Annotated in this window: 35 protein-coding genes; 32 read left to right on the forward strand and 3 right to left on the reverse strand. The window is 47.9% G+C overall.

The window, feature by feature from the left end:
* The first annotated feature begins 442 nt into the window (after nt 1-442).
* The 10 genes from HMPREF3027_RS01705 to HMPREF3027_RS01750 all read left to right on the forward strand — a co-directional run bounded on the left by HMPREF3027_RS01705 (nt 443) and on the right by HMPREF3027_RS01750 (nt 12,509).
* Complete coding sequence (locus HMPREF3027_RS01705; RefSeq protein WP_070706513.1) at nt 443-2,362, forward strand: heavy metal translocating P-type ATPase; 1,920 nt, start codon at nt 443-445, stop codon at nt 2,360-2,362.
* Between the two features lie 9 nt (nt 2,363-2,371).
* Nucleotides 2,372-2,791, forward strand: a complete 420-nt coding sequence (locus HMPREF3027_RS01710) for a Fur family transcriptional regulator (protein ID WP_070706516.1) — start codon at nt 2,372-2,374, stop codon at nt 2,789-2,791.
* Nucleotides 2,792-2,918: 127 nt separating this feature from the next.
* Nucleotides 2,919-3,689, forward strand: coding sequence for a ParA family protein (locus HMPREF3027_RS01715; protein ID WP_070706518.1), 771 nt, complete (start codon nt 2,919-2,921; stop codon nt 3,687-3,689).
* Nucleotides 3,686-4,597, forward strand: a complete 912-nt coding sequence (locus tag HMPREF3027_RS01720) for a ParB/RepB/Spo0J family partition protein (RefSeq protein WP_070706520.1) — start codon at nt 3,686-3,688, stop codon at nt 4,595-4,597. The genes HMPREF3027_RS01715 and HMPREF3027_RS01720 overlap by 4 nt, the downstream gene beginning before the upstream one ends.
* Nucleotides 4,594-5,271 carry a DUF5683 domain-containing protein gene (locus HMPREF3027_RS01725; RefSeq protein WP_070706522.1) on the forward strand — a complete coding sequence of 226 codons (678 nt, stop codon included), beginning with the start codon at nt 4,594-4,596 and terminating at the stop codon, nt 5,269-5,271. Before HMPREF3027_RS01720 ends, HMPREF3027_RS01725 begins: the two co-directional genes overlap by 4 nt.
* Nucleotides 5,272-5,284: 13 nt before the next feature.
* Nucleotides 5,285-6,721: a lytic transglycosylase domain-containing protein gene (locus HMPREF3027_RS01730; protein WP_246830504.1), complete on the forward strand. Its 1,437-nt coding sequence runs from the start codon at nt 5,285-5,287 to the stop codon at nt 6,719-6,721.
* 58 nt (nt 6,722-6,779) lie between these two features.
* Nucleotides 6,780-7,910: a DUF5074 domain-containing protein gene (locus HMPREF3027_RS01735; RefSeq protein ID WP_070706526.1), complete on the forward strand. Its 1,131-nt coding sequence runs from the start codon at nt 6,780-6,782 to the stop codon at nt 7,908-7,910.
* Nucleotides 7,907-9,880, forward strand: a complete 1,974-nt coding sequence (locus tag HMPREF3027_RS01740) for a TonB-dependent receptor plug domain-containing protein (protein ID WP_070706529.1) — start codon at nt 7,907-7,909, stop codon at nt 9,878-9,880. Before HMPREF3027_RS01735 ends, HMPREF3027_RS01740 begins: the two co-directional genes overlap by 4 nt.
* Nucleotides 9,881-9,882: 2 nt before the next feature.
* On the forward strand, nt 9,883-11,370 hold the full coding sequence (locus HMPREF3027_RS01745) for a hypothetical protein (RefSeq protein ID WP_070706531.1): 1,488 nt from the start codon (nt 9,883-9,885) through the stop codon (nt 11,368-11,370).
* A 35-nt stretch (nt 11,371-11,405) separates the two neighbouring features.
* Nucleotides 11,406-12,509 carry a DUF5074 domain-containing protein gene (locus HMPREF3027_RS01750; protein WP_070706533.1) on the forward strand — a complete coding sequence of 368 codons (1,104 nt, stop codon included), beginning with the start codon at nt 11,406-11,408 and terminating at the stop codon, nt 12,507-12,509.
* Between the two features lie 201 nt (nt 12,510-12,710).
* Here the strand turns inward: HMPREF3027_RS01750 and HMPREF3027_RS01755 are convergent, their stop codons facing one another.
* Entirely contained in the window at nt 12,711-13,304 is a 594-nt protein-coding gene (locus HMPREF3027_RS01755) for an NUDIX domain-containing protein (protein WP_083317463.1), read from the reverse strand.
* A 67-nt stretch (nt 13,305-13,371) separates the two neighbouring features.
* Complete coding sequence (gene holA / locus HMPREF3027_RS01760) at nt 13,372-14,442, reverse strand: DNA polymerase III subunit delta (protein WP_070706536.1); 1,071 nt, start codon at nt 14,440-14,442, stop codon at nt 13,372-13,374.
* A gap of 92 nt (nt 14,443-14,534) precedes the next feature.
* On the opposite strand from holA, the gene HMPREF3027_RS01765 reads away from it, so the two are divergent.
* From HMPREF3027_RS01765 to HMPREF3027_RS01870, 22 genes are all read left to right on the forward strand, one after another.
* Nucleotides 14,535-14,960 (forward strand): type I restriction enzyme HsdR N-terminal domain-containing protein, encoded by a 426-nt coding sequence (locus HMPREF3027_RS01765; RefSeq protein WP_070706539.1) that lies wholly within the window; start codon nt 14,535-14,537, stop codon nt 14,958-14,960.
* A 930-nt stretch (nt 14,961-15,890) separates the two neighbouring features.
* On the forward strand, nt 15,891-16,208 hold the full coding sequence (rplU, locus tag HMPREF3027_RS01770) for a 50S ribosomal protein L21 (RefSeq protein ID WP_070706540.1): 318 nt from the start codon (nt 15,891-15,893) through the stop codon (nt 16,206-16,208).
* Between the two features lie 25 nt (nt 16,209-16,233).
* A complete protein-coding gene (gene rpmA / locus HMPREF3027_RS01775; protein ID WP_018027722.1) occupies nt 16,234-16,485 on the forward strand; it encodes a 50S ribosomal protein L27 in 252 nt (83 codons plus the stop codon).
* Nucleotides 16,486-16,515: 30 nt separating this feature from the next.
* Entirely contained in the window at nt 16,516-17,109 is a 594-nt protein-coding gene (locus tag HMPREF3027_RS01780; RefSeq protein ID WP_246830505.1) for a C40 family peptidase, read from the forward strand.
* Between the two features lie 6 nt (nt 17,110-17,115).
* Nucleotides 17,116-18,462: an ATP-dependent DNA helicase gene (locus HMPREF3027_RS01785; RefSeq protein WP_070706544.1), complete on the forward strand. Its 1,347-nt coding sequence runs from the start codon at nt 17,116-17,118 to the stop codon at nt 18,460-18,462.
* Nucleotides 18,452-19,129, forward strand: a complete 678-nt coding sequence (locus HMPREF3027_RS01790; RefSeq protein ID WP_070706546.1) for an inorganic diphosphatase — start codon at nt 18,452-18,454, stop codon at nt 19,127-19,129. The genes HMPREF3027_RS01785 and HMPREF3027_RS01790 overlap by 11 nt, the downstream gene beginning before the upstream one ends.
* The gene (locus tag HMPREF3027_RS01795) at nt 19,108-19,869 is read left to right on the forward strand and encodes an RNA methyltransferase (RefSeq protein WP_070706548.1); all 762 of its coding nucleotides are present in this window, start codon (nt 19,108-19,110) and stop codon (nt 19,867-19,869) included. The genes HMPREF3027_RS01790 and HMPREF3027_RS01795 overlap by 22 nt, the downstream gene beginning before the upstream one ends.
* 3 nt (nt 19,870-19,872) lie before the next feature.
* Nucleotides 19,873-20,529 (forward strand): peptidylprolyl isomerase, encoded by a 657-nt coding sequence (locus tag HMPREF3027_RS01800; RefSeq protein WP_070706550.1) that lies wholly within the window; start codon nt 19,873-19,875, stop codon nt 20,527-20,529.
* Between the two features lie 5 nt (nt 20,530-20,534).
* Nucleotides 20,535-21,599: an acyltransferase family protein gene (locus tag HMPREF3027_RS01805; protein WP_070706552.1), complete on the forward strand. Its 1,065-nt coding sequence runs from the start codon at nt 20,535-20,537 to the stop codon at nt 21,597-21,599.
* A gap of 74 nt (nt 21,600-21,673) precedes the next feature.
* Nucleotides 21,674-23,101, forward strand: coding sequence for a DUF3078 domain-containing protein (locus HMPREF3027_RS01810; protein ID WP_070706554.1), 1,428 nt, complete (start codon nt 21,674-21,676; stop codon nt 23,099-23,101).
* An 11-nt stretch (nt 23,102-23,112) separates the two neighbouring features.
* Entirely contained in the window at nt 23,113-24,462 is a 1,350-nt protein-coding gene (locus tag HMPREF3027_RS01815; protein ID WP_070706556.1) for a methyltransferase RsmF C-terminal domain-like protein, read from the forward strand.
* Nucleotides 24,459-25,613, forward strand: coding sequence for a lipoprotein N-acyltransferase Lnb domain-containing protein (locus HMPREF3027_RS01820; RefSeq protein WP_070706558.1), 1,155 nt, complete (start codon nt 24,459-24,461; stop codon nt 25,611-25,613). Before HMPREF3027_RS01815 ends, HMPREF3027_RS01820 begins: the two co-directional genes overlap by 4 nt.
* On the forward strand, nt 25,606-27,162 hold the full coding sequence (locus HMPREF3027_RS01825; RefSeq protein ID WP_070706560.1) for an alkaline phosphatase family protein: 1,557 nt from the start codon (nt 25,606-25,608) through the stop codon (nt 27,160-27,162). The genes HMPREF3027_RS01820 and HMPREF3027_RS01825 overlap by 8 nt, the downstream gene beginning before the upstream one ends.
* Before the next feature lie 41 nt (nt 27,163-27,203).
* Nucleotides 27,204-30,536, forward strand: a complete 3,333-nt coding sequence (gene secA / locus HMPREF3027_RS01830; protein WP_070706562.1) for a preprotein translocase subunit SecA — start codon at nt 27,204-27,206, stop codon at nt 30,534-30,536.
* Nucleotides 30,537-30,550: 14 nt separating this feature from the next.
* Entirely contained in the window at nt 30,551-31,435 is an 885-nt protein-coding gene (locus HMPREF3027_RS01835; protein ID WP_070706564.1) for a YicC/YloC family endoribonuclease, read from the forward strand.
* Between the two features lie 30 nt (nt 31,436-31,465).
* Nucleotides 31,466-32,641, forward strand: coding sequence for a guanylate kinase (gene gmk, locus HMPREF3027_RS01840; protein WP_070706567.1), 1,176 nt, complete (start codon nt 31,466-31,468; stop codon nt 32,639-32,641).
* A gap of 632 nt (nt 32,642-33,273) precedes the next feature.
* On the forward strand, nt 33,274-35,805 hold the full coding sequence (locus HMPREF3027_RS01845) for an SUMF1/EgtB/PvdO family nonheme iron enzyme (protein ID WP_070706569.1): 2,532 nt from the start codon (nt 33,274-33,276) through the stop codon (nt 35,803-35,805).
* A 13-nt stretch (nt 35,806-35,818) separates the two neighbouring features.
* The gene (locus tag HMPREF3027_RS01850; protein WP_141756207.1) at nt 35,819-36,790 is read left to right on the forward strand and encodes an alpha/beta hydrolase; all 972 of its coding nucleotides are present in this window, start codon (nt 35,819-35,821) and stop codon (nt 36,788-36,790) included.
* 6 nt (nt 36,791-36,796) lie between these two features.
* On the forward strand, nt 36,797-37,432 hold the full coding sequence (locus HMPREF3027_RS01855) for a DUF3575 domain-containing protein (protein WP_083317464.1): 636 nt from the start codon (nt 36,797-36,799) through the stop codon (nt 37,430-37,432).
* Complete coding sequence (locus tag HMPREF3027_RS01860) at nt 37,426-38,370, forward strand: DUF5119 domain-containing protein (protein ID WP_070706575.1); 945 nt, start codon at nt 37,426-37,428, stop codon at nt 38,368-38,370. Before HMPREF3027_RS01855 ends, HMPREF3027_RS01860 begins: the two co-directional genes overlap by 7 nt.
* A gap of 38 nt (nt 38,371-38,408) precedes the next feature.
* On the forward strand, nt 38,409-39,575 hold the full coding sequence (locus tag HMPREF3027_RS01865) for a fimbrillin family protein (protein WP_070706577.1): 1,167 nt from the start codon (nt 38,409-38,411) through the stop codon (nt 39,573-39,575).
* A gap of 51 nt (nt 39,576-39,626) precedes the next feature.
* Nucleotides 39,627-40,448, forward strand: a complete 822-nt coding sequence (locus tag HMPREF3027_RS01870; RefSeq protein ID WP_168165859.1) for a fimbrillin family protein — start codon at nt 39,627-39,629, stop codon at nt 40,446-40,448.
* A 209-nt stretch (nt 40,449-40,657) separates the two neighbouring features.
* Here HMPREF3027_RS01870 and HMPREF3027_RS01875 read toward each other — a convergent pair whose 3' ends face one another.
* Nucleotides 40,658-42,028 (reverse strand): alpha/beta hydrolase family protein, encoded by a 1,371-nt coding sequence (locus HMPREF3027_RS01875; RefSeq protein WP_070706581.1) that lies wholly within the window; start codon nt 42,026-42,028, stop codon nt 40,658-40,660.
* Between the last annotated feature and the right edge of the window lie 534 nt (nt 42,029-42,562).

Here is a 42,562-nt window from a genome sequence, read left to right on the forward strand (position 1 = left end):
CCGTATCACACGAAATGTCGGATGAACCATTTTTTTCTGTATCATGGTAATGCTCAATAAGTGCACGATAATGTTGCACGAAGTGCCATTCTCCAATTAGCCTCTTTTGAGCCTAGCTATAGAGCTTCATAACCCGATGGTATATCAAGGCAAAAAATTAGATGCAACTAAGCATTTGCTTAGATGCATCTAATCATTTGCTTAGTTGCAACGAACCGATTGCTTAGTTGCAACTAAACTAGCGCCTTTATACGACACTGAGTATCAACCTATTACAAAAAAACATCTTTTAATACCCTATTTTCCTCAAGAAGTTCGCAGGTAAAATTGAATTATTGCCACCTTACCAGTAGAGCTATAGTAGGATCAACTCTGCAACTAGGTTGCAGAGAAAAGGGTCTATCTTTGTGGAAGTAATAACAATCAAACAGGTACAAGAATTATGGGAGATAGTCATAGTCACGATCACGGACATGAGGAGGAGGAGGTTAGTCTGAAGCCAATTTGTATATCGGCAGTCATCCTAGTGCTCATTATTGCGGGTCAGCACTTCTGGAGTTGGTGGCCACAGGGCTGGCTACAAAATGTGCTATATATCCTTGCATTTTGTCCGGTCGGCATTCCAGTGCTGGTTGAGGCATGGGAGTTATTGAGGAGAGAGCACTCCTTTTTCAACGAGTGTGCCTTGATGTCAATTGCAGCCATTGGCGCATTCTTTATTAACCAACAGACAGAGGCGGTACTCCTAATGCTACTATATCAATTAGGAGAGTACCTACAAGACAAAGCTGTCCATAAGGTACGCCACGATATCTCCAAGATTGCCGATGTACGCAGTCAAACCGTCTTAAAGATTTTAGATCAAGGGACCCTAGAGATCCCAGCCAATGAAGCTAAAGTAGGCGACCACCTGAGGGTAATACCTGGCATGCGGGTATCGCTAGATGGGAAACTTCTCTCAGAAGAAGCCCTCTTGGATCTCTCCGCTCTCACAGGCGAGAGTATGCTTGAGGAGAGAGAAAAAGGCTCAGAAATCCTTGCGGGGAGTGTCGTAAGTGCACGCCCTATAGATATTGTAGTGACCAAACCATACGAGGATAGCACATTGGCACGTATCCTTCAGATGACCGAAGAGGCGAGCGAACGAAAGCCTGAAACAGAGCGACTTATTCGCAGATTTGCAAGAGTCTATACACCAATTGTTTTCGGTCTTGCTCTCCTTGTAGTATTAGCACCATGGATATGGAGCTTGGCATCTTCTAGCTTCCAATACGAGTTCTCTGATTGGCTCTATAAGGCACTAGTCTTCTTGGTAATCTCTTGTCCTTGTGCATTGGTCATCAGTGTCCCTCTGACCTATTTTAGCGGCATGGGTGCTACCAGTCGTCATGGACTACTATTCAAAGGTGCTCTCTACCTAGAGGAGCTAAGAAGGATTACAGCAGTAGTTTTTGATAAGACCGGCACCCTCACAGTAGGAGAGTTTGAGGTAAAGAAAGTGCTCACCTCAGGGATCAGCAGTGAGGAAGCATTGGGTTACATAGCAGCAGTAGAGGCACACAGCAGCCACCCTATGGCACAAGCTATTCTTAGGCATACTACAGAAAGCAGCCACAAGCAAGTAAAGGATATCGAGGAGGTAACGGGAATGGGGCTGACAGCAATAAGCCAAGATGGCGAAAAGCTACTTGTGGGAAGTGAACGGATGATGCACAAGGAGGGACTTGAGGTACCTGAATCTCTATCGCCAAGGGGGAAAAGTGCTGTGTTACTTGCTATCGGTGGTGTAGTGAAAGCCACGGTAATTCTCTCCGACCAAATCAAAAAGCAGAGCAAAGCGACCATCAACGAACTACAAAAGTTTGGGATAAAGAAACTGGTGATGCTGTCGGGCGACAAACCAGAAGTGGTCCAAGCAACAGCCAAAGAAATAGGTATTAGTGACGCAAGAGGTGCCCTACTCCCTGATGACAAGATGAGAGCGGTTGAGGAATTGATGGAAAAAGACCGAGTAGCCTTTGTGGGTGATGGGCTGAATGATGCACCAGTGATGACTATGAGCCACATAGGTATAGCAATGGGAGGTATTGCCAGTGATGCAACCATAGAGGCTGCAGATGTGGTGATTCAAGGCAACGATCCATACAAAGTGGTCCAAGGGATAGAAATATCGCGGAATACCCATAAGATTGTGATTCAAAATATTATCTTTGCACTAGGCTTCAAGCTAGCGGTGATGATTTTGGCACTTATGGGATTTGCGTCGCTGACGCTTGCAGTGCTCGCCGATGTGGGGGTGACGCTCCTTGCAGTACTCAATTCACTCCGCGCACTCTACTTTAGAGCCAAACCATTTAATTAAGAAAAGACTATGGAACGAGAAAGACTATCCAAGCTACTCAGTCACTTTGGGGTAAGAGTAACCCCTGTAAGGTACCTCCTCTACCAAGCCCTTGAAGAGGCTACTGTAGCAATGAGCCTTAGCGACCTAGAGATAGAGCTACGCACGGTAGATAAAAGTAGTATCTTTCGCAATCTACAGTTATTTCTCGAAGCAGGTCTTATCCACCAAATACAGGATGGTAGTGGCATCGCAAAATATGCTGTTAGTCAGGTAGAGAGTGCCGACCACCCCTTGACCCACGCCCACTTCACCTGCCGCAAGTGTGCCGAGACGATTTGCCTAGAGGGCATCACCTTGGATCTTACACAGCTAGCTATTCCAGAGGATTTCCAAGTAGATGGATACACCCTCATACTCAAAGGCATTTGCCCACATTGTAAGCGCTGAGCAGTGTAGCTACCGATCCGCTGCCCTCTAAAACCTCCTTCCCCAGCTCTTTTATTAGCTTTTTGGGGAATAATAGATAATTGATTACCTTTGCTAGTGTGAAAAAGTTGACTTCATAGAGCAATAGATGGGAAAGGTAATAGCAATATCTAATCAAAAAGGTGGTGTAGGGAAAACAACAACGACGATTAATCTCGCAGCATCACTTGTGGCCTTGGAGAAGAAGGTGCTTATCATTGATGCCGACCCTCAAGCCAATGCAACAAGTGGCTTGGGAGCAACGCCCCTATCACCCGATAAGACTGTCTATAATTGTATGCTAGGCGAAGCCAATCCTCGTGAGTGTCTTGTGGAGACCTCTGTGGAAGGGCTCATGATACTTCCCTCTCATAGCGATCTCTCTGGGGCAGAAGTAGAGCTAGTCTCTGTCCCTGACCGTGAGTTCGTGATGCGTAAGATTACGGATCAGCTTCGAAACGATTATGACTTTATTTTTATCGATTGTTCTCCAAGCTTAGGACTCATCACGGTATCGGTCTTGGCTGCAGCAGACTCTGTAATCATACCTGTACAGTGTGAATACTTCGCACTGGAGGGGATCAGCAAGCTATTGAGCACCTTGCAGGTAGTTAAGCGAAGAATCAATCCAAAGATAGATATTGAGGGCTTCCTTATGACCATGTATGATGCCCGTACTCGTCACTCCAATCAAGTGTACGAGGAGGTTAAGAAACACTTTAAGAGCTTAGTATTCTCCAGTGTCATACATCGTAACGTGAGACTTAGCGAAGCCCCTAGCTTCGGGCAGTCGGTGCTAGACTTTGATATAGACTCTCGTGGCAGTCAAAATTACCTTCAACTAGCTCGCGAGCTTCTGGAGAAGAACAAACAATTATGAGCAAAAACATCAATAAGAAAAATAGCCTTGGCAGGGGACTAGATGCTCTGATCACACCAACACTCAGTGATGTGGATGTGCAGGGCTCTTCCTCCTTTAATGAAATAAATCTTGAAGATATCATACCTAATCCCGAGCAGCCGAGAGAGGAGTTTGACCCTGAAGCCCTCGAGGAGCTAGCACAGTCTATTAGGCACCTAGGTATTATTCAGCCAATCACCGTGCATGCACTCTCTGACAATATAGGGAAGTACCGTATCATCAGTGGAGAGCGCCGGTATAGAGCAGCTAAGATAGCTGGGCTCGACCGCATCCCTGCCTATATACGCACCGCTGAAGATGAGCAGATTATGGAAATGGCTCTGATTGAAAATATTCAGCGCCAAGACCTCAACGCCATCGAAGTAGCACTCGCCTTTAAGAAGCTGATCGAAGGCTACGACCTTACACAGGAAGAGCTGAGCAATAGAGTGGGCAAGAAGAGAGCCACTATTTCCAACTACATCCGGCTCTTAAAGCTCCCTGCAGAGATACAAATGGGCTTAAAGGATAACAAAGTCTCTATGGGGCATGCCCGTTCTCTTCTAGGCATCGACGATCCTGAGGTGCAACTAGCTTTCTACGAGCAAGTAATCGCAGACCACATCTCAGTACGTAGCCTAGAGCAGATGGTCAAGCTATACAATGAGCCAGAGGAAGAGATACCCGATAAACCACGCTCCTCCAACAACAGCAAAAGGAAACCCACCAATAGCGAAGAGGTAGAGCTACTCACCAACCGCTTTAGAAGTCTCTTTGGGACCAAGGTGACCATGACGCTCAGTGAGCAGGGCAAGGGGAAAATAAATATCCCATTTGACTCCAATGACCAGCTTGAGCATATTCTTGCACTGCTAGACCGACTATGAGGAGAGTTCAGCAAATCTCATTGCTAGCACTCTTTTGGCTGGCACTATCGCTATCGGCCAAAGCAGACCTTGTACCAACTGATAGCATACCTCCCGACTCCGTCGTTCAAAGTGCCACTAGAGACAAGGTGGTAGAAGAGGTAGTGCCAAATAAAAAGAGTAAAGAGGTCAAGAGCTTTCAACCCAATTCCACAAAAGCCGTACTATTTAGCATCATCCCTGGTGGTGGACAAGTGTACAACCGAGTATATTGGAAACTCCCTATAGTAATTGGTGCCTATACGGCTTGCTATTATGCTATCTCTTGGAATAATAATAACCTCCTCGATTACGCCACTGCATTTAGGGACATCAAGAGCTCCACACCTATGGAGCATCAAAGTTGGAAAGACTTTATTCCCTACGGTGCAGACCCCAAGAGCTATGTCAATAATACAGGCTTTCACGAACAACTTAGGAGAGGTCGTGACTTCTATCGACGCAATCGCGATCTCAGCATCATCATTACTGTAGGTATCTATGCCCTATTTATGATTGATGCCTATGTCGATGCTGAGTTATATAGCTTCGATATTTCGCCTAATCTCACCCTTTCCTATGCCCCTGCCTATATTCCCTCAACCCCACAAACGCCCGACAGCGGGATAGGCGTGCAATTAGCACTTACATTCTAAGCATTTTAGACTTATGACGATGAATAGACTCCTTCTTACAGCTACCCTATTACTTGGCTTTTGCACTGCACTTTTCAGTCAAGAGCCCAATAATGGGGAGGAGGTAAACATAGAGGATCTTGGCCGACTTCCCGAAAGCTTTGAGATGAGCCTTGATTCACTATTCAATCGCAGATATAAAGAATATTACAATCTCGCCAAGAGAGATAAGCCCAATACCGAAAGCACTCGGACACTAGATCAACTCTATCGCAGTCGTCTACACGCTATGGAGAGTGCCATTCCCCTCACCTACAATCCCATAGTTCGCGAAGCCATTGAGCTATATGTCAATAAGCGAAGTCGCCTGCTCAGCCTAATGCTTGCTAAGGCCACCTACTACTTCCCCATCATAGAGTCGGCCTTGGATAAGTATGGAATGCCTTTGGAGCTAAAATACCTCGCCATCGTAGAGAGTGCCCTCAACCCCACTGCTGTTAGTCGGGCTGGAGCCACGGGGCTTTGGCAGTTTATGCTCCCCACAGGCAAGGCTTACGGACTTCATATCGATAGTATGGTCGACGAACGGTGCGACCCCTACAAGAGCTCCGAAGCCATGGCACGATACTTTCAGGATATGTACGCTCTATATGGCGATTGGATGCTTTCCATTGCCGCCTATAATTGTGGTCCGGGGAATGTCAATAAAGCGATCCGCCGCTCAGGAGGTAAGACCGATTTCTGGCAGATTTATCAATACCTACCTCGTGAGACCCGCTCATACGTACCCTTCTTCATTGCTGCTTTCTATGCGATGGAGCACTACGATGAGCACGATATCCGACCTAATATAGTCAATGTCCCTCTCGCCACCGATACCGTACATATTAACTTCCGACTCAGCTTCGATGAAATACAGCAAGCCAGTGGAGTAGATATGAAGGTGATTGAGGATCTCAACCCAATGTATAAAAAGAGGATTATCCCCGGCAATAACGGGACACAGATACTTCGATTACCCACTGCCGAAGCTACTGCTTTTAGTATACAAAAGGATCAGCTACTCGCCAAGCGACAGTCTGAGCAAAGTACCGAAGAGCTCAAGGAGACTAACAATGACACCGCCGCCCAAGCGATCACCCATACCGTAAGGCGAGGTGAGACGCTCTCCAAGATAGCCTCTAAATACGGGGTCACCATCAACGATATCAAAGCGTGGAATAACCTCTCTAGTAATAGCCTAAGGGTTGGGCAAAAGCTTTCCATTAACGGCTCCAAGGGTAGTAGCCAAAGAAGCTCCAAACAAAGTAGTGCTTCCCCGAAGGTCAGATATTATACGGTAAAGAAAGGTGATACTCTGAGCGGAATAGCTCAAAAGCATAAAGGAGCCACTGTACAAAAGATAAGGCGAGCCAATAACATTCGTGGTAATAACATACGACCCGGTCAGCGATTGGTTATCCCTTATTAACTCCACTTTTTTACTCCACTTATTATCCCACTTGTCACGGCAAATTTCAAAGACAATTATGTCTAAGTGCTATCGATTAATAGTATTGCTCATCTCGCTACTTGCATTGGCATGCGATAGAGTACCAGAGCTACCTTCTATTCAGCTCTCAAAGGATAACCCACTCCAGTTTCTAGTAGTCAATGAAGGGCTTTTCACCACCAATACGGCAACACTCTCCGCTGTCTATAAGGATGGCACCATTTACTGGGATGTCTTTGAGCCAATCAATCAGCGACCACTTGGCGATGTTGCCCAAAGCATCACCCTTATCAATGGCAAGCTTTTCGTAGCCATTAATAACAGTCGACGTATAGAAGTGCTAGACCCCACCACCTTTAAGTCCGTTGCTTCCCTACGGTATAATCAAAGTGGCTCACCACGTTACATCACTCCCCTAACCAATAATACGGCACTGGTTAGTGACCTGTACGGTCAGCTAGTGAAGATCAGCACCACCCCACCCTATGAGGTACTAGAGTATATCTCACTCCCCACTGCAAGTTCAGGCATAGAGCAGATGGTTACAGTCAGAAACAAGGTATTTGGCGCCTACCTCAATCGAGGAATTGCCATTTTAGATGCCGAAAAGCTATGGATACCCAATATGCGACTTATTGATGGGCTAGATATTCCATGGGAGCTTGGTGGTTGCCAGTTGCTAGTTGACCACCACAAAAGAGTGTGGTGCACTAGCCTTCTGCCCAATGGAGTAAAGCTATCGGCTATCGACTCTCAGAGTGAAACGATCGTAGCTGAAGTGGCACTATCCTTTGATCGCTCAGAGCCTCAGGAGGGCGATATCATCGGTATGCCCAAAAACAATCGTGTAGATATAGACCCCACTGGGCAATATATCTATATCAATCTATACACTCAGTCAAAAGAGGAGCAACCTCTACAGACCCTATTCACCATTGACGTAGACAGTCACAAAGTCTCCAAATATCTTGAGCTTCCTGGAGTGAAGATGATGTATGGTATGAATGTCTCCCCCGATGGAGATGTCTTTATCTGCGACTGCCTCGATTACTCAGCACAGCGTGGGTATATTCGTCAGTTTCCCAAAGATGGTGGTGAAGTACGGAGTTATAAGGTTGGTGTATACCCCAATCGCATATTCTTTCCACCGAAAGGAGGTTGGCAATGAAGCGAATTCTTAGCATCGTACTTACCTTTTGTGCTGGCACCATAGCCTCTTATGCACAAGAACAGACCACCGTACTAGATACGCTATTTGTGGTCTCCAAATCCATCACCACCCGCTCCGAAGTTAATACAGGAGCTAAAATAGAGCAAATACCTATTGAGCTACTACAGATTAATAGCTCTAGAAATATGGCGGAGTTACTTGCCGAAAACACCTCTATCAGCGTCAAGAGCCAAGGACTTGGTGCCAATGCTACCGCCTCCTTTCGTGGGGCCAGTGCAGCTCAGACAAGAGTAAATTGGAATGGCATCAATATCACCCCTGTGATGGCAGGGATATTCGACTTTTCCCAGATGCCAGTCTTCTTTGCCGACCAGGTAGCCCTCTATCACGGTGCCAACGATATCAAGAGTGGCACAGGTGCAGTTGGTGGAAGCGTCAACATCAATAACCTCCCCTATTGGGACGGAGCTTCTCACTTTGACCTTGGTGCCGAGTATGGCTCATACAACACCTACACTGCCAAAGGGTATGCCCGGTACGGCACCCGTCGATTTTCTGGTAAAAGCAGAGCCTACTACCAGCACTCCGATAATGACTATCAATACATCAATAAAGTCTCAGGCCTTGATGCCTTCAAGGAACGTCGACAAGATGCAAGCTTCTCAATGCTCTCGGCTATGCAGGAACTACACTTCCGCCTAGGCGACCAAGCCTTTCTCTCCTCGGCACTTTGGTATCAACGTGGCAATCGAATGCTACCACAGCCGCTAGGTATTGAAACCACAGTTCACGAGCGTCAAGTGGAGCAAAACCTAAGAGCATACATAGGGTACAATGGCTACTTTGGAGCTAGTAAACTGGAGGGCAAGATAGCCTACATCCAGTATGGTATGAAGTATCATCGGTGGTTCGATAACGACTACTTTCTACCGACTAATAACCTCAATGGCTCACGGACTGTACACTCCAGCATTGACTTTAGCCATTCCTTTAGCCCAAAGTGGCTTTACAATACCACCCTCACCTACCGGCACGACCGTGCCAAAGCAGAGGATAGCAGAGAAGAGGATCCCATCGCAGGTGCCGCCAGAGATATGCTCGCATGGCACCACGCACTCCGTTACAAGCCTATAGAGTGGCTAATTACCGATGGCCGATTGATGATTGAGAGTATAGACTGGCAACGCCCTGTCCTCACCTACTCCCTAGGGGCATCCGCTACGATACTTCCCGAGATGCTCCACCTACGCTCTTCCTTCTCCTACAACTACCGACAGCCCACTCTCAATGAATTGTACTGGCACCCAGGTGGCAATCCCCACCTTCGTCCTGAAAAAGGCTACACTTATGATGCCACTCTACTATTCAAGATCCACCCCTTCAAAGCCCCAATAGACTTCTCAGCTGAGGCAACTGGCTACTTTATGGATATTGACGATTGGATCCTCTGGCTACCAGTAGACGAAACGGTGCGATCAGGTCAGAGCCACAATCAATGGCTTTGGCGACCACAAAATAAGAGAGACTCGCGCTCCTACGGCACGGACCTGCTCCTCAAAGTAGCCTACACTGGCGAGAAGGTTCGAAGTTCTCTCTCATGGAGTTACGCTTTTACCCGTGCCTTTACTCGCACCAAGCAACATAATGATGATGGTGCACTCCTCCATCAACTTCCCTATGTGCCTCGACAGAAATGGAGCCTCCGCTTCACACTCGATTATGCACGCTGCTTCCTTAACCTACAGACCTCTTATGTCGGTGTACGATACATCACAACCGACCAAAGCTACTTCACCCGACCCTACAATGTATCCCACCTACTCCTCGGATATCATTATACCATCGGAAAGTACGCTATCACCCCGCAAATAAGGATAGACAACCTATTCAACACTTACTACGAATCAACCAAGTACTACCCAATGCCTAGACGCACAGTACTTGGCTCACTACAAATAAGGTTTTAATCATGAAGAAAACTATTATTTCCCTACTTGCCCTACTATCGCTGCTCCTAACAGCATGTAAGGGTGAAAAGTCTACCCCTGATGCTGGAGAACTTCAATTAGAACTCTCCATGCCAGCAATGTTCTCCGGCCAAGAGATAAGCAAAAATTTAAGCTACTTCTGGCAAGAAGATGATCTAGTTACGCTAGAAATTCTCAGCGGTGGCAAAAGCATCCCCCTCCATGAACTGACCCCCACCCGCCATTCCGATGGACTGAAAGCGACTCTTTCCATCACCCTACCTGAGGATATGCGTACCACAGGACTAACCATTCGGGGGAAGGTGAAAAGAAAGGGCGACCATTCGACTCCTACTCTACTAGCCTATCAAGCGATACTTCAAGATGATGGTAAGAACCCCTCCTTCAATCTTCGCGAGAAGGGCATTAACCCACCAATCTATCTTCCAGAGACGACTCTACACAGGTCATCAGGCAAACAATCCTTACAGCTCTCCACGCTTGGGCACTTCTCTATTATTGAGCTATCCAATCAGTCTGATCAACCACTTACGGCACCAAAGGAGCTACAACTCACTTCCGATACACCTTGGCTATGGGAAGGTTCCACTTATGATTATGTAGAGGGCAAATTAAAAGGAGAAAAGAGTCTCTCTTCCCTGCCACTCAGTTTCAACGTCCAAGAGCTGCAACCAAAGGAAAGTCAAAAGATCCTATTATGGCTTCCAGAGGCAAACAAAGAGACCAAGGTTCATATCACTGCCAACGACATTGAAAGTAACGCCGTTCCTTTCAGCGACGAAATGGCCATTAGCTTAGAGACTACGGATAAGATCTCACTTAGTACACAGCTTTTTAATTACGACCCAGCCAATAGCTTAGGTGGTGGAGATCCTTACTTCGCATTCAGAGACATCAAGTATTGGATTGGCACAGGTAGCAAAAAGGCAGCACTCATAATCGACTGGCACGATGGAAACCAACCCGAAGCACTTGTCTGGGGCTATCGTTTTGACGGCAAGAAGAGTGCAGGTGAAATGCTAGAGGAGATCGCTAATCAAGATCCTAGACTACTGATTGCTATCGGTGAAGGTATGAAAAGTGGCACTTGTTTATTTAGCATCGCTTATCGCCCTGTCATTGGTACTACACCCTATGAGATAAGATATCAAGAAAAGACACTCACGCTCAAGAGCCAAGGGGTACATATCGTGGACTTTGATCCAAAGAAGGACGATGCTGTGGACCATTTCACCATTAGCGACCCTACCGTCAGATGGCAGACAGGTTTTTACGATAAAGGTTATTGGTCCTACTTTCACAAAGAAAGACGTCTCAACCCATTTGGCTTTTCCAGCACTGGTATTTGGAATACACAACTAATAGATGGTAGCTGGCATGGACTATCCTGGTGCTTATTCAGTAATGGTTCAAAGGAAGGAGAACGACTCAGTTCCACCTTTACATCTGCCACCAGACCAGATAAATAATAATAGTATTCATTAATTCATAAAACAGTAGAACGATGAAAAGACTTAATTTACTACTACTCACGCTACTAAGTAGCTTAGCGCTATTTAGCTGCGTCTCCGATTCTGACAAGACGCCAGATTCACAAAAGAGCAAAAATGATGCCCGTGTCTTTGTCCTCAACGAAGGAGTATACAATAAAGAGACTGGTTTCCTTGACGTCATTGACAATGAAGGAAACTACCACTCTAAGGTAGATAAATCAACCCTCGGAGGCACAGCACAAGATCTAGCTTTCTTCGGTGATTATACCTACGTTATTGCCAAGGATCCAATAGAAGGAACGCACAAAGGTCGATTGGTTTCTCTAAAAACTGCTGATTATAGCATAGATAAGGATTACTCAGAACTCATCTCAGATCTAGAAAAGCCTTCACACATCGCCATTCTCGACCTACACAATATTTTTATTCGTGACGCAAAGGCGATCCACCGTTTAGACCTCGTGAATGGCAAACTCACCATGGTAGAGGGTACTGACGGCGCTTCCGAGATGCAAATGGTAGCTCTAAACAATAGAGTGGTAGCCGCAGTAGGCAAGAAACTAGTCTCTATCAATAAAAATGAAGATAAAGTGTCTAAAGAGCTCACACTAGATGCTAGCATCAAGGGCATAGCACAAGCTTGCCGTAGAGATGTGTTTGTAGCAACTCCTGCAGGTGAGAAGAGCACCATTTACAGAATCAACTCCAACGACCTCTCTATCATCAAGCAAAATGAAATTACAGGTGCAGAAGGTAAGGCTATGGGAAATAACTACTGGGGTAGGTCATCAGTGATCGCTGCAAAAGACGATATTATCTACTACGCTGGTGGTGGCTCAGTTATCTACCGTCACAACTTTGCTAAAAACGAAACAAAGGCAATGGCCGATGTCGCTAGCGAAGGCTTTTATCCAGAAGGAACCATCACCTACAATAGCCTAGGAGTACACCCACGCACAGGTCACGTCTACATCACTCGTATCAAAGATTGGAGTGAAAACGATGTGAATGCCATCCTTGAGCTAGACCTCTCTAGCGACACTGGTAAGCTCGTTAAGAAGTACGAAAATAAGGTAGCTTATCCTGCCGGCTTCTATTTCCCAGCTAACCGATAATCAACATTCTATCATCAAAAAGACCTACACTCAGTCCACCAAGACTAGTGTAGGTCTTTTTCTTTAAAGAAAATACTGCACAGTGAATGTTGCACGAAATCTACACACAGGCCATCGGCACTGCATGCCTTGACTTGTGCCTATTTATCTCTAACCTCTGCCGAGGTCCTTACCGAATCTACTGCGATAAGGCTCGCTCACTTAGAAGTAGCGGGCACTCTTCACCATCTCCACCGCCTTGCGGATAGAGTCCAGTCCAAACGTCTCAGGATCCAGCTCACTAAATGGGATCGCCTTCAGTTCGGCCACATCATCGCCCCCTATACCAATGTAAGGATCCAACGACTCTACCGCCATATGGAATACCATATCCACCGTATGGACCTCAAAACCCGAATAAAGATAGATATTGGGAAGTGAGAAAAGATACCTCAATGGATCCACAATACCTCCCCTCAGCCCTGATAGGGCAGAGATTCGTGTCTCCTCCTTGATCTCACGTGCCATTCCCTCCTCTGCCGTCTCATATGGGTCAATAAACCCTCCAGGCAAGTCATAAGTGCCCTTGGCAGGATCTGCACCACGCACTGCCACCAATACCCGATTCAGTTTGTCGGTTATGAAGCAGGTGCAAGCAGCAGAGGGATTAAAATAATAGGTAAATCCGCATCCTCCACACCTCTTCGCCTTGGCATTCTCCGCCTTAAATTGGTCACTGCCACACTTCGGACAATAACCAAAGTCGGCCAAAGGGTGCTTGTGCTCCTTCATCGCTTTACTCACATGTGTACTCATAGCTTATTCCAATTTATAAATATTTCAAAGTGATTCTCCATAAATAGTTCTCATCGTACCTTCCCCCTCAATTCAATATAAATAGCACCAAGTCTGGCAATATCTCTTCACTACTCCCCTCATCTCCATACATTCCCTTGCTACGGGCATCGCACCGTCTGAGATACTTGATGATATCCACCACCTTCACCGCAGAGTAGTTGCGCAACCCCGCCATATACTCCTTCACAAAGAACTTACTCGATAGTCCCAATGCTCGCATCACACTCCCTTCATCTTGCCGATTGGGAGCATAAAAAGCAATCAGCAGATTGGCAAAGTAATTAAATAGCTGCGGCAAGATCATTTGTATCGGAGCCCGCTTTTCATCATTTCCCAAGGCTTGGGCAATCCGCATCGACTCGCCCACCTGCCGGTAGGCCAATGCCTTCCGAAGGTCAAAGACCGTATACTCCTTAGACCAACCAGTATAAGCCTGCACCATCTCCGCCGTCACCGCACTCCTAGCCTCAAGAGGTAAGGCAGTAGCCAACTTCTCCAACTCGCTATCCATTCGCTGGAGGTCGGCACCCATCCGATTAGCCACCATCTGAATAGCCGCAGGATTGAGCCGTAGTCCATGGGTCTCAGCCATAGGAGCAATATAGGGCTCCAAACGATAGTCCTTGATCCGTGGACTTTCCACCAAAAGAGCCGACTTCTCCAATTGCTTCACCCAGGCATGACCACGATTCAGTCGCTTTCCCCCCTTGATCGATACCACCAAAATCAGATGAGGATTGGGGTGCGTCACCAAGCTCACCAAAGCAGAGAGTGGTGGTTGGCTCCCTGCAGTGAGCAGTGCCTGTGCCTCTCGCAGCACCACCACCCGATACTGACTACCCATAGGATAGCGCCGACAGTGAGCTAAAAGCTCGTCCATTCCACAGCTAGAGCCATAAAGAAGAGAGTAGTCAAATCCACCCCAGCCCGACTCATCCTCACCCTCCTCCGCCTCCGGAAGGTAGGTAGAGACAATTTTTTTCTCTATCTTGTCGATAAAATACTCCTCCTCACCCATCAGAATGTAGATAGGCGAAGGCTTTTGGTCGGGAGAAAGACGGCTCAACACCGTCTGTGGTTGGTCACTATAGGGCATACAACTACATTATTTATAAGAGAGGCACCACCCGAAAAGGACTGGTACACCCCAATAGATCACAAATATAATGAAATAAAAAGAATAAGGAAATGGCACCCACTGAGCAAACGATGATATACGATCCCATTCGGAAGAAAGAAGTCCCCCTCACACCCGAAGAGAGGGTACGCCAAGCCGTCGTACACCTACTCACACACCAACTTGACTACCCTCCCACTCTCATCGCCAATGAGTACACCATCACCGTAGGCAAACTCTCGCGCCGATGCGATACCGTCGTCTTCACCCCACAGCTACATCCCCTCATGATCCTAGAGTACAAGGCACCACACATTCCACTCTCCGAAAAAGTGATCCAACAAGCTTTCCAGTACAATACCACCCTACAAGTACCCTACATAGCCCTCTCCAACGGGCGCCAAACCCTCCTCTACAAAGTGGGGTACCAAAAACAACCCTCCACCCCCCTACCCGGCATCCCCCCCTACCAACAGCTCCTGCAATCCCTCCGCTAACCCCCGACAAACACTAGATAGACATAAAGAGAATGTTGCACGAAGTGCCATACTCATAAGAGCTTAAAAGTGGTCCGACCCGTCCGACTCGTCTGACCAGTCCGACCCGTCCGATAAGGCACCCACAAAGAATCTGTGAAATAAAGTGAAAAACCTACCAGAAATAGGGCTGCGTAAATACCCCCTCACAACCCACTGAAATTCAATACCCTACAAAATCCTCCATTGAGATGCAACAAAGCTATCGCTTAGTTGCAACAAACCGATTGCTTAGTTGCAACTCGCCGATCGCTTAGATACGGGCTCAGCAATCGCTTTGATACGACCTCAACCACCACCCTCCTAACCCATTGGTTTATAACACCATACAACCACCCCCACTCCCCCGACAAATAATAACCTATTTTAGGCATCCAATTACATTCTCAGCGTTTCAAATAAAACACAAGAGAAAGAAGCACCAGATTATCACAAATCCTCCCTTGTCACCTTAGCCCAGCCCTCTGACAGGGACAAGGTTTCTTCAACCCATCACAAAAGAATATCATAACCAATGCGCATAATGAGGACTCTGCACAATAAAGGCAACCATATCTCTGCCATTGAGAATCGCTTGGGGGTTATACATATATATAATGTATGGTGCTATAGGTTATGCATTAGAAGGTCTTACTATGAATGACCTCCCCTCGTGGGAGGTCATTCTAGTTTATCACTAGCTTTGGTAATTATAAGTTGTTAATGTTGTACAGAGTATGAGATGTATGACTCTTTCTAATGCGTAACCCCTGTGTGTGGGGCGGGGAATATTTGTGTGGAGAATTATTTTTTGGTATCTTTGCGGGAGTTATTCCGTGTTGGGTTTTGTAAGGGGTGCTGAAAAGGTGGCACACACCCACTGGGTATCATATAGAAATCGGATTTTAGATTATGTACGGGATCGTAGAGATTCAAGGACAGCAATTCAAGGTAGAGAAGGATCAGAAGCTATTTGTACATCACATTAAGGATGTTGCCGAGGGTGATTCTCTAGAATTTGAAAAGGTACTGCTCCTCGACCAAGATGGTGAGGTGCGTGTAGGTGCTCCAACAGTGGAGGGTGCTAAGGTGGTTTGCGAAGTGATTCGCCCACTAGTAAAGGGTAAGAAGGTACTTGTATTCCACAAGAAGCGTAGGAAAGGGTATCGCAAGCTGAATGGTCACAGACAGCAGTTTACCCAGCTTAGCGTGAAGGAGATTGTAGGATAATCAAAAAGGAAGAAAGGAAAGAGAAATGGCACATAAAAAAGGTGTAGGTAGCTCTAAGAACGGACGCGAGTCGGAAAGCAAACGACTTGGCGTGAAGAAGTTTGGCGGTGAGTTTGTAAAGGCTGGTAATATCATCGTTCGCCAGCGTGGCACAAAGCATCACCCAGGTACTAACGTAGGAATGGGTAAGGATCATACACTTTATGCCCTTGTAGATGGCAAGGTGGTCTTTACTACTCACAAGGGAGATAGGTCTAAAGTCTCTATTGAGGCTTAACCCCCTTTAACTCTGAGTGCGAGGGTGATCTTGAATCACCACATAGGCCATAAGTGGCTAAGAATATGGTTGGCGGTGCTACTCATCATGGCGATGGGAAGCACCTCCTGCCGTACTTATAGGGAGCCAGTGAGGAGAGTGCTTCTTCCCTCTGACCCTATCTCAAGGGAGATCTGCCCAATGGAGGCACAGGAGCTAGCCTCGGAACTTTCCAAAGACCTAAGAATCAATATTGAGCTACCGGAGGATAACCTGGAGCTCTACAGCTTTGCCGATGAGTGGAAGGGGACTCCCTACCGCTTTGGTGGCACTTCTAGGAAAGGGACCGACTGCAGTGGCTTTGTCTGGCAACTTTATAAGGCGGTCTATAATATGGATCTTGGGCGTCACTCATCTGCCACACTGATGGCCAACAGTCGGAGGGTGGATAAGCGTCACTTGAATGAGGGAGACTTGGTCTTTTTCAATATCAACAATCGTCGCGGTGGTAGAGCTAGCCATGTGGGGGTCTACCTAAAGAATGATCTATTTGTGCACGCGACGACCAAGCAGGGTGTGATCATCAGCAGTCTCAACGAACCATACTACAGACGCACCTATATAGGGGGAGGCAGGGTGCTGTGACCAGCTATGAGGGAGAGCGTAAGGAAGCCGACACGGGAGCAGAGTGAAGTACTTACCGAAGCGGTGAGCTATCTATCGGCTTCAGACCATAGCACTCTTTTGCTCGAGGGATCGGCAGGGACTGGTAAGACCACCTTGATTGCTTGGATCGTCGAAGCTCTCCAATCGAAGCTCAAAAAGGCAACGGGGAAAAGCTACAAAGCAATCATGACCGCCCCGACCAATAAAGCGGTGGAGGTACTTAGGGAGAAGGGAGCTATTAACCAAGCGACCTACACGGACTACTGCACACTCCACTCGGCACTTCGTCTCCGTTACTCTATTGACGAAAAGAGTGGTGCGGAGATCTTTACTCCTGATAAAAGCAACAGAGAAAACAAGCTTGGTGGTGCCACCATCTTGGTAGTGGATGAGGCGTCGATGATCGGGGCAGACTTGCTCCAATATGTAGAGGAGCGAATCGAAGAGGAGCGCCACCTGAAGGTAATCTTTATTGGGGACATCAAGCAGCTACCCCCTGTCAATGAGGATACTTCTCCTATTTTCACCAAAGGATATTATCGGCTTTCGCTGAAGGAAATCATACGTCAGGCGGCAGAAAATCCAATTATTCCTCTCTCCAACGATATCTACCAGCTAAATAACTTCCAGGATCATGTGAATGCGGAAGGGCTGGGCTATTCTTATACCAAGAATCGGTCGGCGATTATCCGCCATTTTGCGAGGCATCGTGACGACTTGGGGATACGCTATCTAGGGTATACCAATGCCTGCGTTAATGCCTTTAATGAAGAGGTGAGGAGAGAGATATTTCACCAGCCTAATAAGATAGAAATAGGCGAAACGATCATCTTTGACCGCCCTTATGAGGTGGTGGAGACGGACGACTTTGGAGATCCCTATAAATATGTCTATACCAACAACCAGGAGGTGTTGGTGGAGAATATAGAGGTATGTGACGAGGAGATGGATATCCCGTGGGATAAGAATGGGGGAAAACAAAAGGTTCGCCTAAAGTACTATATGGTGAATGATAGTTTTCCAATCCTACACGAGGAGAGTCAGTTTTTATTTGTCGACCTACTAGAGACACTGCGTAGGAAGGCGATAAATAAGGACTTCTATTGGCGGGATCTCTATGCGACAAGGAATGCCTTTGTCGCCTTCAAGCATCGGTATGCTCTCACGGTTCACAAGGCGCAGGGCTCTACTTACAGGGAGGTTTTTCTAGATTATGATGATATGATGCGCAACAATAGTATCTTGGAGCGAGAAAAGCTATTATATACAGCGATTACTAGAGCATCTAAGCATCTCACTATTTGGACTTCAAGGCTAAGAGATGGAAGGTAGGGAGATAAAACTGGTGCTATTTGATATGGATGGGGTGTTGTTCGATACAATGCCCTATCACGTACGAAGCTGGAAGCAGGTTTCGGACGAGTATGGGATGGAGGCGGAGCAGGATGAATTTTACCTCTATGAGGGGATGCGTGGGGTAGATACGATCGATAAGATCTACCGGAGGACGTTCCAAAAATCGGCCAGCCCCGAACTAATCCAGGAGATCTATCAGCGTAAGACTGCTCTATTCAATGGAGAGGACTTTGAGCTAAAGCTGATTCCGCACACACGGGAGGTGATGCAATTCTTTAAGAAGAAGGGAATAGAGATGGCGGTGGTGACAGGGAGCACCCAAGGGAACGCCTACCCTAGGATCGCGAAAAACTATGCGGAGTATATCCAGCAAGACCACATCATCACGGCGGAGAGTGTGCGAAATGGGAAGCCCCACCCCGACCCTTACTTAATGGGAATGGAGCTATTTGGAACGAAGCCTGAGAATACTATCGTGATCGAAAATGCCCCTCTCGGGGTGAAGAGCGGGCACGATGCAGGTGCCTATGTATTGGCGGTGACGACGGGTCCGATTGGGGAGTATATTATGAGGGAGCAAGGGGCTGATCGGGTCTTCTGCGATATGAAAGCACTACTGGTATGGTGTCGGGACAATCTATAAAATGCATCTCGGAGCGTGAGCGAAAGGTGATCGCCTCTCTCAAGTATGCTAAGTACAGAGCTGAGGAGAGGCTTTTCGTAGCGGAGGGGGTGAAGAGTGTGGAGCTACTTCTGCCACAATTTCAGCTGAAGTGGTTGCTATTTTGTGGCGAGAAGGTGCCTTTTGATGCCCCTGAAGAGTGCTATAGGCTTTGCACTCCACAAGAGCTAAAGAAGCTATCGACGCTCCAAAGTAGGCAAGAGCTGATGGCAGTATTTCACCGTCCGGCAGTGCCTACGCTACCTAAGGAGGCTCGAGGATTGGCGGTGGCACTTGAGGAGGTTCAGGACCCAGGCAACCTCGGCACCATCATTCGTCTTTGCGACTGGCTAGGCATTCAGCACCTCTTTTGTAGCAAGGGGTGTGCCGACCCATTTAATACTAAGACGGTGCAGGCTAGTATGGGGGCTCTGGGGAATGTGACTATTCACGAGGAGGTGGATTTGCTCCACTATCTGCCCCATCACTTTGATGTGATTATGGCAACGAATATGAAGGGGATGGATTATCGCAAAGCCTCAGTGGGGAAGAGTGATCGGGCGGTGCTACTTCTGGGCAATGAGGGGAGAGGACTATCGGAGGATTTGCTACAGATTGCCACCACTTGTCTCACTATACCAAGCGCTTCCTCTGCTGTGAGTGACTCGCTCAATGTATCTATTAGTGCAGCTATTTTACTTTCCAATCTTATAAAACAGTAGTCTATGTTCCGTCGACTTCTTTTATTCACCATGCTACTATTTTCGCTCGGTGCCATGGCACAGGAGCAGGAGTATCAAGTGGAATTCAAGACCAATGTGGGTAAGTTCACCGTAAAACTCTACAATGAAACGCCTCGCCATCGAGACAACTTCCTTGCTCTGGTGAGGGAAGGGGCCTACGACAATCTCCTTTTCCATAGAGTGATTAAAAACTTTATGGTGCAAGCAGGTGGGGATGCTCGAGAGCCCTACAAAAAGAGGTATGAAGCACTCAAGGCAAGGCACTCGGAGATGATACCGGCGGAGATAAGATACCCTCAGCTATACCACAAGAGGGGAGCACTTGCAGCCGCTCGAATCGGGGATGAGGAGAATCCCGACAAGGCGAGCGACCCGATAGAGTTTTATATCGTGATTGGGGAATTTTACCTTGAGAAGGAGCTGAAAGCCTACGAAACAGAGGAGCGTGGTGAGATGCCTGCTGAGGTGAAGCAACGATATATGACGGAAGGGGGCACCCCGCATCTGGACAATGAATACACGGTCTTCGGCGAACTGGTGGACGGCTTTAAGACTATTGATAAGATCCAAAATAGAGAAACAGGCGAAAATAATCGACCACTTAAGGAGATCTACATCATCTCCGCCAAAATCCTGTAACGCTTATGAAAATAACTGACGCCATAAAAGTCCTCCGCTTTCCACTAGCTGTGCTAGTGGTTTACATACACTATGCTCCTTTCCAGCGTGTAGATTTATGGGCATTAACAGCAGTGGACAGGCCCATTACAACTACTCTCTATACTCTATTTAGCTTTTTAGTTGGCTCAGTGGCTGTACCAATCTTTGTAGCGATATCGGGCTATCTTTATTTCATTAAAATAGGGAATAACTTTAGTCGTGCACAGTATATTAAGCAAAGCCGAAAAAGGGTTTACACATTAGCTATCCCCTACCTCGGATGGATTGCTATTACTTGGATTGCTGGAATTATCTATAATCTGATAAAATACGACACGACCTTTACGCAACTTCTATCAGAAACTTGGCAAAACCTCTACTATATTCTTTGGGCTGGACCGCTATACTTCCCTTTTTACTTTATTCGCGACTTGATCGTGCTGTCGTTGCTTGCCCCATTGTGGCATTGGCTCATAAAGCATACCTCATGGGTATGGCTCGTAGCATCGCTACTATTATACTTCAGCCCTATAGAATTATTTACAGGGTTATCAACCCGACTACTCTTTTATTATTCTTTAGGTGCTTTTTTCGGTATTAAAGGTTATAAAGAGCTAACTATTAGTCGCCCATTAGGTTTCATTTCAATACTAGTCACTATGGTGGCTGCTAGCGTCTACATAATAAAGCCTGTCGCGAGTGCTTGGCATACCCCCTCATTAAAGTTATTTGAAATAGCACTTATAGTGGTACTCCTATTTGGCTTACAAGGAACCGACACTACAAAGCCACCCTTTGCTTGGTGTAAAAAGATGGGCATCTACTCATTTTTCATATACTCTACACATCAAATTTACATCATTAACTTTGCGAGAGGATTTCAGGAAAGAATCCTCACCCACTTTCCTGCACCCCTTGATGACTTACTTAATGTAGTGACTTATATCACTTTCCCTCTAGCTACAGTGGCGATCCTCGTGGTAGCATATAAGATATGGGCTAAGGTGGCACCTCGTTCCCTATCTCTTCTACTGGGTGGTCGAATCTAAAATTTTGCCAACTGAGTAGAGCTTGGTATCTTTGTGATAGTTACATTATCAATCAGTACAAGCAGATATTATATATGAAGATTCTAAGGAAGCTCTTTAGAGCCGCAACATTTATAGGAGTGGGAGTATTGGGTGCATCTCAGCTCTCGGCGCAGGACTTTGCAACCACTCCCGACTTTCTCACCAATATTCTACTCAATGATACCCTGGGGGGTCAACTTAGTTCTGAAGCAAAGAGGATTATTGGTCGCCCATTTGCTCCTGAGAAGCAGACAATTTCTCGTGATCAGCAACGTCTGATGGCTTTTCTGAATGCCCCACGAGTGATGGACGCACACTCCTTTAGCTCGCTATCGATCAATTGGCCAAAGCCACTTGACGTATCTATGGGCAAGGGGGGTATCTGGGATAATATCCTTAAAGACATCTTCAGCCAGCAGGCAGAGAATAGTCGCTTCTACAAGCTCTCGCAAAACTGGCAACAGGCTCAGATGCTGAAGGAGCAAGCAATGCTTAGAAACCCAAAGCTGATACAGCTATCGATCAATGACCTTCCTGAAGCGATAAAGGCAACGGAGATCCAATCGGATGGTTACCAAGGTCAGCTCGCCCACAATGAAGCCCCTCAAATCAATGTAGAAAATAATAATATCATCACTGAAAAGGTGGCACGGAAGTATTGGTGGCATAACTTTGAAGGAAGTGCTCAATTTGCCCAAAACCAAGTCTCTAAAAACTGGCATAAGGGTGGACACAATAGCCTCAATGTCAATGCTAGGCTGTACTACAAAGCAACGTACGAAAAGGATATTGTGAAGTGGGTCAATGAGCTTGAATACCGCATTGGTCTCTTCACCAATGATATTGGCACTGACGAGAAACTTCAGCTCAAAATAGGGGAGGATATATTCCGAGCCTATACCAACCTCGGTGTTAAAGCATTTGACCACTGGTACTACACGGTATCGGCTCAGCTTCGTAGCCAAGCTCTTAAAAACACCGATGCAGAAGGAAATGTGATCACACGTCCATTTGCACCAATCAGTATTGATGGAGGTCTCGGTATGAAGTACGACCTAGACCTAAAGAAGTTTAGAGGCAACCCTTTTGCAAGGTTTAGATTTAGTGCCAACATCGCTCCTGTCGGTATGGACTTTGTATACAGCTACAGCGATGATATTGATAAGGGACGTATCGGTCTCCAGCCCGATCAAAAGTATCGTTTCCGCTACGGCTCCTCGGTACGATTGGACCTCAATTGGGACTTTTCGTCATCACTTAATTGGACGTCACGACTATTCTACAACACTTCCTACAAGCACGTGGAAATGGAGTTTGACAACACCCTTAGCTACTCATTCAATCAGTTCTTTAGCCTAAGGATGACCCTCAATACGCGCTTTGATGATAGCGTGATACTACCAGCCGGTGATGTAAAGAACTTCAAAAACCTTCTGCAGTACAATGAGCTACTCAGCATAGGATTTGCTTACAAGATCTAAGCCAACTCTCTATGCTTACGCTACCGGAGGGCTTTGAAAAGCGTTTTGCCAAACAGTTTGGTGCGGAGGTACTTTCCCAATTGAGCCAAGCACTAGCTACTCCATTGGCATCCTCTATACGGCTCCACCCAGCCAAGAGCTTTCGGAGTAGCTTGCGTGCTGTGCCTTGGTGTTCGTTGGGTCGGTATGTTGATGACGCCGTCCTTTTTGGTGCAGACCCACTTTGGCATGCAGGCGCATACTACGTACAGGAGGCTTCGTCGATGGTTTTGGCTCAGTTCATCCAGCAACTTCATCTTTCCCCGTCACGGGCTATTGACTTATGTGCTGCACCTGGGGGCAAAAGTAGCCTATTGAGGAGCTACCTTCCTACCGACACGCTACTCATCTCCAATGAGATAGATACCAAGCGTGCTCAGATACTTCTCGAAAACCTTACCCGCTACGGACTAGAGGAGACCATCGTCACCTCGGCCTCTCCACAAAAGCTAAGCGCTACGGGGATAATGGCCGACCTGATATTGGTGGATGCTCCTTGCTCGGGTGAGGGAATGTTTAGAAAGGAGCCAGCCGCAATTGAAAATTGGTCGGAAGCGAATATCGCACTCTGCACGCAAAGGCAACGGGAGATCCTAGACGAGGCGTGGATGATGCTGGAAGAGGGAGGGCACCTAATATATAGCACCTGCACCTACAACAGGGATGAAAATGAGGAACAACTCCACTACCTCCAAAGTAAATATCCACTTAAGTTGATGCGCATTGACCTTCCAACGGAATGGGGTATTTGGGAGCGAGAGGAGGGCGTTTATAGTCTGATGCCACATCGTGTTGAGGGTGAAGGGCTGACCATTTTTGCCGTAGAGAAGTGCGGGGGAGACACGACACAAAAGACAGGGAAACCTCAAACAACTAGCATCATACCACCATTGCTCACATCACAATTCGAGCGAGAAAACCTATATGAGCACCACGGTACGTGGTATCATCTCAGCAAAGCTGGGCAAGAGGTATTATCATTGCTCAAAGGGGTACAAGTACTCACGGGGGGCGTGCCACTTGGGACACAAAAGGGCAAAGACTTTCTCCCGGCACACAGCTGGGCGAGCAGTGCACCATTGGCAACCAAAGCCCCCTTTCCAAGATATGAAGCGACCGATGAGGAGGTGCTTCGTTTCCTAAAGCGGGAGGTGCTTAACATTGAGAGCGAGCGTGGGATTAATCTCCTTACTTATCAAGACATCCCACTTGGCTTTATCAAGCAGGTAGTGAATAGAGCTAATAACCTTTATCCACGACACTTGGCTCTCCGTAATAGCTCATTAACCACAAAAGAGATTCCCAATTGGACAACCTTATGATAAAGAAATACCTACTACTCATCACTCTACTCCTGGGCTTGTCTAATGCCCATGCAGAAGCCCCTCGGATCAGTCTGCTCACTTGCGGACCTACCGACGAGTATGTGTTTTATCTTTATGGGCACACGGCTCTACGCGTACAGTACGGAGATACCGACTTGGTGTATAATTATGGTTACTTCTCCCTGGATCAGAAAAACTTCCTTATCAACTTTATGATTGGTAAGCCAATGTACTCACTAGGGGTGACCACATTTCAAGACTTTCTTTGGGAGTACGCGGCACAAGGAAGAGAAGTAGTAGAGCAAGAGCTTGCCCTCACCGATGAGGAGGCAACGCTACTATCGGACAAGCTCAATTGGAATGCGCTGCCGGAGAATAGAGACTATCAGTACAATTTCTATTTTGATAATTGCGCCACCCGCCCTAGAGATATGATTGAAGAGGCGGTAGGTGGACTTAAGTATGATTTTTCTTTAGACCAACTTCCTACATTTAGAGAGGCGATTAGGGGCAAAAGCCACTCTGCCGTTTGGTACACTCTAGGAGCTGATATCTGCCTTGGCTGGAAGAGTGACCGACAGATGAGCCTTAGGGACGCCGGCTTTTTACCAGAGTTATTGGCCCAAGAAATGGACACTGCGCGACGTGCTGACACTGGCGAACTATTAGTGACCAATAAGACTACATGGGTGCCACAAACAAAAGTCATCAATAACCCTGTGGAGAAGTGCCATTTCCCGCTCATTGTCTTTCTTTTGGTTGGGCTCTACCTCTATCTACTCAAGTGGGGCAAATGGGATAAAGCACGGATTGTAAGTGAGAGGGTGCTATATGCGCTACTGGCCATTGGTGGAGTGACTGTTTGGTTTTTAGCTCTCTTCTCTGAGCACCCACACACTTGGCCCAATGCCAATATGCTATTCCTACATCCCTTTTGGCTTTGGTTGGTATTCACCCATGGCAGGAAAAACTGTCATAGTTCCAATAAGTGGCTCTATTTTTGTAACTTTGTAGCCATAGCTCTCTACCTTCTATCAAGTACCTTCCAAAGGCTACCAATAGACCTTCCAGTACTGGCATTGGTAGTGGCGTGGAATCAGATAGATAGATGGAGAGCCTGCAGAAATGAGGCACGTACAGATGAATAAGTTACTTACAGGGCTAGTCTCGCTCTTTACCCTTTGTCAGGTGGGTGTGCTACAGGCACAGACCCCCCGATTGGTGCTACTCATCACCGTGGAGGAGCTCCGAAGCGACCTACTCGAGGAGCTCTCTAAGGAGATGCCCCACGATGGGGTTAATCGCTTGCTTGCCAAGGGAAGGGTCTACAGCGAAGTTCAATCCCCTCTGCTGAGTGCCGATGCAACTGCCTCTGAAGCTATCATTCATACAGGAGCACTTGCTTCGGCTACTGGTATTTCTGAGCGACAGCCAACCCTGAAGGAGCGAAGCGGGAGGAGAGTCCCAACGAACTCTATTTTTCAAGACAAGAACTACCTAGGCTATGCCACTTCTGGCAACTATTCGCCTTTGGCCCTCACCTCACCTACCCTCGGGGATAATCTCAAAAGCGCCTATGGCTCTAAATCGCTCGTCTATAGCATAGCTCCTCGGGCAGAGGAGGCGATTATCGGGGCTGGTGTCTATGGCGATGCTGCTTACTGGATTGATGGGTACTCCGCCAGATGGGCCAGCAGCACCTACTACTCTAGGGAGTTCCCTTGGTATATTGATAAAACCAACTCTGGTACTTCATCTCTGCCAGCACGGCTAAGCAGTGGAATAACGTGGCAACCTCTATCAACACAATCTCGTATTCCTACTGCTAGTTCCTTTAACCATAGTTTCCGCAAGACAACAAGCGACATTGCGGACTTTAAGGATAGCCCACTCGTTAATGACGAAGTGGTTGCACTCGTCCGAAAACTCTTTGAAAGCTCCCAGCTAGGTAAGGACGAGACGCCCGACCTTCTTTCGCTTCACCTCACGGTAGGCAATGCCAATAAAGCGGTTCAAGGCCTCTCAAGAGAGACTATTGAGAGCTACTTCCGTCTGGATCGAACCATTGCTTCGTTGCTACAATTAGTTGATGCCAAGTCCACCCTTGTTATCCTAACAGGGAATGGCATGTCGAGAGAATATTCTCCTACTGTTATAGACGATCGCAGGCTATTCAAGCCCGATCGTTGCCTAGCACTAGTCAATATGTACCTGCATGCAGAGTATGGGGTGCAAGGACTAGTAGAGGAGATCACCCCTACTGGGGCGGTCTATCTCAATAGAGAAATCATCAAAAGCAATCCAAAGCTTCACCTCAAAGAGATTCAAAGTGCTGTAAGTGACTTTCTGCTTGAGTTTAGTGGCATCTCTTACGCCATTGAGGAGCATCGGTTGCGAGATCAAGCGATTGCCAATAGCGACAATGCTACATGGCTCACAGCACTTAATAGTGCCACAAATTCCAATCGGCCCGATGTGATCTTCGGTCTGCTTCCCAGTTGGACAGCCCAAGATCTTTCGACCGAAAGAGGAGTCGCTAAGTACCAAATGACGGCGACCACTACCACTACTGTAATTATGTACCCCAGCGTTGAGGCTGAAAAGATAGATACCCCACTCGATCTCCGAGAAGTCTCTACCAAGATTGCGTGGATTCTCCGAATCAGACCACCCACGCCACGCTCTATTTTGAGATAGCAACAACGAATGAAATAAGATAATAGACAACAACGATATATATGGGATTTTTAGACTTTATTACCAAGATATTTGGCAACAAATCACAGCGAGACCTCAAAGAGATTACTCCGATAGTAGATAAAATTAAGGAGCAGTACGAGCAGGTGAAAGCGCTATCTCACGATCAACTTCGTGAGCGTACGGCACAAATTCGCCAAGGCATCCAAGATGAGGTGAAGCCAGAGCGACAGCAGATCCAAGAGCTTAAGAATGGAATTGACGAGCTGGATCTCTCGGAGCGTGAAGCAGCATGGGAGCAGATTGATAAGCTAGAGGAGACGATCCTCGATAAGATGGAAGGAAAACTCAATGAGGTACTACCCGAAGTCTTTGCCATTGTCAAGAGTACAGCACAGCGTTTTGCCGACAACGAGGAGATTACGGTCACCGCGACACAGTTTGACCGTGACCTCTCCGTCAATCATGACTTCGTACGCATAGAAGGCGATAAGGCGATCTACAAGAATGAGTGGATGGCAGGGGGCAACCTCACCAAGTGGGATATGGTCCACTACGACGTGCAGCTCATCGGAGGTGTGGTATTGCACCAAGGTAAGATTGCCGAGATGGCAACTGGAGAGGGTAAGACCTTAGTGGCCACTCTTCCAGTATTCCTCAATGCCCTTACTGGCAACGGAGTGCACGTGGTGACCGTCAACGACTACCTCTCTAAGCGTGACGCCGAGTGGATGGGACCTATCTATATGTTCCATGGCATCAGCGTAGATTGTATCGATAAGTATCAGCCCAACTCACCGGAGCGCCTTCGTGCCTACAATTGTGATATCACTTTCGGCACCAACAATGAATTTGGCTTTGACTACCTTCGTGATAATATGGCTCGCACCCCTGCCGACCTCGTGCAGCGGAAGCACAATTACGCCATTGTCGATGAGGTCGACTCAGTGCTTATTGACGATGCTCGTACCCCACTCATCATCTCAGGTCCAGTAGAGAGTAAGGGCGACCAGATGTTTGAGGAGTTCAGAGGCGATGTGGAGTTGGTAGTCAATGCACAGAAAACCCTTGCCAGCCGTCTGCTCACCGAGGCACGCAAGCAAATTGCCAGCGAAGATAAGAAGGAGCGTGAAGAGGGATTCCTCAAGCTCTATCGTAGCTTTAAGGGACTACCCAAAAACAAAGCCCTCATCAAGTACCTCAGCGAGGAGGGCATCAAGGCAGGTATGCTAGATACCGAGGCGATCTATATGGCCGACAATAACCGTCAAATGCACATCGTCACCGATGACCTTTACTTCGTAATTGATGAGAAGAATAATCAGATAGAGCTCACCGATAAGGGTATTGATCTTCTTTCGGGTAAAAACGAAGACCCAACCTTCTTCGTCCTACCAGATATTGCTTCTCAATTGTCGGCTCTAGAGAATGAATCCCTCACAGAGGCTGAAAAGAGTGAGAAGAAAGATCAGCTCCTCACCGATTACTCTATCAAGAGTGAGCGTGTACACACTGTGCAGCAGCTACTTAAGGCCTACACCCTCTTCGAGCGTGACGACCAATATGTGGTGATGGATAATAAGGTGATGATTGTGGATGAGCAGACAGGCCGTATCATGGATGGTCGCCGCTACTCCGATGGGCTCCACCAAGCTATTGAGGCAAAGGAGCATGTAAAGGTAGAGGCAGCCTCTCAGACCAAGGCAACCATCACACTCCAAAACTACTTCCGTATGTACCACAAGCTGGCAGGTATGACAGGTACCGCCGAGACTGAGGCTAAGGAGTTTTGGGATATCTACAAACTAGATGTGGTGGTGATTCCAACCAATAGACCTATTGCTCGTATCGATGAGAACGACCGTATCTACAAGACCGCTCGAGCAAAGTATGCCGCTATTATCGATGAGATTGAGCGACTAATCGGCGAGGGACGCCCAGTCCTTGTTGGTACCACCTCGGTAGAGACCTCCGAGTTGCTCAGCAAGATGCTCACACTCCGTAAGATTCCTCACCAAGTCCTCAATGCCAAGCTCCACCAAAAGGAGGCAGAGATTGTGGCAGAGGCAGGTAAGAAGAGTACCGTCACCATCGCCACCAACATGGCGGGTCGTGGTACCGATATCAAGCTCTCCCCTGAGGTGAAAGAGGCTGGTGGTCTCGCCATTATCGGCACCGAGCGTCACGAGAGCCGTCGTGTAGATAGACAGCTACGTGGTCGTGCTGGTCGTCAGGGCGACCCTGGTTCGTCAGTTTTCTTCATCTCCTTTGAGGATAAGTTGATGCGTCTATTTGGTTCTGATAGAATGGCTAGGATCCTTTCTACTATGGGACTAAAGGATGACGATATGCTAGAGAGCAAGCAACTATCCAAGCAGGTAGAGAACGCACAGAAGAAAGTAGAGGAGAATAACTACGGAGTCCGTAAGCATCTGCTTGACTACGACGACGTAAAGAATGCACAGCGTAAGGTCATCTACACTCGTCGTAATCACGCTCTGATGGGCGAGCGTATTGGCTTAGACGTACTCAACACCCTTACCCAGACGGCAGAAAGCCTTACCGATGGTGCTCCAGATATACCTTTTGAAGAGTTTAAGCAAAGTGTCTTCAAGGCCTTCTCCACCGAGCTACCTATCACCGAGGAGCAGTACAGGCGTAGTAATCCAGACCAGTTGGTAGATGCCATCATGGAGGAGGTGATTGCCAACCTCAAGCGTCGCTCGGAACGTATGGCCGAAGTGACCTACCCTGTACTCAAAGCCTTCTACGAGCAGCATGGCGATAATGTAGAGCGTATTGCTATACCAGTGACTGATGGCCGTCTTGGATACAACGTAGTTACCAACCTCAAGGAGGCGGTAGAGACCGAGGGCAAGAGTGTTGCCAAAGCATTCCAAAAGACCATTCTTCTCTACACCATTGATGAGGCATGGGAGCGTCACCTACTCGCCATGGACGAGCTACAGAATGCGGTTCGCAACGTTTCTTATGAAAATAAAGACCCACTAGTTATCTTCAAGGTAGAGGCTTACGAATTATTCCGCTCTATGGTGATAGAGATGAATCAAAAAGCCTCTGAGATCATCATGCGTGGTCACGTCAATATCGCTCCGCAGCAAGAGGATGAGCAGCGTAGAGTAGAAGTGCGTGAGCAGCGTGAAGACCCACTAGCCAATAGACGCAGACGCTATCAAGAACAAAAGGACGACTATGAGGCAGCACAGCAAGCACGCTATGAGGCTGGTCAAGCCGCAAGCCAACAACCTCAAAAGCAGCAGCCATATATTGCGGAGCAAAAGATTGGTCGCAACGATCCATGCCCTTGTGGAAGTGGAAAGAAGTTCAAGAATTGTCACGGCCGCAACCTTTAATAGATAGATAAGCTATGATACATTCCATGACAGGCTTCGGAAAGGCCGAAGCCTCCACCTCCACCCAGAAGATCGTCGTAGAGATTAGATCTATCAATAGCAAGCAGGCCGATATCAGTCTCCGCTTTCCTCAGGAGATACGCCATATAGAGCTAGCAGCACGCAAGAGGGTTATCCAAAAGCTACAGCGTGGCAAGATTGATATCTTCATCAGCCTTGAGCAGCTACATACGGAGCCCAGCCTACAGCTCAATAGCGAGTTGGGTCAGAAGTACTGGCAACTACTTAAGGAGTTTAGCGAGGAGACCGCCATTCCACTGCCTACCGACCCCATGCGTATGGTACTCAATATGCCAGGGGTGATGAATACCGAGAGCTCCACCTCCGAAAAAGAGACTGAAGACCTCGAGAATATCACCATGCAGGCAGTTGAGGAAGCATGTGATAAGCTCAATGAATTTAGACTACAAGAGGGCAAGTCGCTCTACGATGGCTTCATGAAGAATGCCAAGACCATCGCACAGCTCCTTGATAGTGTAGATCCATACGAAGCTGAGCGAATTACCGAGATTCGGCAAAGGATAGAAGAGGGGCTAAGCAAGTATGTTGATATCGAGTACGACCGCTCTCGCTTGGAGCAAGAGATGATCTACTACATTGAGAAACTAGATGTGAATGAGGAGAAAAATAGGCTTCGCAACCACATCAAGTACTTCATCGAGACCCTCGATCACGAGGAGGTAGGTCAGGGACGCAAGCTCGGCTTTATCGCACAAGAGATGGGCCGAGAGATCAATACCCTAGGCTCCAAGAGCAACCACGCCACGCTCCAACAGATTGTGGTTAAAATGAAAGATGAATTAGAGCAGATCAAGGAACAAGTCCTCAATGTACTCTAACAATCGATACTATACCTATTATATAGCACTATGCCTGGTAAACTGATCATATTCTCCGCCCCTAGTGGCTCAGGGAAGAGTACCATCATCGACCAATTGACCAGCAAGCACGGTCTCCGTGGACACTTCTCCATATCAGCTACCTCCAGAGCCCCTCGTGGAGAGGAGCAAGATGGTATTCACTACCACTTCCTCTCCACAGAGGAGTTTAAGCAACGCATTGACCTAGGAGACTTCCTCGAGTACGAGGAGGTCTACGAAGGTTGCTTCTACGGAACGCTTAGGAGCGAGATAGATGATACCCTCGCACGAGGCGAGACCGCACTACTGGATATCGATGTCAAAGGGGCACTCAATATCAAGAAAGCTTACGGTGACCAAGCGCTCACCCTATTCATACAGCCACCAAGTATCGATACCCTTCGGCAGCGATTGGAATCGCGAGGAACCGACTCCCCCGAGAAGATAGCAGAGCGACTAGCCAAGGCAGAGACCGAGCTGAGCTATGCCCCACTCTTTGATCGCAAAATCATCAATGACCAGCTCGACGTGGCATGCCACGAAGCAGCAGAGATCATTCAGCGGTTTATTGAAGAGGAGAGACGAGTACTACTTTTCCCTGGTTCATTCAACCCTATGCATGTCGGGCATCTCTCACTCGCCAATTATTTGGTTGAGAAGTACTCCGATCGCTTCGATGAGGTATGGCTACTCCTTACACCCGCCAGCCCCTTTAAGGAAGATCGCACACAGCTCCCCACTCCCTTTAGGGCAGAGTGGATTCAGCACCTGATCCAACACTACCCCAAGCTACGCTTGTCACAAGAAGAGGAAGAGCTCACCCCACCCTACTACACCATCAATACCATACGGCATCTCAAGGGAAAGTATCCAAAGACCTCCTTTACCCTCCTAATCGGTGGCGATAGCCTCCTCACCCTTCCCAAGTGGCACAAAGCGGATGAACTCCTCCAAGAGATCCCCATCATCGCCTACCCACGCCCAGAATATAGCGTAGAAGAGGCTCCTCGGGAGGTGAGTGAAAAAGTAGAAGTCCTCAAAGAGGTTCCAACCTTTCATATCTCCAGCACCCGAATCCGTCGGATGCTACTAGAGGGCAAGGCACTCCCCTACCTCCTCGCCACAGAACTCACCCACCCCCTCTACCGAGAGCTCCACTTCCAGCTTCTCCAGCTACAGCATTAAGTTAAAAGAGCCCCCAGCCATTGAAGTGTGGCTGGGGACTCTTTTTTTATGAGGACATTACGAGAAGGCGATCTACTCTACTGTTTATGGTGGTATAGATTTGTTCGACCCACTAAGGTCATAGGCTTGTGGAAATGGCTTTCACGATCGCCCAGTCAATCAGGGATAATGCCCCTCTCTAAGTCCACAAAAAACCTCCATGCTAGTAGGGTAAAAGTTGAGATGCAACTAAGCAATCGGCGAGTTGCAACTAAGCATTTGCCGAGATGCAACAAAGCAAATGCTTAGTTGCATCTCGGCTGATGCCTTTATATAGCACTGAATTCTAGTCGGTTATAAAAGGGGGTCCGTGACCTTATTTTGGACAGCTTTATATCATATTTCACAGCTTGAAATTTCAGAGAGGGAGAAATGGTTATTTTAATATGTTAGCCTGCCCACGACGCGTTAAAAGCTTGTAAATGCAGTGGTTATTTGGTAAGTTTGTAGAGCATTTGGTAAAGTTGTGCCCCTAATCCTTGCCTTTATTGGAATAGTAAGCTAGCGATTTGCCACTATGCTCACCATTCATATACATAATGCTCTCCCTTATAGAGAGAGGGGTGCTTAAATATCAACATAAATAGAAGTCAATGTACAGAATCATCGCCATTCGCACTTATCTCGTGGTAGGACTCCTATCGGTGCTATCGTGGGTGGGGTGTCAGCGACAGAGGGAAATAGATGAGCCTGAGGCTCGTAGCGAGATACAGTTTCATGCCTTTGTCAATCAGCAATTGAAAGGAGCCGACGAGACCCTCTCTACATTAGCAAAGAGTGGCTTTAATATCCGAGCTTACGGACAGGGGCAGCTCTACTTCGAGGATCGAGTGACTGCCACCGATCCCAGTGCTGGCACTGGCGTTTGGAATACTGCGAGTACCCATATATGGCCAAGCTATGAACTGGACTTTATTGGGTACAATGGCTTAGGCAACTATGGCACATTCGACCTAGAGACTACAAACAAGAGCATTAAGCTAAGCACCCCTGAGCAGGTGGAGAAGCAGGTAGATCTCCTTGTAGCACGTACCAAGGGGCGAGTAGCTGAGCACGGTACAGAGGGGGTACCGCTTTACTTTAAGCACCTTCTCTCACAGCTCTCTGTCCAGGCGAAGAATAGCAATGAAGCCTACAAGGTCGAGGTAGCTGGCGTAAAGATCGCACGCATACGATCTCAAGCTACTTTGACTCTTCCTACCGAGATAAAGCTCAGCGAGGAGCTCACTAGCTACACAGATTTAAGCACTCCTAAGAGCTTCGGACTAGCTACTCCCGAGGTGATTACACTTGGGGAGACTCCTCAGTGGATTGGCAATAGTGCCAAGGGCAACTTTATGCTCATTCCGCAGCCGATTACGCCATGGAATAGAGCAGAGCAAGCTGGGGGAGCGACAGACAACGAAGGGACCTATCTCGGACTATTGCTTAGGATTACCACGTCTGCAGGGGCTCAATACTATCCACTCGAGGAGGGAAAGTATGCCTATGCGGTGATACCTCTCTCCCTGCCTGAAGGGTTGAAGCCTGGGATGCACTATATGGCGACACTAGACTTTAGTAAGGGAGCAGGCTATCAAGAGCCAGAGCTGGGTAAGGGCGTTCCTACCGACTTGCCCGCGGGCGTAGAGGTAAGCACTCGGCCGTGGGGCGGAATGGAGAAGCCAGGCGAACCGATACTAGGTGGAGCGATTGGATTTGAGATATCACTGGAGCCTTGGAAAGAGAAGGGCATCGACCTTCAGCTGGAAGCTGATCAGCGAAAGCCTATCACAATGCAGTATGGTAGCTTACGGATGGAATTCTCTATTCCCAAGGAGGCTACCGAACTGAAGGAGAGCGATATTCCAGAGGTGAAAATGCCTGGACGGAAGTTCATCAGATGGGAAGACGGCAAGGGAAATCCGATTACGTTCCCCTACCATCTCACCAGCGACTTTGTGCTCACGGCCAAATTGGAGTCGTACTATGCGACGCTAGTGGTGCCACGAAACTTCCAATTCAAGAGCGATCAATGGAACATTAATAAGGTATTAGAGCTGACCGAAGAGGGTTGCTTGCCAGAGCTACCTGAATTAGAGCCAGTGAATGGTGCTACCCTTAACCCTCAAGATCCTTGGGGCTTTGTAGGGTGGACCAAGGATGCCTACCCGACCATCGATTCGGAAGTGGTATCCATGGAGACTGTTTTTGATAGTGACGTAGAGCTGCATGCCATTCTCACCTCAGGAGTATTTTCTAATACTACCGGCAGTGAACTCTTCTATGTCCCCGGTACTGGTGGAACTCGCCCAGAGTACTTTACCTTCAAAGGAGGCGTCAGCACCGCACGAAGCACTCTGAGATCAACGCCAGAGGGGATCAAGATACAAAATCTCTACGTGGCAAAGCACCCAATTACTCAGGCAGAGTATCAGCAGGTGATGGGCAGTAACCCCTCCTACTTCACCGACCCAGACCGATCTCGTTTTGCTGGAAATAACTTCAAGGGAGTCATTCGTGCCAATGCTGGTGAAAGACCTGTAGAATCAGTCACTTGGATGGACGCCATACATTTCTGCAATCAACTGAGCGAAAAGGATGGTCTAACCCCCGTCTACACCATCACAGGTGACACCCCCGAGCAGGTGACACGCGACCCCAATGCCAATGGCTACCGCCTCCCCACCGAGGCAGAGTGGATATGGATAGCCACAGCAGCAAGTGGAGCCAACGACACAAATATAGCCCAAAAGAGCAACATTGGACTTGTTCGCTTTGGCAACTTTGCTTGGTTTAGAGATAATGCGATGCTGGGAGCTCAGGCCAACCTCAATCCTAAGGTTTGGCAAGCATTTACCAATCCTGAATATGGCACTAAACCTGTAGGGGGCAAGAAGCCTAATGAGCTGGGCATCTACGACATGAGTGGCAATGTATGGGAATGGGTGGAAGACTGGTACGGAGAGCGCACCTATGAGCATGACAATGGTCCAGCGAGTGGCACCTATAAGGTACTGAAGGGCGGAAGCTTCCACGCTAGGAAGGAATTCCTCAAAGTGGATTACCGTAAGAAGCACCTACCTGATCGGACCAATAAATTGATCGGCTTCCGAATCGTCCGTAATGTAAAGACAACCAACTAAGTAAGCGAAACCTATGAGACCCAATATAATAACAACCCTACTCCTCTTTACACTCCTAATGATAGGAGGCTCCAGGCCTCTATATGGGCAGGAGCTACAGGAGAATTGGTGGAGCAATGGCAAGTATGCAATAGAGGATGTCGCCGATCCAGTCTACTCCTTTGACGAAGAATATATGAAAGATGTCCCCAACATCTATCTACCGATAGGCAAAATGGGCAAGCTCCCCGTAGTCATAGTGGTACATGGTTGGGCAGCATACAAAGAGCAGATGCACGACACTGCACAATTACTCGCCTCGCACGGCATGCTGGTACTCGTTTATACCGCCATGGATCAGAATCAGCCTTTTCAATGGTTGGACGGCATCATCGCAGCCTACACGCTACTCGAAGGAGAGAATCGGCGCCCTGGTTCCAAGATACATAATAGGGTCGACTTCCAGAGAATTGGACTACTCGGGCACTCAATGGGTGGCACGGGGGTACTCTTTTCGGCAGCGATGGAGAAGCCTAATGGACTGCGGGGTAAGATCAAGACCGTAGTGAGCTTGATGCCCTATCACGGCACCACCAACTTCATATCCGATGCGGTGGCTGGAGGAAAGGATAAGCTAGGTTGCGACGTTTCTGCTACTCCCAATGCTACACTCATCATTTCTGGAGAAGTAGATGAAGTGAATGAGCCCATTGGTGGCTATGAGTTTTATCAGACACTTAAGAAAAATAAACGGGTCTTCTTTTCCATGAAGGGGACACACCACAATGATTGGCGAAATAAAGAGGGCAAAGAATCTGAGAATTACCATATCGTGATGCCTGTAGTCTCCTCATGGATGCTTGCCTACCTCTGTGGGGAAAGGCAATATGAAAGCTTCTTCAAAGAGGGAGGGCTTTACTTTGAGAAGTGGATACGCCCCACCCTCAAAGGAAATGTAAAAGTAGGTAGAGGAGAATTCCCAGCGTTTGAGATAAAGGAACCTTAAAAAGAGATGAAGAAAAATAGGAGACATCATAGTGTAGTGCAGTGCCTATGGCTGGCAATGCTACTGCTGTGTGCAAAGCCACTTATGGCACAGCAGGCACAGGGAGTAGAGCCACAACGGGCTCCCTCTGAGGTGCGACGAAGCTGGCTATCTGTGCGGAGCAATACTTTGGCCGATATAGCAATGGTACCCAATTTGGGCTTAGAGGCATTTATAGGGGAGCACTGGAGCTGGGAGCTCTCTGGCTACGGAGCGTGGTGGTCAAAGCCCAAAGCCAACTTCTTCTGGCGGTTGAAAGGCTTGGAGAGCGAGGTCAAGTATTGGCTCGGCGAGAGGAAGCAAGGGGGCAAGGGGCATCACATAGGGCTCTATACTCAGCTCTTTGATTACGACTTCCAAATGGGAGGGAGAGGAGTGCTCGGCGATCGCACGCACTTTGGTGTAGGGGTTGCGTATGGCTATGCTTGGAGCCTCGCCAAGCAGTGGACTCTAGAGGGAAGCATAGGGATAGGCTATCTACATGGTTCTTTCAAGCAGTATGGAAAGCAGACAAATGGTTGCTTTCCGTGGGTGGCAACGAAGCAGCTGGACTTCGTAGGCCCTACTAAGCTTTCACTCTCAATCGTCTACAGGTTATGGTAAAAGGACTAAAATATATCTTGTTGCTCTTACTACCACTTCTCTTTGTCCAATGCCAGCACAAGGAGCTCTGCTACTCCCAGGCGGTAGAGGTGGAAGTTCGTTTCGATTGGTCACAAGTACCAGAGCCACACGTGGCGGGTATGACCACCTATTTCTATCCCCTCGATAATAGCTCCGCACCAGTACGGCGAGACTTCCAAGACAAGGCGGGAGGAAGCACCACACTACGTGACGGACGCTATAGAGTGGTCGGCTTCAACAACACATCTAGCATCCTACAGCATAGAGGCGAAGAACACTTTGAGACACTCGAGAGCTTCACCCGTAGTTGTAGCCCACTTTCGGGCGCTCTTCTCTCACTGAGGGCACCATCGTGGGATGAGGGGAAGGACTTCCGATTACAGCCTGAGCCTTTCTATGCAGGACGAGTAAAGGAGACAAAGATTGTGCCACAAGCCGATGGCACCTCAAGACAAGTGGTGACGATAGTAATGGAGCCACGCTATCGGGAGGTGCAGATTCGGCTCACCAATGTACAGGGCTTGCAGGCGGTTCAGGGTATCTCGGCAGGCCTTGGAGGCGTAGCACCAAGCTATTTCATAGGCCTAGATAAGTGGCACGAAGGGAGTGTCTACCACCCAATAGCCATGAAGTGGAAAGGGCAGGAGGTCGAGGGCAATATGATCACCTATGGATTCCTCCCAAAAGCAAAGGGTGGAAAACAAGAGCTCATCCTCTATGTGGTGATGGCTGATGGCAAAGGCTACACTTACACCTTTGATGTCACCGAGCAAGTGGAGCAACAAAAGGGAAAGGCAGTGATCGATATAAAGCTGGACGAGGAGTTGCCTCTACCTAGAATAGACGAATCGGCCCGCAGCGGACTAAGCATCACGGTAGAAAGCTGGAGGAAAGTCTACCTGAATATCAAGATGTAAAGGCACTAAAATAATAACTACATAAGGAGAAAGAAAAGATGAAAAAAGTAACGACATGGGCAGCACTGGCAATAGCCTCAGCGATGGCATTAGCTTCCTGTAGCAAAGTAACAGACATTGCAGAGCCAGCAAGAGAGCAGGGGCAGATTGGGTTTACCCCTTTTATCGCTAATAGCCTACGGGCTGCAGAGATGGATATAGCTACTCTCAAGGGTACAGGTTTTACCGTATCAGCTTACGGTAATGGAACAGCTTATTTCGAGGGGAAGACCGTAAAGCCTGAGAGTACAGGTGACCTATGGGCACCCGAAGGTGGCGATATCCCTTGGCCAAGCTTTGATCTGGATTTTATCGCTTATGCCAACCTTGGTGAGTACGCAACAGCAACAATCGCCCAGACTGACTCGAAGCTAGAATTGACCACCCCAACAGAGGTCGCAAAGCAGGTGGACGTCATCGTGGCTCGTGCCAAAGGCAATGGTGCCGATCACGCGACTACTGGCGTGCCACTCAATTTCAAGCACCTTCTCTCACAGATAGAGGTAAAGGCGGTGAATAGCAATGCCAATTCCAACTACAAGATCAAGGTCGCTGGAGTGAAGATTGGTCGCATTGTGAAGAAAGCAACCTTTATGTATCCTACTGATACCAAGAGCACAACCACACTAAGTGGCTACACCCTCGGCACCGACAAAGAGACCTTTGCCGATGCCATGACAGAAGCAAAGGAATTATCTGCTACCGCAGTCTCTCTGATGGGTAAGGACGGTAACTTTATGCTGATCCCTCAAACACTGACCAAGTGGGATGCAGCAAAGCACCTAGGAAGTGGCACGGACAATAATGGCGTCTACCTCTCGGTGCTAGTAAGCATTACGAATAAAGATGGTGTAGCTCTCTACCCTACCGATGGCAAGTATGCTTGGGCGGCTACTCCTTTGGAGATAGCAGGAGGTCTTGAGGCAGGGAAAAAGTATGTGATCACACTCGACTTTAAGGATGGTGCAGGCTACCAAGATCCAGAGATCAATAAGCCAGTCGGTTTTACCACAGCGACTGGAGTTGAGATTTCTAGCGATCCAATGAAGCCAGAAATGCCAAAGCCAGGTGCCCCAATTCTAACAAACCAGTCAATTAAGTTCACGGTAAAGATAGAGGATTGGCAAGATAGTGGTGCGAATACTATTAATATGCCCAACGCATAATAGATAGAATTACTAGGAACCCATTGAATGACCCATAAAATGGTGAAGCAAATGATGAGGTACTTAGGCTGGTCTCTTATGGCACTCTTACCATTCCTAGGTAGCTGTACTAGGGGTGACCATCCAGATGAGAGCAAAATGATTGCTTTTGAGACCAACTGGCTAGATATGAGGAGTGGAGTAGTGGAGGGTCAGGACACCTTCCACGATGATATGCAGGTGACTGCTTTTCTACAAACCCAAGCGGGAAACCCCCTCGGCACTCTCTTTCAAGACCTTCGAGCTACTAAGGCATCAGGCTGGCGTACCAGCTATCCGTGGCTCGGGAGTGAGGCAGGACGACAGCTCAGCTTCTTCGCCTTTGCTCCGTATGGTGCACTCACTCCAGCGTGGCAACAAGGGAGCTACACCCTTACCCATAATAGTGGGGAGGTAGATATTGTAGCAGCCCATGAGGTAGTGCCAGCTCACTATGGCAAGCCCCTGCCGCTACATTTTCAACACCTACTCTCAGGAGTGAGCTTTGTCGTTCATAAGGAGACCCCCGATATGACTATCTACTCGGTAGAGCTACGAGCGATCCCCTCCACGGCTACCTACTCTATTGAGCGTCGGCAATGGGCGGACTACTCTGATCCCAAGACTTATACTTGGACTGGCAAGGTAGAGCATCTAGCTCGCACTTCGGTAGATACTCCCCTCACCATCACCCCTTTCTTCCTAATTCCACAAACACTATCGGACAAAATGAAGCTAATCGTCAAGCTCAAGCGACCTGGCAAGAGTGACACAGAGCTAAAAGAACTCCCCCTCACCAATCAGCACCTTGAGATAGGAGCGCATTATGTCATCCGACTACAGCTCACCGAGTAACTCACTAGCCCACCACTTCGGAAGGCGCTTTACCCTACTGCCAACCGTTTTGGCGAACCTGTCCAATAACTCCGTTAACTAATGAATACCCTGAGATGCCCACCTGCAACACCTTGCGGTGGGCATCTCTTTTTTCACCACTCACACCTGCTTTCCGCATCTACAGTGGAAAGGCATTCAGCCCCCATTCTCAATGGCGATCACTGAGGTTAGAGGTGTTGCTGGTGAAGCCAATTGAGGAGGGTGGAGAGGGCTTCGGTGGAGAAGCCTGGGGGTAGGAATAGGTATTCGCTTGGATGCCCACTATTGGCAGGGATAAAGAGGTGATTGAGCCCCTCGAGCTCTTTCACGGTGACAGTTGGGGAGGAGGTCGCAAGGCTCTTTATCTGTGACAAGTTGCGTTGCGCTTCCACCTGCATATCCTTGCTACCATTGAGGGCTAGGATTGGACAGGTAATTCTCGGGAGATAGATTGAGGGATCAGTTCTCAAAAAGCCTTTATAGAATGGTGACGAGATAGCTCCAATCATATTTCGTTGGTACTCCTCACTTTGGACCAGTCGCTCAGTCTCCTGTCGTCGCCCCTCCTTCACCAGTGGCAATACCCTGTCAAAGTACTCAGCAATCAGCAGCGAATCACTCGCTCTACTAGTAGAGTGGTAAGCTATCTTGCCAAATAGCTCCTCCGTTATCTGCCCGAAAGCCTCCTCCTTTTCAGGCTCAATCAGATCCGCCATCATCACTTGATTCTGAAAGACAATCGTCTCAATACCATTCACCCCAGGAGCCGCCAAAAGCACTATAAAGTCAACGAGTGAAGGTGAATCAGCAGCCACCATCTGTGCTAGCAGGCCTCCTTCGCTATGCCCTATCACCCCCACCTTTTGATACTTACCTTGCGAATGAAGATAGGTGAGAGCGGCCTCCACATCCACCTCAAAATCGGAGAGCATCGAGGCATTAAATACACCCGTAGAGCGCCCCACCCCTCGCTTATCATACCTTAGCACGGCATAACCCTCACGAGTAAGGTAGTCAGCAATATCATAGAGAGGCTTATGAGGACCGATCTTACTATCCCGATCATTCGGTCCACTACCAGCTACCAAGAGGATCGCCGTGGTGGCACTGCCCTCCAACGGCTCTGTAAGCGTACCCGAAAGCACCACTTCGTCCGAAGGAATCGCCACCTCACTCGCATGGTAAGGAAGCATCTCATCCTCCTTTATATACTCCCCTCTTACAAGAGTAAGCGGAGCGAATAGTCCTCTTTGGGCAAAAAGCCCCTTGATCATATCCCCTTGCAAAGTTCCTTGAAACCTAGCCCCTATCGACTCACTCTGCCATCGCACCATTAGAGAATCGGGCTGAAAAACAAACTCATCCACCACTATCCCCTCGGCATTTTGGTCGGGACTATCCAATGACGCCCGATACCCCTCAGCTGTTTCGGAGACATGTAGCACCAAAGGCAATGCATAAGTGGGCGACACCCGCAAATCACCGTGCCAACTACCGACCACTTGGGCATGACACGTCATAGCCCAAAGCGTCAAAGTAAAAAATAATGTCCATCTCATAATAGTGCAATGTAACTGGTTAACTATCAACAAATATAAACAGAATAATCGATATCCATCATCGTAGTACCACCATATCCAGAGGTTACGCGTTAGAATAAGACGAGTGAAAAAACCAGCTACAATAGGGTCAGAAAGGACCCTTTACAACCGGCTGAAATTCAAAGCCATACAAAATCGTTAGCAGAGATGCAACTAAGCAATCGGCGAGTTGCAACTAAGCAATTGCCGAGATGCAACAAAGCAAATGCTTAGTTGCATCTCGATTTTTTCCCACTCACATAGAGATTCATAGAGCTGCCTCCTAGTGCGATTGTGAGTACTCGGGTCCATCGGTCTGTCCGTCACAGCATGAGTTGCTACTTCCATTGCGACGGATTGAAGCGATACGTTACTCGTGAAATGCCTTGCAATGGAAGTAGCAGTGCATGGGTGACGCATTAGAAGAGATGTTGTACGAATGATCATATACAAGCTGTTGAGGATAATGGAGTAAGGATCTCGGCAGAGGTCCCTCTTAAATAGGCACAGGTC

Origin of the sequence: Porphyromonas sp. HMSC077F02, from assembly GCF_001815465.1 — a bacterium.
Lineage (GTDB): Bacteria > Bacteroidota > Bacteroidia > Bacteroidales > Porphyromonadaceae > Porphyromonas_A > Porphyromonas_A somerae.

Bases quoted from the DNA above. Each gene is read 5' to 3' on its own strand.
- HMPREF3027_RS01845 (WP_070706569.1), top strand. From the start codon at position 33,274: ATGTACAGAATCATCGCCATTCGCACTTATCTCGTGGTAGGACTCCTA.
- rplU (WP_070706540.1), top strand. From the start codon at position 15,891: ATGTACGGGATCGTAGAGATTCAAGGACAGCAATTCAAGGTAGAGAAG.
- HMPREF3027_RS01790 (WP_070706546.1), top strand. From the start codon at position 18,452: ATGGAAGGTAGGGAGATAAAACTGGTGCTATTTGATATGGATGGGGTG.
- HMPREF3027_RS01715 (WP_070706518.1), top strand. From the start codon at position 2,919: ATGGGAAAGGTAATAGCAATATCTAATCAAAAAGGTGGTGTAGGGAAA.
- HMPREF3027_RS01850 (WP_141756207.1), top strand. From the start codon at position 35,819: ATGAGACCCAATATAATAACAACCCTACTCCTCTTTACACTCCTAATG.
- secA (WP_070706562.1), top strand. From the start codon at position 27,204: ATGGGATTTTTAGACTTTATTACCAAGATATTTGGCAACAAATCACAG.
- HMPREF3027_RS01820 (WP_070706558.1), top strand. From the start codon at position 24,459: ATGATAAAGAAATACCTACTACTCATCACTCTACTCCTGGGCTTGTCT.
- HMPREF3027_RS01750 (WP_070706533.1), top strand. From the start codon at position 11,406: ATGAAAAGACTTAATTTACTACTACTCACGCTACTAAGTAGCTTAGCG.
- HMPREF3027_RS01800 (WP_070706550.1), top strand. From the start codon at position 19,873: ATGTTCCGTCGACTTCTTTTATTCACCATGCTACTATTTTCGCTCGGT.
- HMPREF3027_RS01745 (WP_070706531.1), top strand. From the start codon at position 9,883: ATGAAGAAAACTATTATTTCCCTACTTGCCCTACTATCGCTGCTCCTA.
- HMPREF3027_RS01860 (WP_070706575.1), top strand. From the start codon at position 37,426: ATGGTAAAAGGACTAAAATATATCTTGTTGCTCTTACTACCACTTCTC.
- HMPREF3027_RS01855 (WP_083317464.1), top strand. From the start codon at position 36,797: ATGAAGAAAAATAGGAGACATCATAGTGTAGTGCAGTGCCTATGGCTG.
- HMPREF3027_RS01835 (WP_070706564.1), top strand. From the start codon at position 30,551: ATGATACATTCCATGACAGGCTTCGGAAAGGCCGAAGCCTCCACCTCC.
- HMPREF3027_RS01870 (WP_168165859.1), top strand. From the start codon at position 39,627: ATGATGAGGTACTTAGGCTGGTCTCTTATGGCACTCTTACCATTCCTA.
- holA (WP_070706536.1), bottom strand. From the start codon at position 14,442: ATGCCCTATAGTGACCAACCACAGACGGTGTTGAGCCGTCTTTCTCCC.
- HMPREF3027_RS01805 (WP_070706552.1), top strand. From the start codon at position 20,535: ATGAAAATAACTGACGCCATAAAAGTCCTCCGCTTTCCACTAGCTGTG.
- HMPREF3027_RS01875 (WP_070706581.1), bottom strand. From the start codon at position 42,028: ATGAGATGGACATTATTTTTTACTTTGACGCTTTGGGCTATGACGTGT.
- rpmA (WP_018027722.1), top strand. From the start codon at position 16,234: ATGGCACATAAAAAAGGTGTAGGTAGCTCTAAGAACGGACGCGAGTCG.
- HMPREF3027_RS01720 (WP_070706520.1), top strand. From the start codon at position 3,686: ATGAGCAAAAACATCAATAAGAAAAATAGCCTTGGCAGGGGACTAGAT.
- HMPREF3027_RS01705 (WP_070706513.1), top strand. From the start codon at position 443: ATGGGAGATAGTCATAGTCACGATCACGGACATGAGGAGGAGGAGGTT.
- HMPREF3027_RS01815 (WP_070706556.1), top strand. From the start codon at position 23,113: ATGCTTACGCTACCGGAGGGCTTTGAAAAGCGTTTTGCCAAACAGTTT.
- HMPREF3027_RS01735 (WP_070706526.1), top strand. From the start codon at position 6,780: ATGTCTAAGTGCTATCGATTAATAGTATTGCTCATCTCGCTACTTGCA.
- HMPREF3027_RS01755 (WP_083317463.1), bottom strand. From the start codon at position 13,304: ATGAGTACACATGTGAGTAAAGCGATGAAGGAGCACAAGCACCCTTTG.
- HMPREF3027_RS01810 (WP_070706554.1), top strand. From the start codon at position 21,674: ATGAAGATTCTAAGGAAGCTCTTTAGAGCCGCAACATTTATAGGAGTG.
- HMPREF3027_RS01825 (WP_070706560.1), top strand. From the start codon at position 25,606: ATGAATAAGTTACTTACAGGGCTAGTCTCGCTCTTTACCCTTTGTCAG.
- HMPREF3027_RS01710 (WP_070706516.1), top strand. From the start codon at position 2,372: ATGGAACGAGAAAGACTATCCAAGCTACTCAGTCACTTTGGGGTAAGA.
- HMPREF3027_RS01730 (WP_246830504.1), top strand. From the start codon at position 5,285: ATGACGATGAATAGACTCCTTCTTACAGCTACCCTATTACTTGGCTTT.
- HMPREF3027_RS01785 (WP_070706544.1), top strand. From the start codon at position 17,116: ATGAGGGAGAGCGTAAGGAAGCCGACACGGGAGCAGAGTGAAGTACTT.
- HMPREF3027_RS01725 (WP_070706522.1), top strand. From the start codon at position 4,594: ATGAGGAGAGTTCAGCAAATCTCATTGCTAGCACTCTTTTGGCTGGCA.
- HMPREF3027_RS01765 (WP_070706539.1), top strand. From the start codon at position 14,535: ATGGCACCCACTGAGCAAACGATGATATACGATCCCATTCGGAAGAAA.
- HMPREF3027_RS01795 (WP_070706548.1), top strand. From the start codon at position 19,108: ATGGTGTCGGGACAATCTATAAAATGCATCTCGGAGCGTGAGCGAAAG.
- HMPREF3027_RS01740 (WP_070706529.1), top strand. From the start codon at position 7,907: ATGAAGCGAATTCTTAGCATCGTACTTACCTTTTGTGCTGGCACCATA.
- gmk (WP_070706567.1), top strand. From the start codon at position 31,466: ATGCCTGGTAAACTGATCATATTCTCCGCCCCTAGTGGCTCAGGGAAG.
- HMPREF3027_RS01865 (WP_070706577.1), top strand. From the start codon at position 38,409: ATGAAAAAAGTAACGACATGGGCAGCACTGGCAATAGCCTCAGCGATG.